The following is a 57,671-nucleotide window of genomic DNA, read 5'->3' as shown; positions in this document are numbered from 1 at the left end:
CGCCTGAAGCGTTGATCAAGGCGATTCGCCAAGCAGTGGCCGAGGCCTGCCAGGAAGCGCCGAGTGTGGTGGTGTTGCTCAATCCCGGCGGCTTGCCGAAAACCTCCAGCGGCAAGGTGCAGCGTTCGGCCTGTCGCACGCGGTTGGCGGATGGCAGCCTCGACAGTTATGCGCAGTTCCCCGGTGTGCCAGCGCAGGTCGGCGATGCTGCCCTGCAATCCGAATTGCAAAGCCAGATTGCCGTGATCTGGTGCGAGCAATTGCAGGTGGCACAGGTCGCCGCCGACGATCACTTCTTTCTGCTGGGGGGCAACTCCATCAGCGCCACCCAGGTCGTCGCCCGCCTGCGGGAAACCCTCGGCCTGGAATTGAACCTGCGCCTGCTGTTCGAAGCGCCCACCCTGGCCGCCTTCGCCACCAGCGTCGCGCAATTGCAACAAGATGGCGGCGTGGCCCAAGGCGCGATCCATGCGCTGTCGCGCCAGGAAGACCTGCCGCAATCCCTCGCGCAGAACCGCCTGTGGATCACCTGGCAACTGGACCCGCAAAGCAGCGCCTACACTATCCCCGGCGCCCTGCGTTTGCGCGGTGAGCTCGATGAAGACGCGGTGCGCGCAAGCTTCCAGCAACTGATCCAGCGCCACGAGTCCCTGCGCACGCGCTTCTTTGAACGCGATGGCCAAGGCTTCCAGCGAGTCGACGCCCAGGCTGATTTCGACCTGCAAGTCATCGACCTCAGCGACCTGCCCACCGCCGAGCGTGAAGCCCGGGCCAACCAGATCCGCGAAGATGAAGCCCGCACCCAGTTCGACCTGGAGAAAGGCCCACTGCTGTGGGTGACGCTGGTGCGCCTGGAGGACGAAGACCACCAACTGCTGGTGACGATGCACCACATCATCGCGGACGGCTGGTCGCTCAACGTGTTGATCGACGAATTCTCCCGCCTGTACGCCGCGGCGTCCCAAGGCCAGACCCTGGAGTTGCCGGCGCTGGCCCTGCAATACGCTGACTACGGTAGCTGGCAGCGCCAGTGGCTGGCAGAGGGCGAGGGCCAGCGGCAACTGGCTTACTGGAAACAACAACTGGGTGACGACCACCCAACCCTGAGCCTGGCCACCGATCACCCGCGCTCGGCGCAGCATATTCGCAGTGCTTCACGCCACAGCGTGCGTGTGACCGCGAGCCTCAGCGAAGCCATTCGCAAGACCGCCCAGGCTCACGAGTCCACCCCGTTCATGCTGTTGCTTGCGGCATTCCAAAGCTTGCTCTATCGCTACAGCGGCCAGCGTGATATCCGCATCGGCGTGCCTAACGCCAACCGTCCGCGCCAGGAAACCCAAGGCCTGATCGGGTTCTTTATCAACACCCTCGTACTGCGCGCCGAACTGGATGCACGCCTGCCATTTGCCGAGCTGCTGGCTGCAACGCGAACCGCTGCCCTTGGCGCCCAAGCTCATCAGGACCTGCCCTTCGAGCAACTGCTGGAAGCCTTCCCCCAAGCCCGGGAGCAGGGCCTGTTCCAGGTGATGTTCAACCACCAGCAACGCGACCTCAGTGCCTTGCGCCGCTTGCCGGGCCTGCTCGCCGACGAGTTGGCGTGGCACAGCCGCGAAGCCAAGTTCGACCTGCAACTGCACACGGAAGAAGACCGCAACGGCCGCTTGAGCCTGTCCTTCGACTACGCCGACGAACTGTTCGACGCCGCCACCATCGAGCGGCTGGCCGAGCACTTCATCAACCTGCTGCAAGCCATTTGCGAGCAACCGCAACAGGCTATCGGTGACCTGAAGCTGCTGCACGCCGACGAACACACCCAACAACGCCAGTGGAGCGCCGCGCCGTGCACATCGGCGCAGAGCTGGCTGCCGGAACAACTCAACCAACAGGTTTCGGAGCGCACCGCACTGGTGTGGCAGGACGGCAGCCTGACCTTCGCCCAACTGCATACCCAGGCCAACCGCCTGGCCCATTACCTGCGGGACAAGGGCGTCGGCCCGGACGTGTGCGTGGCCATCGCCGCCGAGCGTTCGCCGCAATTGCTGATCGGCCTGCTGGCAATCGTCAAGGCCGGCGGTGCCTATGTGCCGCTGGATCCGGACTACCCGGCAGAACGCCTGGCCTACATGCTCAAGGACAGCGGCGTGCAACTGCTGCTGACCCAGACTTCGCTGTTGGAGCAACTGCCCACGGCTGAAGGCGTCTGCGTCATCGCCATGGACAGCCTCAAGCTGGAAAGCTGGCCGACCCACGCGCCGGGCCTGCACCTGAACGGCGACAACCTCGCCTACGTGATCTACACCTCCGGCTCCACCGGCCAGCCCAAGGGCGTGGGCAACACCCATGCCGCGCTGGCCGAGCGTTTGCAGTGGATGCAGGCTACCTACAAGCTGGATGAAACCGATGTGCTGATGCAAAAGGCGCCCATCAGTTTCGACGTGTCGGTGTGGGAGTGTTTCTGGCCGCTGATCACCGGTTGCCGCCTGGTGTTGGCTGGCCCCGGCGAGCATCGCGACCCCCATCGCATTGCCCAGTTGGTGCAGGAACACGGCGTGACCACGCTGCACTTTGTGCCGCCGTTGTTGCAGCTGTTTGTCGACGAACCGCTGGCCGCCGAATGCACCAGCCTGCGTCGTCTGTTCTCCGGCGGTGAAGCGCTGCCTGCCGAGTTGCGCAACCGGGTGTTGGCGCAGTGGCCGGCGGTGCAGTTGCACAACCGCTACGGCCCGACTGAAACCGCGATCAACGTGACACATTGGCAGTGCCAGGTGGAGGACGGCGAGCGTTCACCGATTGGCCGGCCGCTGGGCAATGTGATCTGCCGGGTGCTGGATGATCAGTTCAATCCGCTGCCGGCGGGTGTGCCGGGTGAGTTGTGCATCGGCGGTATCGGCTTGGCCCGGGGTTACCTCGGGCGTGCGGGGCTGACCGCTGAACGGTTTGTCGCCGACCCATTGGGCGAGGCGGGCGCACGCTTGTATCGCTCCGGTGACCGTGTGCGCTGGAGCGCCGACGGTGCACTGGAATACCTCGGGCGCCTGGATCAGCAGGTCAAACTGCGGGGCTTCCGTGTCGAGCCTGAAGAGATCGAAGCGCGTCTGTTGGCCCTTGAAGGCATCGCCCAAGCGGTGGTGCTGGTGCGGGAAACGGCCGCCGGTGCGCAGTTGATCGGTTACTACACCGCCAACGAACCGCTGGATGAGCAGGACGTCAAAACCGCCCTGGCCGCTGAGCTGCCGGAGTACATGGTCCCGGCGCAATTGATGCGCCTGGACGCGATGCCCCTGAGCCCCAGCGGCAAACTGGATCGCCGTGCCTTGCCGGAACCGGTGTGGCAAGTGCGTGAACACGTCGAACCTGAAACAGCGCTGGAGCAGCAAATCGCCGCGATCTGGCGCGAAGTCCTGGCCCTGCCACGTATCGGCCTGCGGGACGACTTCTTCGCCCTCGGCGGCCATTCGTTGTTGGCCACGCAAATCATCTCCCGCACCCGTCAGGCCTGCGATGTCGAGCTGCCGTTGCGCACATTGTTCGAAGCCAGCGAGTTGGGGGCTTTCGCCGAGCAGGTCCGCCTGATCCAGGCCTCCGGCCAGCGTAACCAACAGCTGGCGATCGGCAAGGTCGACCGCAGCCAGCCGGTGCCGCTGTCCTATTCCCAACAGCGCATGTGGTTCCTCTGGCAGATGGAGCCCGACAGCCCGGCGTATAACGTTGGCGGCATGGCGCGCTTGCGTGGGGTGCTGGACGTGGGGCGTTTCGAGGCGGCGTTGCAGGCCTTGATCATGCGTCACGAAACCCTGCGCACCACGTTCCCGAGCATTGATGGCGTGGCGCAGCAGAAGGTTGCAGCGCAAACCGGCGTACGCATGGATTGGCAGGATTTCTCGGCATTCAATGAAGCTGAGCGGCAACTGCGCGTACAGCAACTGGCCGATCATGAAGCCCACACGCCCTTCAATCTGGAGACCGGTCCACTGCTGCGCGCCTGCCTGGTCAAGGCCGGCGAGCAGGAACATTATCTGGTGCTGACCCTGCACCATATCGTCACCGAAGGCTGGGCCATGGACATTTTTGCCCGTGAGCTCAGCGCGTTGTACGAAGCCTTTATCGATGACCGCGAATCGCCGCTGGCACCGCTGCCGGTGCAGTATCTGGACTACAGCGTGTGGCAGCGCCAGTGGATGGAGTCCGGCGAGCGCCAGCGCCAACTGGATTACTGGACCGCGCAACTGGGTACCGAACACCCGCTGCTGGAACTGCCGGGCGACCGCCCGCGACCGCCGGTGCAAAGTCACCAGGGCGAGCTGTACCGTTTCGACTTGAGCGATGACCTGGCTGCCCGCGTGCGGGTCTTCAACGCCGAGCTTGGTCTGACCCTGTTCATGACCATGACCGCCACCCTCGCGGTATTGCTCTACCGCTACAGCGGCCAGACCGATCTGCGCATCGGCGCGCCGGTGGCCAACCGGATTCGCCCGGAAAGCGAAGGGCTGATCGGTGCATTCCTCAACACTCAAGTGCTGCGTTGCCAGCTCAACGGGCAGATGAGCGTCGGCGAATTGCTCGACCAGGTACGCCATACAGTGATCGAAGGCCAGTCCCATCAGGACCTGCCGTTCGACCATCTGGTGGAAGCCCTGCAACCACCTCGCAGCGCGGCGTACAACCCGTTGTTCCAGGTGATGTGCAACGTGCAGCGCTGGGAGTTCCAGCAGAGCCGTACATTGGCCGGGATGAGCGTCGAGTACCTGGCCAACGATGCCCGCGCCACCAAGTTCGACCTCAACCTGGAAGTCACCGACCTCGACCATCGCCTGGGTTGCTGCCTGACCTACAGCACCGACCTGTTCGACGAGCCGCGCATTGCGCGCATGGCCGCCCATTGGCAAAACCTGCTGGAAGCCTTGCTTGCCGATCCGCAACAGCGCCTGAGTGAGTTGCCGCTGCTGGAAGCGGCCGAGCAGCGCTCGTTGCAAGACAGCCTTGGCATGGAGGCCGGCGAGCATCGTCTTGATCAGTGCATTCACCACCTGTTCGGCGAGCAAGCCCTGGCCCGCCCGGATGCCCCGGCGTTGACCTTCGCCGGGCAGACCCTGAGCTACAGCGAACTCGACAGCCGCGCCAATCGCCTGGCCTGGATGCTCCGCGAGCGCGGCGTGGGCCCGCAGGTGCGGGTTGGCCTGGCGCTGCCGCGTTCGCTGGAAATGGTGATCGGCCTGCTGGCGATCCTCAAGGCCGGCGGCGCCTATGTGCCGCTGGACCCGGAATACCCGCTGGATCGCCTGCACTACATGATCGAAGACAGTGGCATCTGCCTGTTGCTCAGCGACGTTGCGATGTTCGACGCGCTGGGCGAGCTGCCCGCCAGCGTCGGTCGCTGGTGCCTGGAGGATGACCTGCCAACCCTGGCCGACTACCCGGCCGGTGAGTTGCCCTTCATCAGCCTGCCGCAACACCAGGCCTATCTGATCTACACCTCAGGTTCCACCGGCAAGCCCAAGGGCGTGGTGGTGTCCCACGGTGAAATCGCCATGCATTGCCAGGCGGTGATCGAACGCTTCGGCATGCGCCCGGATGACTGCGAGCTGCACTTCTATTCCATCAACTTCGACGCCGCCACCGAACGCTTGCTGGTGCCGTTGCTCAGTGGTGCCCAGTTGGTGTTGCGGGCCCAGGGCCAATGGGATGCGGAAGAAATCTGCGGGCTGATTCGTCAGCACCGCATCAACATCCTCGGCTTCACCCCAAGCTACGGCAGCCAGTTGGCGCAATGGCTGGCCACGCAACACCAGACCTTGCCGGTGCGCATGTGCATCACCGGCGGTGAAGCCCTGACCGGCGAGCACTTGCAGCGTATCCGCGCGGCATTCAAGCCGGCACTGTTTTTCAACGCCTATGGCCCGACTGAAACGGTGGTGATGCCGCTGGCCAGTCTTGCCCCGGAAACACTGGAGGAGGGCGCCGGCAGCGTGGCGATCGGCAGCATCATCGGCGCACGTGTGGCCTACATTCTGGATGCGGACCTGGCGTTGGTGCCGCAGGGCGCGACGGGTGAATTGTACGTCGGCGGTGCCGGCCTGGCCCAGGGGTATCACCAGCGTCCGGGGATGACGGCGGAGCGGTTTGTCGCGGACCCGTTTGCCACGAACGGCGGCCGCCTGTATCGCACCGGCGACCTGGTGCGCCAGCGTGCCGATGGCCTGGTGGAGTACCTTGGCCGTATTGACCATCAAGTGAAGATTCGCGGGTTCCGCATCGAGCTGGGGGAAATTGAAACCCGCCTGCTGGAACACGAGGCGGTGCATGAAGCGGTGTTGTTGGCGCTGGATTCACCGAGCGGCAAACAGTTGGTGGCCTATCTGGTCAGCGACGAAGAGCACGGTGCACTGCGTGAATCCCTCAAGGCGCATTTGAAAGCGCAGTTGCCGGACTACATGGTGCCCGCGCACCTGATTGTCCTCGACAGCATGCCGCTGACCGCCAACGGCAAACTCGACCGCCGCGCCTTGCCGCAGCCGGATCCCGAGGCGAGTCGTCAGCACTACGTGGCGCCGCGCAACGAACTGGAGCAAACCCTGGCGGCGATCTGGTGCGCGGTATTGAATGTACAGCAGGTGGGCCTCGACGATAACTTCTTTGAGCTGGGCGGGGACTCGATCCTGTCGATCCAGGTGGTCAGCCGCGCGCGGCAAGCGGGGATTCATTTCAGCCCACGTGACTTGTTCCAGCACCAGACCGTGCAGACCCTGGCCGCCGTGGCGACCCGCACCGAGCAGGTTATCGCCGAACAAGGTGTGTTGACCGGCGCATCCGGGCTGACCCCGATCCAGCACTGGTTCTTCGACACCGACATCCCCGAGCGCCAGCACTGGAACCAGGCACTGCTGCTGGAACCTGTTCAGGCCCTCGAACCCCACCGCCTGGAGCAGGCGTTGCTGGCGGTGCTGGAACACCATGACGCCCTGCGCCTGAGCTTCACTCAGCGCGACGCTCAATGGCATGCCGAGCATTTGGCGGTGCCGGAAGGCGGGCTGCTGTTGCAAGCCCAGGTGGCGGATATGGAGCAGTGCAGCGCGCTGTTCACCGACACCCAACGCAGCCTCAACCTCGCCCACGGCCCGCTGTTGCGCGCGCTGCTGGTGGATGGCCCGCAAGGCCAGCGTCGGCTGCTGATCGCGATCCATCACCTGGTGGTGGACGGTGTTTCCTGGCGCGTATTGCTGGAAGATCTGCAGACCGTATATCGCCAGTTGAGCGACGGCCAACCCGTCAGCCTGCCGGCCAAGACCAGCGCGTTACGCGACTGGGCGGCACGCTTGCGGGCCTATGCCGGCAGCGAATCCCTGCGTGAAGAGCTGGACGTGTGGCAGCAGCAGTTGGCCGGCCCTGGCGTTGAACTACCGGTGGATCGCCCGCAAGGTTCGCTGCGCAATCGCGATGCCGATACCGTCAGCGTGCGCCTGGATGCCGAGCGTACCCGCCAGCTGTTGCAACAGGCGCCGAGTGCTTACCGCACCCAGGTCAATGACTTGCTGCTGACCGCCCTGGCCCGTGTGTTGTGCCGCTGGAGTGGCCATGAATCGGCACTGATCCAGCTCGAAGGCCACGGCCGCGAAACCCTGTTCGACGAGATCGACCTGACCCGCAGCGTCGGCTGGTTCACCAGCGCCTACCCGCTGCGCCTGACCCCGTTGCATATCGAAGAAGCCGCCGGGCAGGGCGCCTCGATCAAGGCGATCAAGGAGCAACTGCGGGGCGTACCCCACAAAGGGTTGGGGTATGGCGTGCTGCGCTACCTGGCTGACGACCTGTGCCGCCAGACCATGGCCGCGTTGCCGAGCGCCAGTATCACCTTCAACTACCTCGGCCAGTTCGACCAGAGCTTTGGCGCTGACGCGCTCTTTCACCCGCTGGACGAATCCGCCGGGATCGCCCATGACCCGGACGCGCCGCTGCCCAACGAGCTGAGCGTCGACAGCCAGGTGTACGGTGGTGAACTGGTGCTGCGCTGGACCTTCAGCCGCGAACGTCACGATAGCCAGACCATCGCTGAACTGGCGGACGCTTACCTGGCGGAACTGCAAAGTTTGATCGAGCACTGCCTCAAGGCCGACGCGGGCGGTCTCACGCCGTCGGACTTCCCGCTGGCGCACCTCACCCAAGGGCAACTGGACGCGCTGCCGGTGCCGGCCAATGCCATCGAAGACGTGTACCCGCTGACCCCGATGCAGGAAGGCTTGCTGCTGCACACCCTGCTGGAACCGGGCACCGGCCTTTATTACATGCAGGACCGCTACCGCATCAACAGCGCCCTGGACCCCGAGCGTTTCGCCCAGGCCTGGCAGGCGGTGATCGCCCGCCATGAAGCCTTGCGCGCCTCATTCTGCTGGAACGTCGGCGAGGACATGCTGCAGGTTATCCACAAGCCCGGCAGCACGCCGATCGAGTACCTCGACTGGAGCCAGGAACCGGAAAGCGAGCAGGAACCGCGTCTGCAAGCGTTGCTGAAAAGCGAGCGTGAAGCCGGCTTCGATCTGCTTAACCAGGCACCGTTCCACCTGCGACTGATCCGCGTGGGCGAAGCCCACTACTGGTTCATGATGAGCAACCACCACATCCTGATCGATGCCTGGTGCCGCTCGCTGCTGATGAACGATTTCTTCGACATCTACACGGCCCTCAGCGAAGGCCGCGAAGCGCAATTGGCGACGCCACCGCGTTATCGCGACTACATCGCCTGGCTGCAACGCCAGAACCTCGCCGAGGCGCGCCAGTGGTGGCAGCAGAACCTGCAAGGGTTCGAGCGCACCACGCCGATTCCGAGCGACCGGCCGTTCCTGCGGGAACATGCCGGCCATAGCGGCGGCATGGTGGTGGGCGACTGCTATACCCGCTTGGATGTGCGCGACGGTGCGCAATTGCGCGAGCTGGCCCAGGCCCATCAACTGACGGTGAACACTTTTGCCCAGGCCGCGTGGGCCCTGGTGCTGCGGCGCTTGAGTGGCGATCGCGACGTGCTGTTCGGCGTCACCGTGGCCGGGCGCCCGGTGGAAATGCCCGAGATGCAGCGCACCGTCGGGCTGTTTATCAACAGCATCGCCTTGCGGGTCAAGCTGCCGGAGGACGATCAGCAGTGCAGCGTGCGCCAATGGTTGAGCGGCCTGCTCGACAGCAATATGCAGTTGCGCGAGTACGAGTACCTGCCGCTGGTGACCATCCAGGAAAACAGCGAACTGCCCAAGGGCCAGCCGCTGTTCGACAGCCTGTTTGTGTTCGAAAACGCCCCGGTGGAAGTCTCGGTGCTGGACCGCGCGCAAAGCCTGAATGCCACCTCGGATTCCGGGCGTACCCACACCAACTTCCCGCTGACAGCCGTGTGCTACCCGGGCGATGACCTGGGCCTGCACCTGTCCTACGACCAGCGCTATTTCGATGAAACCACCGTGCAAGGCATGCTCGGCGAATTCAAGCGCCTGCTGCTGGCGCTGGTACAGGGATTCCATGGCGACATGGCCGACTTGCCGCTGATTGGCGAGCAGGAGCGTGAGTTCCTGGTGGACGGCTGCAACCAGAGCGAGCATGAACATCCGCTGGAGCGCAGTTACATCGAGCTGTTCGAAGCCCAGGTGGCACAGCATCCACAGCGGATTGCCGCCAGTTGCCTGGATCAGCAATGGAGCTACTCTGAGCTGAACCGGCGCAGTAATCGCCTGGGCCATGCGCTGATTGCCGCGGGTGTCGGGCTGGACCAACCTGTGGCGTTGCTGGCTGAACGTAATCTGGATTTGCTGGGCATGATCATCGGCAGCTTCAAGGCCGGTGCCGGTTACCTGCCGCTGGACCCGGGCCTGCCGAGCCAACGCTTGAGCCGGATTATCGACTTGAGCCGCACGCCGCTGTTGGTGTGCACCGAAGCGTGCCGTGAGCAGGCGCAGCTGCTGCTGGAAGAGTTTGCCTGCTCCGGCCGGCCGAAGTTGCTGGTGTGGGAGGAGATGATTGGCTCGGAGGACAATCCCGGGATCTACAGCGCGCCGGACAACCTTGCCTACGTGATCTACACCTCGGGCTCTACGGGCTTGCCCAAGGGCGTGATGGTGGAGCAGCGCGGCATGCTCAATAACCAGCTGAGCAAGGTGCCGTATCTGCAACTGACCGAGCACGATGTGATCGCTCAAACCGCCTCGCAAAGTTTCGATATCTCGGTATGGCAGTTCCTCGCGGCGCCGCTGTTCGGGGCGCGGGTGGACATTGTGCCAAATGCGATTGCCCATGACCCGCAAGGCTTGCTCGCTCACGTCCAGGCCCAGGGCATTACCGTGCTGGAAAGCGTGCCGTCACTGATCCAGGGCATGCTCGCCCAGGACCGCATGAGCCTGGATGGCTTGCGCTGGATGCTGCCGACCGGTGAGGCGATGCCGCCGGAACTGGCGCACCAGTGGTTGTTGCGCTATCCGCAGATTGGCCTGGTCAACGCGTATGGCCCGGCGGAATGTTCGGACGACGTGGCGTTTTTCTGCGTCGACCTGGCGTCGACCCGTGGCACTTATCTGCCGATTGGTACGCCGACCGACAACAACCGTTTGTACCTGCTGGATGGTGCGCTGGAGTTGGTGCCCCAAGGCGCGGTCGGCGAGTTGTGCGTCGCGGGGACCGGCGTGGGTCGTGGTTATGTCAGCGATCCGCTGCGCACCGCCCAGGTGTTTGTGCCGAATCCGTTTGGCGCGGCGGGGGAGCGCCTGTATCGCACCGGCGACCTCGCGCGTCGGCGCAGCGATGGGGTGTTGGAGTACGTCGGGCGTATCGACCATCAGGTGAAGATTCGTGGTTACCGGATCGAGCTGGGTGAAATCGAAGCGCGCCTGCATGAACAACCGGAAGTGCGGGATGCGGCGGTGGGCGTGCAGGAGGGTGTCAACGGCAAGCATCTGGTGGGCTACCTGGTGGCGGCGGATGCGCAGGTGAATCCCGGCGAGCGCCTCGATCGCATCAAGCAACGCCTGCGAGCCGAGTTGCCGGAATACATGGTGCCGCTGCATTGGCTGTGGCTTGAGCGCTTGCCGCTGAATGCCAACGGCAAGCTGGACCGCAAGGCCTTGCCGGCGTTGGAGATTGGCCAGTTGCACAGCCAGGATTATCTGGCGCCGCGTAATGAGCTGGAGCAGACGTTGGCCGGGATCTGGGCCGAGGTGCTGAAAGTTGAGCGCGTGGGTGTGCAGGATAATTTCTTTGAGCTGGGCGGGCATTCGTTGTTGGCCACGCAGATTGTTTCGCGCGTGCAGAAGACACTGCAGCGGGATGTGCCGTTGCGGGCGATGTTCGAATGCAGCACGGTGGAGGAGTTGGCGGGGTATATCGACGGGCTTGCGGCGAATGAGATCAGTGCGCAGAAGGTGGATCGGCTGAGTGATTTGATGGCGGAGTTGGAGGGGTTATAACCGTTGGTCAGAAGCAACTGCCTACTGTCAGATCTGACAGTAGGCAGTTGCTGTGATGGGGTATTGAATCAGTGTGGTTCGCTATTTCTTCGGCGATAGCGGCTCACTCCTTTGAGAAGAGACCCGATCATGTCCAGGATCACTCCAGTTGAAGATTTGCTGCCGGTGCCGGTAGTCAAATTTGCCACCTCCAATAACACGTTGTATCCGCTGAATGCCGAGAACGGTACACAGGTGACCATTACCTTTGATGATATGCAGGAGAGTATGCCTATAACGCTATATTGGGCACTGAAGGATGAACAGAACGAGCCGCTGGCACAGTTTGAGACTTCCGGCAGCGACAGTGGCAGTTCCGAGGTAGATATTGATCCAGCATTGATTGGCCGCTGTATTGGCAAGACTGTGATGATCTGGTACGAGAGCCCAGTGGGTGAATCACATGTCCTTGACCTCACGATTGAATACCTCAGGCCCGAGGATCTGCCGGCTCCGGTATTTGTCGATGCAGTGGAACATGACGGCGGGCGTTGGCTGGACTTACGCAAGTTTCGCGGCGATGCACGGATCGAGCTTAAGGCTCCACCCTTTCTTAACGAAGGGCAGCGGTTGTGGATTCTGGCCGTTGGCAATGAGCACCTTGTGGGGCATTTTCGATTTCAGTGGGTGTTTGACGGGCATATTGTAAGGGCCGAAGAGAGTGCTCCCGGCTTTGTTTTCCGGCCACTGATACGTCGTGAATGGCTATTGGGTTGTGAGGACTGGTCTTCTGTCACCTTGAACGTTGCCATTACTTACGACGGCGCGTCAGGAACCGCGCCTGATGATCCACAAGTATCGCTGTTGCCGGCAAACGCGCATGAACTGCGCCGTACCACTGAGAACCTGCGGCTGGGAGAGTCGGAAGTGCCTGGCTATGATGACGTGACAGATTTTAAAGATTATGACTGGGGCGGTTGGGAAAAAGGCGAGGGCGCTGCTGACCCAAGGGACTTGGTTATCGTCAACGAAGATGATCATTGGTACTTGTACAACTACACGCACACGGAACGATCTGCCGGGGTCATCTTGAAGAAGTCTTTTTCCGGGCTTGCGCCTGGTGTGACCTACCAGTTCGGCATGGATGTTTTGCGAACCAATAGTTCATTTACAACGCCCAGGTTATCGGTACTCGTCAATGGCCATGTTTGTATCGAACCCACCAACATAACGACCCGGCAATGGGCGTGGATGGGTGGAACATTTATTGCCGGCGGTACGGAAGCTGAGGTGGAGATCATCAGCCATATAGCCACTGGTATGGGTAACGATTATGCGTTGAGCAAGTTGCGCTTACAGGAAACCTAGATGAATGTCAGCTTCTTGAGTTTATGAAAAAGCCCGAGTACCTCGGGCTTTTTTATCTCCGAAACGAACGTTAGGCGGTGCTTATTTCGGCCCGAGAATCTTCACCAACTTATCCGGCGACGGCGCCCCTTGCTGTTGCTGCAACCCACCCTTGTCATCCAGATAGAAAATCGCCGGCGTCGCCGACAACTCCAGCTCATCCATCAGCTTCATGTTCGAATCAAGCTTGGCCTGGATATCCGCCGGGATCTTCTCCAGCGCCTGCAGCTTGCTGCCTTTACCGGCCGACTCATGGGCTTCCAGCGCCTGCTGGGGATCCTTGGCGGCAAACAGCGCCGCCGACTTGCCCGGGCTGTCCTCACGAATAATCCCCACCATGATATGCCGTAGCTGCACCTTGCCCGACTTCACCCATGGCCGCGCCTGTTCCCAGAACATATTGCAGTACGGGCAGTTCGGATCACTGAACAAATAGACGATGCGCGGCGCATCCTTGTTGCCGTCCTGGATCCAGTTGCTGTGTTCCATCTTGGCCCACACCTCCTTGGCCATTGGCGCATACACCAGCTTTTCCAGGGGCGCGGTGCTCAGGTCATTGCCGTCGGCGTCGTACAGGTTTCCGGCGATCACACTTTTACCATCGGCAGTCAGGTACAGCGCCATGCCACGGTTCTGGTATTGCGCCGCATAACCCGTGAGGCCGCTGGGGGCATCGAACTTGCCGATAATCTTGGCCCCCTTGGCTTCGATGTTCTTGATCGGCGCCGGCCAGTCTTCAGCCTGGACGAGGGTGGCAGCCAGTGTCAGGGGCAACAGGGTCAGCAGGTGGCGGAGGCGGAGCATGGCGAATTCCTTGTGGTAGCCGGCTGGGCCGGTTTAGCGGTGGTCGGCTCGAAGCGCTCCATGGCGCGGGCCAGGCTGGCCTGGGACAACTCGCCCAGGTGGCTGTTGATCAGGCGACCATCAGGTTGGTAGAAGAGGGTGGTGGGCAAGGCCATGGAGCCGACGGCCTGGCCCAGGCGGCCGCTGGCGTCGAACAGCACGTTGTCCAGGTTCAGGCCTTGGGTCGCCAGGTAGGTGGCGACGCTTTGCATGCTTTCGGCCTGGTTGACCAACAGGAAGGTCACGTCCGGACGTTGGCGCTGGGCACTTTCCAGTACCGGCATTTCGCGCCGGCACGGCGGGCACCAGGTGGCCCACAGATTGATCACCAGCGGGCCGCCCTTGTAGTCGGCCAGTTGCACGGTCTCGCCATTGGCGTTGCGCAGGGCGATGTCCGGCAGGTGCGTGCCTTTTTCGTAGAGGGTCAGGGACAGGCTGGTCAGGGCCCAGAACGCCAGGCCGGTGATCACGCCGGCGCTCAGGGGCTTGCGCAGCAGCGGGCGGCGCCAGCCGTAAATCAGGGCGCCGAGGATCAGCGCAATAACGCCGGGCCAGGCGAGAAAACCGCCGTCCCGCAGGTCGACGATCTGCAGCGGGTCATTCTGGTAATACGACCAATACATCAGCACGAAGCTCACGCGCGCGGCGAGCATGCCCAGCAGAAACAGGGTGAACAGCACCGACTCGGGGTTCTCGCCGCCGCGCTTTGCCACCCGCCAGCCCACCAGGGTGGCGAGGATCAACGCCGTGATCAGCAGCAAGTGATTCAGGGCGATGGCGAAGGTGCCGATGGTCAGTGTCAGCATCAGAGGGCTTCCCGGGCTTGGGTCCAGCGTTGCAGGAAGGCGGCGGCGTCGACTTCGCCGGTGATGCGCTGGGCGCGGCGCTCTTCACCATCAGGGCCGATCCAGACGAAGCTCGGCGGGCCGGGGACTTTGTAGCGGCCCAGCAGCTCGCGGCTGGCGGCGTTATCGGCGGTGACGTCGAGGCGCAGCAGGCGCACATCCTTGAGGGCGTCCATGACTTCGGGTTTGCCGAACACCTGTTTTTCCATGATCTTGCACGACACGCACCAGTCGGCGTAGTAGTCCACCAGCACCCATTGGCCCTGGGCCTTGGCACTGTCGAGCTGGCTTTGCAGCACGGCCGGGTCGTTGATGGTCATGAAGGCTTCATGGGCGCTGGGGGCACCGGCCACCCGCGAGCCGCTGTAGACCTTCAGCGGTTGCCACAGGTCGTCGCTGCCGCCGGCCGCGCCGATCACCAATACGCTGCCCCAGAGGCCGAGCACCAGCGAACCGGCACCGAACAGCATGGCGGTGCGCCCGAAGTCCTGGGCCAGGCGCCAGCCGCAATAGGCCATGACCAGCGCCAGCACACCCCACAAGCCGAGCCACAGGGTTTCACCGACCACCGGGCGAATCATCAGCACGGCGGTGGCGAGGAACAGGAAGCCGAAGATGCCCTTGAGGATGTTCATCCAGGTGCCAGGCTTGGGCAGGAAGCGGTTGCCCACGGTCACCAGCAGCAACAGCGGCACACCGATGCCGATACCCATGGCAAACAGGATCAAGCCGCCGTGCAGGGCGTTACCGCTTTGGGCGATGTAGAGCAGGGCGCCGGCCAGGGGCGCAGTCATGCACGGGCCCACCAGCAAGCCGGACAAGGCACCGAGCACGCCGGCACCCACCAGGCTGCCGCCGCTTTGGTTGCGGCTGACGTTGTCGAGGCGGTCCCGCAGGAAGGCCGGCAGTTGCAGTTCAAAGAAGCCGAACATCGGCAGGGCCAGGATCACGAATAACGCGGCGAAGCTGCCGAGGATCCACGGAGTTTGCAGCAGGGCAGCGAGGTTGCCGCCGAGCAGCGCCGCCAATACACCGAGGGCGGCATACACCAGCGCCATGCACACCACGTAGCTGGCGGCCAGGGCAAAGCCGCGCCGTGGGCTGGCGCCGCTGCCGACCACAAGGCCGGCGAGAATCGGCAGCATCGGCAAGGAACACGGGGCAAAGGCCAGCAGCAGGCCCAGGCCGAAGAACACCAGTAGGCTCCAGCCCAGGCTGCGCTGTTGCAGGCCGCTGGCCAGGCTTTGGTCCTGGGCCTGGCCGGTGGCGGCTACGGCGGGGTTGCCACCCAGGTCAACGGTGATTGATTGCGGTGGGTAGCACAGGCCGGCATCGGCGCAGCCTTGCCAGCCGAGCTTGATCTGTCCGGTGGCGCCAGCGGGAATCTTCACTTCCAGGCCCTGGCGATACACCTGCTGCTCACCGAAGAACTCGTCGCTGTGGGCTTCGCCTTGGGGCAGCGTCGGCTTTTCGGCCAGGCCATCGAATTTCATGCGCTGCTGGTACAGGTAATAACCGTCGGCAATCTGCCAATACAGCTGGGTTTCGCCGGAGGCCAGACGCTCGGAGGTAAAGGTGAAGGCTTTGCCCACCGGGAGGAAGTCGGGTTTGGTCTCGAATGGATTGTTGCCCGGCGCGGCCTGGGCGAATCCAGCAAACACTACCAGCAGAAAGATAAACAGATGCCGCATGATCAAGCCTTAGTTCGAAGCAAGTGGGACACACAATGTGTGGTGTTGATTAACCAATGATTAACCGGGCTATCCTAGACAGCAGGGATTATCCGGGTTTACGCGGGCTGGCGGCATAATGTGTGCTTAATCCACTCCCTTTTTAATCACCTTCACATTTTGCAAAGGGTTCACCATGCACGTACTGGTTTGTGAAGACGACGAACTGATCGCCAGCGGCATTGTTGCCGGGCTCAGCGCCCAGGGGCTGACCGTCGAGCGCGTCGGCACGGCTGCCGCTGCCCGGGCGATGCTCAAGGTGGCGGAGTTCGACGTGATGGTACTCGACCTCGGCCTGCCGGATGAAGACGGCTTGAAGCTGCTGCAGCAATTGCGCAGCCAGGGCCTGGAGATCCCGGTGCTGATTCTTACGGCACGGGATTCGGTGACCAACCGGGTGGATGGCCTGCAAGCCGGTGCCGACGATTACCTGCTGAAACCCTTCGACCTGCGAGAACTGGCCGCACGCCTGCACACCCTGTTGCGCCGGGTGGCCGGGCGCAGCGTTAACCTGATTGAACACGGGCGCCTGACCTACAACCCCAGCAGCCGCGAAACCCTGTTGGGCGGTGAGTCGGTAGACCTCTCTCGCCGCGAGCAGGCGCTGTTGCAGGCCCTGCTGCAAAACCGCGGCCGGGTACTCTCCAGCGAGCAGCTCAAGGACAGCGTCTATGGGCTTAACGACGAACTGGAAAGCAACGCCCTCAACGTGCACATCCACCACCTGCGGCGCAAACTCGGCAACGGCATCGTCGAAACCGTGCGCGGCCTGGGCTATCGCCTGGGCCCGGCTGACGGTGGAGAGGACGCTTCGTGATGAGCCTGCGCCTGCGGCTGACCTTCAAGCTCGGCGCGGCCTTTGTGCTGATCTGGGCCCTGGCTGCCGCGTGGATGCTCAACGACCTGCGCAACCAGATGATGTTCTCCCTCGACCAGCGCCTGGTGGCGTCGGCGCGCATGGTCGCCGGGCTGATGGAGCAGATGCCCGGCCTTTCCAGCACGGGTGAGGGCGCACATTTCAGCGCCGAACAATTGAATGTACCGGGCGGCATGGCGTGCCAGGTCAGCTCGTTGCGCGGGGTGGTGCTCGCCCGCAGCCATACCACCCCGGACCAGGGCCTGGAGTCGCGCAAAAGCGGCTTTCGCGACCAGATGATTGATGGCGTGGGCTGGCGCAGCTTTACCCTGTCCCGTGGCGACTTGTTTATCACCACCGCCGACCGGCAGGTGGAGCGTGAAGCCTTGAACCTCTCGATCCTGCTGGCCGCCTCGGTGCCGGTGGGTGTGGCGCTGCTGGGCTGCCTGTGCCTGCTTTGGCTGGGGATCGGCCAAAGCCTGTTGCCGCTCAACCGCATGCGTGACGCCTTGATGCGCCGCAGTGCCGACTCCCTCGAACCCTTGCAGATCAGCCCGCTGCCCAGCGAGCTTAAACCGCTGCTCGATACCCAGAACCAGCTGCTGCAGCGCATCGCCAAGACCATCGAACGCGAACGCCGCTTGACCGGCGACGCGGCTCACGAACTGCGCAGCCCGCTGACGGCGATCAAGACCCACCTGCAAGTGGCGCGCATGACCGAAGGCGCCGCCCGTGACCAGTCCCTGGCCCATGCCGAGGAGGGCGCCGACCGCTTGCATCGCACCCTCGAGCAGTTACTGCTGCTGGCGCGGGTTGAAGGCAGCCTGTCGTTTGATGACGGCCTGCAATCGAGTGCCGAGCAGGTCGCACAACTGGCGATCCAGGACGCCAATGGCGGCGATAATCAGCGCATTGACCTGATCCTGGCAGACGGTCTGTCCGAAAAGCCGGTGGAAATGCCGGTGGGCCTGGCCGTCGCCGCCTTGCGCAACCTGCTGGACAACGCCTTGCGCCACACCCCGCCTGATACCCGGGTGGAACTGAGTGTGTCCAGCGCTGGCGATAATGTGGTGTTCCGGGTGCGCGACCACGGCGCGCCGATCTCCAGCGAAGACTTGCAACACCTGACCCAGCGCTTCTGGCGCAACGGCAACAGCCCGGGATGCGGCCTGGGGCTGGCGATTGTCCAGGCAATCGTGCAGCGCTGCTCGTGCTCCTTGAAATTCGACAGCCAGGCGGACGGCATGCGCGTCGACCTGGGCATGCCGTTGCGTCGCTGAACTTTCTTTTCACGGCACAAATAGCTACCGCCAGCCTCAAGCGCAACGCTTCAGGATGGCGGTCATTTTTTTGTGTTTGAACGGGCTGAATGACTCAGCCTGTGTTGAAAAGGACAGCGCCTATGTTGGTCATCGATTCCACGTTTCCCGCAAAAGACTTTAATCAACGCAATGGCGAAGCCGTGCGCCAGGTGATTGTGCATTACACCGCAGCGCCCTTTGCCTCGTCATTGCGTACGCTGACCCGCGACGGTGTCAGTGCTCACTACCTGTTGGTTGACCCCCATGACGCCAGCTACCGCGCCGCCGGTTACGACGAACTGCGGGTGTTCCGCCTGGTGGACGAAGCGCAGCGTGCCTGGCATGCCGGTGCCAGCCACTGGGCCGGTCACGACAACCTCAATAGCCGCTCGATCGGGATTGAAATCGTCAATCAGGCCCGGGATGACGCCGGTGTGTTTACCTTTCCCGCGTATGGTCATGAACAGATCGACGTATTGATTGCCCTGATTCGCGACATTCAAAGGCGTTACCCGGCTATAGGTCCTACCGACATCCTCGGGCATTCGGACATTGCCTATTGGCGCAAGAGCGATCCCGGCCCTCGTTTGCCATGGCGTTGCCTGTACGAGGCGGGCGTGGGGGCCTGGTATGACGAAATGGCCAAGGTGGCCTATCTGCGCCGATTCAATATCGGCCTGCCGCTAGAGGTTGAAGTCGAACGGGCCTTTCAGCGCTACGGATATGCCCCGGCGAAAAACCGCCTGGGTTTTCAGCAGCGCGTCCGCGCGTTTCAGATGCATTTTCGCCCCGGTGACTACAGCGGGCGGCTGGATGCAGAGACCTGCGCAATCCTGTATGCGTTGAATGAAAAATACACCGGGGTTGCCGGGTAAATCCGCTAAAGCGGTTTTTAACGACCACAGGTGTAAATCCTCTCGTCGCTGATGCGTTTCCAGAACAGGAAATCCGTGCGTTGCCCTTGGGCCAGACGCCAACGGGTTGGCAGTTTGGTCACCATCATCAGCGTATTGAGGGATCTGGAAATGTCAGTCGCTACCAGCCGTATTGAAGAGACCCAAGCGGTCCCTGCGGAAACGCTCTACCAGTTTGACGAAACCCCGCTGCTGGCCCGCCAGCGCCAGCAGGAATCCAATGCCCGCAGCTATCCACGGCGCATTCCCCTGGCGCTCAAGCGCGCCCGCGGGATCTACGTCGAGGACGTTGAAGGCCGCAGCTTTATCGATTGCCTGGCCGGTGCAGGCACCCTGGCACTGGGGCACAACCACCCGGTGGTGATCGAGGCGATTCGCCAGGTGCTGAGCGATGAATTGCCGTTGCACACCCTGGACCTGACCACGCCGGTCAAAGACCAATTCGTGCAGGACCTGTTCGGCCTGCTACCGCCAGCGCTGGCGCGGGAAGCCAAGATCCAGTTCTGCGGCCCCACTGGTACAGACGCGGTGGAAGCCGCGCTGAAACTGGTGCGCACCGCCACCGGGCGCAGCACGGTGTTGTCGTTCCAGGGCGGTTATCACGGCATGAGCCAGGGCGCCCTGAGCCTGATGGGCAGCCTCGGGCCGAAAAAACCGCTGGGTGCCTTGCTCGGCAATGGCGTGCAATTTTTGCCGTTCCCTTATGACTATCGTTGCCCGTTCGGGCTGGGTGGGGCAGAAGGGGTGAAGGTCAACCTGCATTACCTGGAGAACCTGCTGAACGACCCCGAGGCCGGTGTATTGCTGCCGGCGGCGGTGATCGTGGAAGTGGTGCAGGGCGAGGGCGGCGTGATCCCGGCTGATCTCGACTGGCTGCGCGGCCTGCGCCGCATTACCGAACAAGCCGGTGTGGCGTTGATCGTTGACGAAATCCAGAGCGGCTTTGGCCGTACCGGCAAGATGTTTGCCTTCGAACACGCCGGTATCGTCCCGGACGTGGTGGTGCTGTCCAAGGCCATCGGCGGCAGCCTGCCACTGGCGGTGGTGGTGTATCGCGACTGGCTCGACACCTGGTTGCCGGGCGCCCATGCCGGGACCTTCCGAGGCAATCAGATGGCCATGGCCGCCGGGTCGGCAGTGATGCGCTACCTCAAGGACCACGACATTCCCGCCCACGCGGCCGCCATGGGCAAGCGCCTTGGTGAGCACCTGCGCATCCTGCAGCGGGACTTCCCGCAGTTGGGGGACATTCGTGGCCGTGGGCTGATGCTCGGCGTGGAGCTGGTGGATCCCGCAGGCGCCCCCGACACTCAGGGCCATCCGCCGGTGCATCGCCAACTGGCGCCATTGGTGCAGCGTGAATGCCTCAAGCGCGGGCTGATTCTCGAACTGGGTGGGAGACACGGCAGCGTCGTGCGTTTCCTGCCACCGCTGGTGATTACCGCCACAGAAATCGACCGTGTGGCCGAGATTTTTGGCCGCGCCTTGGCGGCAGCCGTCACCCGCCTCTAATTTTTTACCAGGCTGGCACGTTCCTTCTTACATTACACCGATGGAGAACCGTAATGACCTCAGTATTCGACCGCGAAGACATCCTGTTTCAGGTAGTGGTCAACCATGAAGAACAATATTCCATCTGGCCCGACTACAAGGCTGTGCCGGAAGGCTGGCGCACCGTGGGCAAGAGCGGGATGAAGAAAGAGTGCCTGGCCTACATCGAAGAGGTGTGGACCGACATGCGCCCGCTGAGCCTGCGCCAGAAGATGGACAGCCAGGCGTTGGCGGGCTGATCCAGGTCTCGGGCATCACATAAAACCCAATATGGGAGCGGGCTTGCTCGCGAAGGCGTCGTGTCAGTCACTGTTAAGTGTCGACTGTCACACCGCTTTCGCGAGCAAGCCCGCTCCCACATTTACTGTGTTTTGCCTGTGAGAGGCGCGTTATAGCGCCTTGATCACTTGGTCCACATTGCCTTCCAGCTCCGCCACCGGGTCGGCGCCATCGGTGCCCAGCACCAGCAACTTCGCCCCACCCGCCGTGACCGCCGCCTGCACCGCATCGCTTGGCTTGCGGTGATGCAGCACCACGGCCACCTCATTCTCCTTCAAGCCTTCGCTCAGTTGCTGCAACGCCTCGGGTGTCCACTCGGTATCGGCCCGTGCGTCGGTGCTGACCAGTTCCAGATTCAAGCCACTGACGAGGTAACCAAAGTGATCACTCAGGCTGGCCACCGTCAGGTTGTCGGCTTTGGCCAGTCGCGCCTCGCTGTCGGCGGTAAGCTTGAGCAGGCGTTGCTTCAGGCCGGCCAGGTTGGCTTCGATCTGCGGTTTGGCCTCGGGGGCCAGGCGACTCAGGTCGGTGGCCATCACATCGGCCATGCGCCCCATGTTGTTGCTGGCCTGCCATGGCTGGCTGTTCAGGCCGTCGGTGGCGCCCGGCTGCACGGCAATTCCCGGCAAACCACCGTCCACCGGGCGGGCGGCGTCGACTTCGACGATGCGGATGTTACTGCGCCGGGCCACCGGATACAGCGGGTCATCCGGCCACAACGAGCGCAGGCCGATGGCCGCGTCGGCGTCCAGAGCCAGGGTGTTCAATGCCTGTGCACCGCGCCCGGTGAAATAGGCGACTTGCCGTGAGCCGGGCAGGTTGGCCGGTGCCGCGCGTTCAAGCTGCACGTCGGTGCCTTTGAGCAACACCTGCGCCAAGCCATAGGTGATCGGCAAGGCGGCGAGGACTTTCACCGGCTTTGTCGCCTGGGCCTTGTTCAAGGCAGCATGGCCGATGCCTTGGTTGGCGGTGATCTGTAGCGGCTTGACACCGTCGGCAGCGAACGCCGGTGTGGCAATGGCCAGGGCCAGCAGCAGTGGTCGAAACATCGGGCGCATTATCCAAGATTCCCTTTCAGGCTGGGGACCGTGCCGCGAGCAATGGCGGCGAGGGCGAAGGCGATACCGGCGACCAGGATGATCGCGGCACCGGACGGAATCGGCAGGTCAAAGATGATTGGCAGCAGGATCCCGCACAGGGTGCTGACGGTGGCAATCACTACCGAGATCCAGAAGAAGCCCTTGAGCGACTGGCTCAACAGGCGTGCGGCGGCCGCCGGAATCACCAGCAACGCACCCACCAGGATCGCGCCGATGACCTTGACTGCCGCGACGGTGATCAGCGTCACCAGGATCACGAACAGATAGTCCAAGGTCTTCACCGCTACCCCGCGCACCGCCGCCAGTTGTGGGTTGAAGCTGGCGAGCATGATGCGGTTGTACAGCGGCAGGGCCAAAGCCATCACCAGTGAGCCGACAATCGCCAGCACCAGCAAGTCATTGCCATTCACCGTCAGCACTGAGCCGAACAGCACGTTTTCCAGGATGTGCACGTTGATCTTGCCCGCCAGAATCAGCAGCAGGCTCGCCCCCAGGGCCAGGGACACCGAGAGGAACACGCCGATCAAGGTATCCGGCGCCAGGCCGGTGCGGTTGCGCAAGTAGTTGAGCAGGATCCCGAACAACAGGCAGTAGCCGAACAGGCTGCCGTAAGGCCCGGTGTAGGGTTCCCCCAGCAGAATGCCCACGGCCACGCCGGTCAAGGCGGCATGGCCCACCGCTTCGGAAAAGAACGCAAAGCGCTTGACCACCACCAGGGTGCCCAAACCGCCCAGCACCGGGCCGATCAACAACCCGGCGAGCAGGGCGTTGACCACAAACCCATAGGCCAGCGCTTCGGGCAAATACCCGGAAGACGCCCAGCCCTGGACCATCAAGCGAAAGGCTTCGTAGTTCATAAGGCCGGGCTCCGTGGGTGGGTGGAGAACAGGGTCAGCAGGCGGTCCGGGGTCAGCGCCTCCTTGGGCGTGGCGTCGAACAGCACGCGGCGGTTCAGGCCGGTGACGCGGTCAGCCAGGCGGCCGACGGCTTCCAGGTCATGCTCGATCCACAGCACGGTAATCCCGTCCTGACGCCAGTCGTTCAGCAGGCGCTCGAACACCTGGATACCGGCTTCATCCAGCGCCGACATCGGTTCGTCCAGCACCAGCAATTGCGGCGCCGGGATCAAGCCCTGGGCCAGCAGCACCCGCTGGCGTTCACCGCCAGACAAGGCGCCCATGCGCCGTTTGCGCTTGTCCTGCATGCCGACCCGCTCCAGTGCGTCGCCAATCGCGGCAGCGTAGTGTTTGGACAACCCGAGAAACGCCGGACGCCGCTGGCACATCGCAGCCATGAAGTCGTCGACGGTCATCGGCAAGCCTCGGTCGAACTCCAGCGCCTGGGGCACATAGCCGATGGTGCCGGGTGCCTCCGGCCAGTGCAGGCTCAGCTGGCCCTGGTGCGGCGTTTGCCCCAGCAGGGTTTTGATCAGCGAGCTTTTTCCGCCGCCGTTGGGGCCCACCAGCGCATGGATGCTGCCGGGCCGGACCTGGAAACTGACTGCGTCGAGGATCACCGTGCGGCCCAGGGTCAGCGCCACGTTATTGAAGTCGAGGGTCGGGCCAACGCTGGCCACGCTCAAGTGTTCCGCCGTTGTCATGCCCCGGACTCCTGAATGGCCCGCACCACGGTATTGAGGTTGCCGGTCATTTCCACTTCGTATTTTTCCGCGCTGTAGTCGCCATAGGAGATGTGCGACAGCGGATACAGCTTCACCCCGGATTCACGCTGGATGGTATCGACGTAGCTGGACGGGAAGTCCATCTCCGAGAAGATCACTTTCACATCCAGTTCCCGCAGTTGGTCGATGGTTTTCTTTAACTGGCTGGGGCTCGGCTCGATGCCGTGGGCCGGTTCCACCACGGCGGTGACTTCCAGGCCGAACTCCCGCAGCAGGTAGTCATACGCCGCGTGCACCGTGGCCACCCGCAGGTCGGGGTTGGGCGCGCTGGTCAGTTTGGCCAGGGCGTCGGCGCGCATCTGGCGCAGGCGCTTGCCGTAGGCCCGGGCGTTCTGGGTGTAGGTCTTGGCGTTGTCCGGGTCGAGTTTGCCCAGTTCCCGGGCGATGTTATTCACCTGGGCAATCGAGGCGCTGATGGACAGGAAGGTGTGCGGGTTGACCACCTTGCCGGCACCGCGCGCGGCGTTGCCAGTGGCGGCCAGCAGCGGCACGTTGGCGTTGGCTTCGATCACCGGGATGTCCGGCCGCTCGCTGGTGGCGATCATGCGGTCGGCGAAATCGTCATGGCCGACGCCATTGAGCACGATCACGTCGAGAGTGCCGATGCGCTTGATGTCTTCGGCGCGAGGTTCGTAGGCATGGGGATTGAAGCCGGCCGGAATCAACGGCACGACTTCGGCTTTGTCCCCGACGATATTCGCCACGTAGCTGTAATAAGGATGCAGGGTGATGCCGATGCGCAGGCGTTTGGCAGGGTCGGCACTCGCGAATGGGGCCAGCAGCACGGTAATCAGGCCGACCAGCACCAGACGTAATAATGGAGATGAAATAGACATGGTCTTCTCTCGCTACAGCGTGAATTCAATGGCGATGCTGGCGGGTGACACCGGCATCGAATTGCGCGACTACTTGCTGCCATCCCGCGCTGATCAGCGCCTGGTCAGTGAGGTCGGAGGGGGCGGTGAGGTTGGCGCTGCGGTTGAGCCAGATATCCGGCTCGGCGCCCCGGATGCGCATCAACAACGAACCGCTGAGGTCCGGTGTCTGGCTCAAGCCCAGGTAGGCCGCGTCCAGCAACTGCCAGCGGTGGTCGCCGCGGCTCACCGAGCTGGCGTCCTGGGCGAAGGGCGCAAAGCCTTCTTCCGCCAGTTGCTCAGGCGTCGGCAGGGCGCTGTGTTCCTCCTGCAGCAGGTGGATTTCATCCAGGGTCACCCGCAGGTCGGCGTAAATGCCTTGCTCGGCGGCGCTGAGGTCGCGGCGGGCGTCCAGTTGGTGGCTGGGCACGGCGGCGATCTCCTGGCTTTCACCGCGCAAGGCCACCACGGTGCCGGCAACGGTGAGGATGATCAGGCACAACAGCAGGACATACAGGGTTTCGTGCCCGGCACCGGCCGGGCGCACCACTTGGGTTGTACGGCTCATTGGGGCTGGATATCCGCTTGGTCGATTTCCACCACGTGGCCGGGGCCCGCATCAAACAACACGTAGAACTCGGCGGACGGCTTCTTGAAGGTCAGCGTCGAGTCTTGCCCCAGCTTGCCGGGCACCAGGATGGTTTCGTCATAGCCGATCACATCCAGAGTCACCCCCGGGGCGCCGCTGCCATCGGAGAAACCGCCAGTGCACTGGATCTGCTCGCCGGGGATTTCCTTGCATTCGCACATCGGGTTGTGGGCCAGGGCAACGGTGCTGAAGCCGGCACAGAGGATCAGCGCGCCAACGGTGCGGGCCAGTTGCGGCAAAGTCATGGTTTAACTCCTCGTTTTTTCAGCCAGTCGATGGTGGCCGGCGATGCCTGGCTCAAGGGGATGGAGGCCTGGTGCATGGCGCCGTCCCAGCCTTCCATGGTGATCCACACGTCGGCGTCCAGTGGTGTGCGTTCGGGGATCGGCAGCATGGCGCCCATGCGGTACGGGGTACCGAAGAAAATCACCCCGGCGGCCCGCAGGCTGCGGGGCTTGCCGATGCGCAGGTAGGTGGCCTTGACCTGGTCGATGCAGGTGGCGCACAGGGCGGCATTGAAGGATTTCATCGGGCCCGCCGGGTCGGGGCGCGGTGGCTCGTTGCGCAGCTCGGCGAGCTTCAGGCTCCAGGGGCCGACCTGTACTTCGCCGACTTCCCGTTCGCCCAGGCCGCTGTCGCCGCGAAACAGCGCCGCGTCGGCAAAGTACTTGGGCATAAAGCCCAGGGGCACCAGCAACAGCAGGATATTGATGTGGAAGCGCCACTTGAGCCAGAAGGCCCGCAGTGGCGAGGGCGGTTGAACCGTCATGGCCTTGTTCATTGATTGCCCTCCGTGGTTTCAGCCTGCAAGACCTGGGTTTTTGCCGGTTGCCGGGATGCCTTGGCTTCACGTTTCAGGGCGTTGAGGGTCGCCAGGGCCGTGCGTTTGGTCCAGATCAGCAGGCCGCTCAAGACCATCATGCTCAACACCAGGCCAAAGAAGGCCCAGATCAACTTGATCCAGAGGCCGCCAAAATCCCCGGTGTGCAGGGGGCGCATGGATTCGGTGACGAACTCCAGGGCCGAACGGTCGGACAGCAGGTGCGAGACGGCGATTTCGCCGTTGTACGGGTTGATTTCCGCAGTCTGGAACATCAGCGGGTACCAGCCACGCCCGCCGATGCGCAGGTGGCTGTAAGCGTTGCTGGGCAGGCTCACAAAGCTGGCCTCAAGCCCCGGGATACGTTGGGTGGCGATACTGATCGCCTCGTCCAGTGGAATCATGGGTGCCGGTACGCCCGCTGCGGACATCGGCACTTTGTCGCGGGCAATCGCCGGGACGATCGGCTCGCTGGAAAGGGTGATCTGGTTATCGCTGAGGGTCGCCTCGATCAGGAACCAGGTGCCGGTGATGGAGATCACCGCGATAAACCAGATCGACCAGATGCCGCTCAATCGGTGGAAGTCGCCCCAGAAGATGCGCGCGCCATGGTTGAAGCGCAGGGTCGGCTTGAAAAAGCCTTTCCAGAAACGTTTGTAGACCACAAGGCCGGTGACCAGCGACGCCAACAGCGGCAAGCCCAGCAACGACACCAGGTACCAGCCCCAGCTGTAACCGTTGGTGAAGGGCACCAGCCACCAGCCGTGGAGTGCACGGGTAAATGCCTGGAAGTTGAACGCCGGGCTGATGCCCTGGATCACCCCGGTATAAGGGTTCACGTAGACCTCCAGCGAGCGCCCATCGGGATAGCTGAGGTTGGCGCTGAGGGCAAAGTGCGACTCATCCGGACGGCTCAGGGACTCGACGATCACCTGGGGTTCGGCGCGCTTGATGGCGCCGATCACTTGGTCGTAGGTGAGCGGTTCGGCATCGTCCGATGGCTTGCTGGCGCGGATGTCCGGGTTGGCCAGCCAGACGATTTCCTGGCTGACCACCGCCAGGGTGCCGGTGACACAGACGATCAGCACAAAGAACCAGATGGGCAAGGCCAGCCAGCTGTGCACGAGAAACCAGAGTTTTGAGCGTGACTTCTTCGACATGTGAATGAGGGTCTTGATCGGAGAGAGGCGGTAAAGGCCCGGAAAACGCCACCCGTAGCTTTTGCTGACGCGAGCGGCTGTATCTAAGTTAAGACGGATGAGAAATGCAAAACCCTAAGGTGGATATGAAAGAAAATGTTTCGGATAGCCATTCATGCAACACGAAACATGTTTCGAGTCATCACCAAGGTGGGATTGATGGGGCAGGGGCGCTGCCTATGATGGAGTCATACCGTTGAGCGAGCCCAATAATGACTGCTGCCAGAACCCTCTACGACAAACACATCGACTCCCACACGGTGTGCCGCCTGGATGACCAGGGCCATGTGCTGCTGTACATCGACCGTCAGGTAATCAATGAATACACCAGCCCGCAAGCCTTCAGCGGCTTGCGCGAGGCAGGCCGTGGCGTATGGCGCCCCGGCACGGCGCTGGCGGTGGTCGACCATGTGAACCCCACCACACCCAAGCGCATCGCGACCATGCCGGATGCGGGCGGCGCGCGCCAGGTGTCGTACCTGGCAGAAAACTGCCGGGACTTCGGGATTGAGCTGTTGGATATCCTCGACAAGCGCCAAGGCATCGAACACGTGATCGCCCCGGAGCAGGGTTTTATTCTGCCGGGCATGGTGATCGCCGCCGGCGACAGCCACACCACCACCTACGGTGCCTTGGGCGCATTCGGCTTTGGCATCGGCACCTCGGAAATCGAGCATCTGCTGGCCTCGCAAACCCTGGTCTACAAGCGCCTGAAAAGCCTGCGCGTGACCGTGGACGGCGAACTGGCCCACGGCCTGACCTCCAAGGACGTGATCATGGCGCTGATCGGCAAGATCGGCGCTTCGGGTGCCACCGGCTACGCCATTGAGTTTTGCGGTTCGACCATCGATGCCCTGAGCGTCGAGGCGCGGATGACCATCTGCAACATGGCGGTGGAAGCGGGCGCCCGTGGTGCGTTCATGGCGCCGGACGAAAAAGTCTTCGCCTACCTCAAGGGCAAACCCCGCGCGCCGAAGGGCGAGTTGTGGGAGCGCGCCCTCGTGGGTTGGCGCCAACTGCACTCGGATGCCGACGCCGTGTTCGACCTCGAAGTGCAACTGGACGCCACCGCCCTGGAGCCCATGGTCACCTGGGGCACCAGCCCCGACCAGGCCGCGCCCATCGGCGCCCGCGTACCGGACCCGCAAGACGTCAGCGACCTGATCCTGCGCCAGGACATGCGCCGCGCCCTGAACTACATGGGCCTGGAAGCCGGCATGCCCCTGAGCGAGATCGTCATCAGCCATGCGTTTATCGGCTCCTGCACCAACGCCCGCATCGAAGACCTGCGGGATGCGGCCAGCGTCGTGCGCGGCAAGCACGTGGCCGACCACGTGCGGGCGATGATCGTGCCGGGCTCCACCGAAGTGCGCGACCAGGCCGAAGCCGAAGGCCTTGCTGCGATCTTTATCGACGCCGGGTTTGAATGGCGCCAGTCCGGCTGTTCGATGTGCCTGGCGATGAACGATGACGTGCTGGAGCCCGGCGACCGCTGCGCCTCCAGCACCAACCGCAATTTCGAAGGCCGCCAGGGGGCGGGGGCCCGTACGCACCTGATGAGCCCGGCCATGGTTGCCGCCGCTGCCATCACCGGCCGCCTGACGGATATTCGCCATTTTGGAGAGCGCACATGAGCTTGCAACCTTTCACTCGGATCACCGGCAAGGCCGCGCCGATGCTGGCGGCCAATATCGACACTGACGTGATCATGCCCAAGCAATTTCTCAAGGGCATCGACCGTAACGGGCTGGATCGCGGGTTGTTCTTTGATTTGCGCTTCTTGGCATCGGGCGAGCCTAACCCGGAGTTCGTGCTGAACCAGCCGGCGTGGCAGGGCGCGAGCTTTATGGTGGTGGGGCCGAACTTCGGTTGTGGTTCCAGCCGGGAGCATGCGGTGTGGGGCTTGAAGCAGATGGGCATTCGCGCGTTGATCGGCAGCAGCTTTGCGGGGATTTTCTATGACAACTGCCAGCGTAACGGGGTGTTGTTGATCACGCTGGAGGAGGCGGTGTTGCAGCGGTTGGGGCAGGTGGTGAGTCAGCCTGAACAGGCGCAGATCAGTGTGGATCTTGAGGCGCAGGAGATTCTTTTGGCGGACGGGCAGGTGATTGGGTTTCAGATTGATACGTTGCGCAAGACTGCGTTGTTGTCGGGGTTGGATGCCATTGGCACGACGTTGCAGCGCAGCGAGCAGATCAAGGCGTTTGAGCGGGAGCATCTGGCGGCCAATCCTTGGCTCGGGTGATAGGGATGTTGTTGTAGGTTGGCTGCTCCGCACTGCCTGCGTTCGGCCTCGGGCTTATTGGGGCAGTCAGATCAAAAGCACAGCGGCCTCCCGGCCGGCTTGAGTGTTAGAAGCCAGAGCGAAAGCAGAGCTGCTTTTCTGTGGGAGCGGGCTTGCTCGCGAAAAACCTGAGAGCGCCGCGTTCATCCAGAATGCCCGCGTCATCGTTAACGACCTTCGCGAGCAAGCCCGCTCCCACATTTTTTGGACCGTGCCCGCTTTAGATTTTGATTTTGCTCTTCAACACTCAAGCCGGCCGGAGGCCGCTGTGCTTTGCTTTGATTTGATCTTAGGCGCCCCGTTAAACCACGCTGGCCGAACGCAGGCTTTGGAGCGTGGGTAACCCGGCAGGACGCCGGGTTAGCCGCGCTGGGCCAAGGATGGCCCATCGCGGCGGCCCACGGTCCAAGGCCGGAGTGAGGGCACTCCGAGCCTAGGCGAGGAGCCGAGTGGTGGGGCAAGAGCGTTTTGCTTACTTTTGCGCTGTTCAAAAGTGAGCCGCCGTAAGGGCGGAACCCTAAGCCGCCGTTACCGCAGCAACGGACATGTCCCCCCCCCTCCAAGAAAACTTTCCCCCCCGCGCGTGACCCAGATCCCACAACCCGTTGATTAATGATGGCACCCGCTCAGCTATACTCCCCTCCATTTGAATGGCCCTCGAGGAATTACTGTGAAGAACTGGACCTTGCGCCAACGGATATTGGCAAGCTTTGCGGTCATCATCGCGATCATGCTGCTGATGGTAGTGGTCTCGTATTCACGCCTGTTGAAGATCGAGGCTGGCGAGGAGTCAGTCCGCGACGACGCAGTCCCCGGGGTCTACCTCAGTTCGATGATCCGCAGCGCCTGGGTCGACAGCTACCTCGACACCCTCGACATCATTGGCCTGCGCAAAGACAAGACACTCACCGATGCCGACAAGGCCGACTACAAGGCCTTCGAAGCCCGCATCCTCACACAAATGGCCAATTACAAGGCAACCATCAACGGCAGCGAAGATCAGGCCGAGTTCGATAAATTCGAAGCCCTGCACCAGGCCTATAACAAGGCATTGGCCACCGTAACGGACAACCTGCAACGCAATGACATCGCCGCCGCCCGCAAAGTGTTCGATGAAGAGCTGACCCCGACCTGGACCGCAGGCCGCAAGAAGCTCAACGACATCATTACCGAAAACAAAAACGTCGCCGACCGCGCCACCAATGCCATCGACGACGCCGTGTCCGCTGCAAAAATCAGCATGGGCGTCTCACTGATCCTCGCGATCCTCGCCGCCGGCCTCTGTGGCCTGCTGCTGATGCGCGCGATCATGGCGCCGATGAAACGCATCGTCGACATCCTCGAAATCATGCGCACCGGCGACCTGAGCAAACGCCTGAACCTCGAACGCAAAGACGAATTCGGCGCAGTGGAAACCGGCTTCAACGACATGATGACCGAACTCACCGCCCTGGTATCCCAGGCCCAGCGCTCCTCGGTACAGGTCACCACCTCGGTCACCGAGATTGCCGCCACTTCCAAGCAACAACAGGCCACCGCCACGGAAACCGCTGCAACCACTACGGAAATCGGCGCTACTTCCCGGGAGATCGCGGCCACTTCCAAGGATTTGGTCCGCACTATGACCGAGGTCTCCACCGCTGCCGATCAGGCCTCGGTAGCCGCCGGTTCTGGCCAGCAAGGCCTGGCGCGCATGGAAGAAACCATGCACTCGGTGATGGGCGCTGCTGACCTGGTGAATGCCAAGCTGGCGATCCTCAATGAGAAGGCCGGCAACATCAACCAGGTGGTGGTCACCATCGTCAAGGTCGCCGACCAGACCAACCTGCTGTCCCTCAACGCCGCCATCGAGGCCGAGAAGGCCGGTGAATACGGTCGCGGTTTTGCCGTAGTGGCCACCGAAGTACGGCGCCTGGCCGACCAGACTGCCGTGGCCACTTACGACATCGAGCAGATGGTGCGCGAGATCCAGTCGGCGGTGTCGGCCGGGGTGATGGGCATGGACAAGTTCTCCGAAGAAGTGCGCCGTGGCATGTTCGAAGTGCAGCAAGTGGGCGAGCAGCTGTCGCAGATCATCCACCAGGTGCAGGCCTTGGCGCCGCGGGTGTTGATGGTCAATGAAGGCATGCAGGCCCAGGCCACCGGCGCCGAGCAGATCAACCATGCGCTGGTGCAGTTGGGGGATGCCAGCAGCCAGACTGTGGAGTCGTTGCGCCAGGCCAGCTTTGCCATCGACGAGCTGAGCCAGGTCGCGGTCGGCCTGCGCAGCGGCGTGTCGCGTTTCAAAGTCTGATGAGCGACCTCGCGGCTAAACGCGGTGCCGTTGCGGCAGTGAAAAAAGCACTGTTCCTGGTGTTTCACATCGGCAATGAACGCTATGCCCTCAAGGCCACGGAAGTGGCCGAGGTGCTGCCGCGCCTGCCGCTCAAGCCCATTGCCCATGCGCCTGTGTGGGTCGCCGGGATCTTTGCCCATCGCGGGGCGATGGTGCCGGTGATCGACCTCAGCGCCCTGACCTTCGGTACACCGGCCCAGGCCCGCACCAGTACGCGTCTGGTGTTGGTCAATTATCAGCCGGATGCACTCATTCCGGCGCGCTGGCTGGGGCTGATCCTCGAACAGGCCACCGACACCCTGCGTTGTGATCCCGCGGAGTTCCAGCCCTACGGCCTGGACAACCGCCAGGCACGTTACCTGGGCCCGGTGCGCGAAGACGAGCAGGGATTGATTCAGTGGATTGGCGTGGCCGACCTGCTGACGGCTGATGTGCAGGCGCTGCTGTTTGCCGCCGGCGAGGAGGGTTGATGAGCAGTGATCAACGCTTCTTCGACTTCCTGAAAGAACGCATCGGCCTCGATGTTGCCTCGGTGGGCGAAGCGATCATCGAGCGTGCCGTACGCCAACGCAGCCTGTCACTGAATGCGCAGACCGCAGATCAATACTGGAAACAGTTGCTGGCCTCCACCGACGAACAGCAAGCGCTGATCGAAGCGGTGATCGTCCCCGAGACCTGGTTTTTCCGTTACCCCGAGTCCTTCGCCACCCTGGGCCGGCTGGCGGTCGCACGCCTGGCCGAAATCAAGCACATGCGGGCCCTGCGGATCCTCAGCCTGCCGTGTTCCACCGGCGAAGAACCCTATTCGATTGCCATGGCCTTGCTTGACGTCGGTCTGGCGCCGCATCAGTTCAAGGTGCAGGGCATGGACGTCAGCCCGCTGTCGGTGGAGCGTGCCCGTCGCGGGGTGTACGGCAAGAATTCGTTTCGCGGCCAGGACATCGAGTTCCGCGATCGCCACTTTACCGAGCAAACCGACGGCTACCGAATTGCCGACCGGGTACGCGAGCAAGTGCGCCTGCAAGTGGGCAACCTGCTGGACCCCACGTTGCTGGCCAATGAGCCCACCTACGATTTCGTGTTCTGCCGCAACCTGCTGATCTACTTCGACCAGCCAACCCAGAAGCAGGTGTTTGAAGTGCTCAAGGGCCTGACCCACGTCGACGGCGTGCTGTTTATCGGGCCTGCCGAGGGCAGCCTGCTGGGGCGCCTGGGCATGCGCTCGATTGGTGTGCCGCAGTCGTTTGCCTTCAGTCGCCACGCTGAACCTGCGCCTGAGCCGGTATTTGTGCCGCTGCCCGCGCCGATCCCTCAGCGCAGTGCCGCGCCTATCCCGACCAGGCCCCGGCCGTTCAGCACCCTCAGTGCTCAGGTGGTGCCGATCAAGCCGTCGCCCCCACAGTCGGACGCGGCCGATCTGCTCAGCCAGATTGCGACCCTGGCCAATGAAGGCAAAAGCCTGGAGGCCCGTGCCGCCTGCGAGCGTTATTTGCAGAGCCATCCGCCGGCGGCCCAGGTGTTTTATTGGCTGGGCCTGCTCAGCGATGTGGCCGGCAGTGCCCTGGAAGCCCAGGGGTATTACCGAAAAGCCTTGTACCTGGAACCCCAGCACTCGCAGGCCTTGATGCACTTGGCCGCGTTGCTTGAGTCCCAGGGCGATGTCGCCGGCGCCCGCCGTTTGCAGGCCCGTGCCGCCCGCAGTGAGCGTAAACAATGACCCTGGATACCGCGCTGAACCTGGCCCTGGCCGACACCCAAGCCATCGACGACTGCTGGAACCGCATCGGCATCCACGGCGACAAGTCTTGCCCGTTGCTGGCCGAGCACATTCACTGCCGCAACTGCTCGGTGTATTCCGCCGCCGCCACGCGTCTGCTCGACCGCTACGCCTTGCAGCAGGACGATCATCGTCACGTAGCGGCGCCGGAAGTCGAACGCGATGTCGTCACCCGTTCGCTATTGATGTTCCGCCTTGGTGAAGAATGGCTGGGCATCGCCACCCGCTGCCTGGTGGAAGTGGCGCCGCTGCAACCGATCCATTCCTTGCCCCATCAGCGTTCCCGCGCCTTGTTGGGCGTGGCCAATGTGCGTGGCGCGCTGGTGGCGTGCCTGTCCCTGGTGGAGTTGCTGGGGCTGGACGACACCAGCAGCGGCCCCAGTGGCGGGCGAATCATGCCGCGCATGCTGATCATCGCGGCGCAGGACGGCCCGGTGGTGGTGCCGGTGGACGAAGTGGACGGCATCCATGCCATTGATGAGCGCACCTTGAACGCGGCGTCTGCCTCGGGCACCCAGGCCAGCGCCCGCTATACCCAAGGCGTGTTGCAGTGGAAAGGCCGCAGCCTGCGCTGGCTGGACGAGGCGCAATTGTTGTCTGCCGTGACCCGGAGCCTCACATGACCCCCGACCAGATGCGCGATGCCTCGCTGCTGGAACTGTTCAGCCTGGAAGCCGACGCCCAGACCCAGGTGCTCAGCGCCGGCCTGCTGGCCCTGGAGCGCAACCCGACCCAGGCCGACCAGCTCGAAGCCTGCATGCGCGCCGCCCATTCCCTGAAGGGCGCGGCGCGGATTGTCGGGGTGGACGCGGGTGTCAGCGTCGCCCATGTGATGGAAGATTGCCTGGTCAGCGCCCAGGAAAGCCGGCTGTACCTGCTGCCCGAACATATCGATGCGTTGCTGCAAGGCACGGATTTGCTGATGCGCATCGCCACGCCGGGCAATACCGTTGGCCCGGCGGACATCGAGTCCTACGTGGCGCTGATGGAGCGGTTGCTCGACTCGTCGCAAAAAGTCGCACCGCCCGCTGCGCCACCACCCACACCCGTGCCAGAACCTGAACTGTCGATGGAAGCGCTGCTGACCCTGCCGCCGGAGCCCGAACCCGCGGCGCCCGTCAGTGCCGAGCAGCCACGCCAGAGCAAGCCCATGACCGAAGGCGGCGAGCGGGTATTGCGGGTTACCGCCGAACGCTTGAACAGCCTGTTGGACCTGTCCAGCAAATCCCTGGTGGAAACCCAGCGGCTCAAGCCATATCTGGCCAGTTTGCAACGCCTCAAGCGCATCCAGAGCAACAGTGCCCGCGCCCTGGAAAACCTCGACGGCCATCTCAAGACCGTTGAGCTGAGCCTGGAAGCCCAGGAAGCCCTGGCTGACACGCGCCGCCTGTTGAGCGAAGCCCAGGCGCTGCTCGCGGAAAAAACCGCCGAAATCGATGAGTTCGGCTGGCAGGCCGGGCAGCGCGCCCAAGTCTTGTACGACACCGCGCTGGCGTGCCGCATGCGGCCGTTTGCCGACGTGCTGGCCGGGCAGGTGCGCATGGTGCGTGACCTGGGCCGCAGCCTCGGTAAACAGGTACGCCTGGAAATCGAAGGCGAGAAGACCCAGGTCGACCGCGACGTACTGGAAAAGCTTGAAGCGCCGCTGACTCACTTATTACGCAATGCCGTCGACCACGGCATCGAAATGCCCGAGCAACGCTTGTTGGCCGGCAAACCTGCCGAAGGCTTGATCCGCCTGCGAGCGTCCCACCAGGCCGGCCTGCTGGTGCTGGAACTGAGCGACGATGGCAACGGTGTCGACCTGGAACGCCTGCGCAGCACCATCGTCGACCGGAATCTGTCGCCAGTGGAAACCGCCTTGCGCCTGAGCGAAGAGGAACTGCTGACGTTCCTGTTTCTGCCGGGCTTCAGCCTGCGGGACAAAGTCACCGAGGTCTCCGGGCGCGGGGTCGGCCTGGATGCGGTGCAGCATATGGTTCGCCAGTTGCGCGGTGCGGTGGTGCTGGAGCAGACGGCGGGGCAGGGCAGTCGCTTCCACCTGGAAGTGCCGTTGACCCTGTCGGTGGTGCGCAGCCTGGTGGTGGAGGTCGGCGAAGAGGCCTACGCGTTTCCGCTGGCTCACATCGAACGCATGTGTGACCTGGCCCCCGACGACATCGTGCAATTGGAAGGCCGCCAGCATTTCTGGCACGAAGGCCGGCATGTCGGCCTGGTCGCTGCCAGCCAGTTGCTGCAGCGTCCACCGGGACAGGGCAATCAGGAAACCCTCAAGGTCGTGGTGATCCGCGAGCGCGATGCGGTCTACGGGATTGCCGTGGAGCGTTTTATCGGCGAGCGCACGCTGGTGGTGTTGCCCCTGGATGCCCGGTTGGGCAAGGTCCAGGACATCTCCGCCGGTGCCTTGCTCGATGATGGCTCGGTGGTGTTGATCGTCGACGTTGAAGACATGCTGCGCTCGGTGGACAAGCTGCTGAATACCGGTCGTCTGGAGCGCATCGCCCGGCGCACCCAGCAAACCCAGGAAGCGGCGCGCAAGCGTATTCTGGTGGTGGATGACTCACTGACCGTGCGCGAGCTGCAACGCAAATTGTTACTTAATCGCGGTTACGAAGTGGCCGTGGCGGTCGATGGCATGGATGGCTGGAACGCGCTGCGCTCCGAAGACTTCGACCTGTTGATCACTGACATTGATATGCCTCGCATGGACGGTATTGAATTGGTCACACTCTTGCGCCGTGATACTCGCCTGCAATCCCTGCCGGTGATGGTTGTTTCCTACAAAGATCGGGAAGAAGACCGCCGCCGTGGACTGGACGCCGGCGCCGACTATTATCTAGCCAAGGCCAGCTTCCATGACGACGCGTTGTTGGACGCGGTGGTAGAGCTGATTGGAGGAGCCCGGGCATGAGGATTGCGATCGTCAATGACATGCCCATGGCCGTGGAAGCCTTGCGCCGGGCGCTGAGTCTTGAACCGGCCCATGAAGTGGTGTGGGTCGCCAACAATGGCCTGGAGGCGGTGCAGCGCTGCGCCGAGCTGACCCCCGACCTGATTCTGATGGACCTGATCATGCCGGTGATGGACGGCGTGGAAGCCACCCGGCAGATCATGGCCGAGAGCCCTTGCGCGATTCTTATCGTCACTGTCGACCGGCAGGCCAACGTCAGCCGTGTGTTTGAAGCCATGGGGCATGGCGCCCTGGATGTGGTCGACACCCCCGCGCTGGGGGTGGGTAACCCGAAGGACGCCGCGGCGCCGTTGCTGCGCAAGATCCTCAACATCGGCTGGCTGATCGGCCAGCGTGGCAGCCGCGTGCGGGCCGAGCCTGCGCCCCAGCGAACCATGGGCAAACGCCAGAGCCTGGTGGCCATTGGTTCGTCCGCCGGTGGCCCGGCTGCCCTGGAATCCCTGCTCAAGGGCTTGCCCCGGGACTTTTCGCCGGCCATTGTGCTGGTGCAGCATGTGGACCAGGTGTTCGCCGCTGGCATGGCCGAATGGCTGAGCAGCGCCTCTGGCCTGCCGGTGCGCCTGGCTCGGGAAGGCGAGCCGCCCCAAAGTGGCGTCGTGTTGCTGGCGGGCACTAACCACCACATCCGTCTGCTGAAGAACGGCACGCTGGCCTACACCGCCGAGCCTGTGAACGAGATTTACCGGCCGTCCATCGACGTGTTTTTCGAGAGCGTCGCCAGCCACTGGAATGGCGATGCCGTCGGCGTGCTGCTGACCGGGATGGGCCGTGATGGCGCCCAGGGACTTAAATTGATGCGTCAGCAAGGCTACCTGACCATCGCGCAGGACCAGCAAAGCTGTGCTGTTTACGGCATGCCCAAAGCGGCAGCGGCGATCGACGCGGCTGTTGAAATTCGCCCATTGGACAGAATTGCGCCACGACTGCTGGAAGTATTCGCAAAATGACCGATATCACACGCTGTCCTGGCCTGCAGGTAGTAATTCAGGTGACCGTAAATGAATGATTTACAGCTCGACGACTTCAAGACCGACGAAAACGCCGCCATGGTGTTGCTCGTCGACGACCAGGCCATGATCGGCGAAGCCGTACGCCGGGGCCTGGCCCATGAAGACAACATCGACTTCCATTTCTGCGCCGACCCGCACCAGGCCATTGCCCAGGCGATCCGTATCAAACCGACGGTGATCCTGCAGGACCTGGTGATGCCGGGGCTCGACGGCCTGACCCTGGTGCGCGAATACCGTAATCACCCGGCGACGCAGAACATTCCGATCATCGTGCTCTCCACCAAGGAAGACCCGCTGATCAAGAGCGCAGCCTTTGCCGCCGGGGCCAATGATTACCTGGTCAAGCTGCCGGATAACATCGAGCTGGTGGCGCGCATCCGCTACCACTCGCGCTCCTACATGACCCTGTTGCAGCGGGACGCAGCCTACCGGGCGCTGCGGGTCAGCCAACAACAGCTGCTGGACACCAACCTGGTGCTGCAACGGCTGATGAACTCCGACGGCCTGACCGGGCTGTCCAATCGTCGGCACTTCGACGAATACCTGGAGCTGGAGTGGCGCCGTGCCATGCGTGACCAGACCCAGCTATCGCTGCTGATGATCGACGTGGACTTCTTCAAGACCTACAACGACAGCTTCGGCCACCTGGAGGGCGATGAGGCCTTGCGCAAAGTGGCTGCGACCATTCGTGATGCCAGTAGCCGTCCTTCGGATTTGCCGGCGCGTTACGGCGGTGAAGAGTTTGCCCTGGTGCTGCCGAACACCTCGCCGGGCGGTGCACGGCTGGTGGCCGAGAAACTGCGCCAGGCGGTGGCGGGCCTGAAAATCCCGCACATTGCCCCGGCAGAAGGGGCGAGCCTGACCATCAGTATCGGTTTGGCGACCATGACCCCGGTGCAGGGCACCGATTGCCGGCAATTGATCTCGTTGGCGGACAAGGGCTTGTACCTGGCCAAGCACAATGGGCGCAATCAGGTGGGTATCGAGTAGGGAATACGTCTGTGGGATGTCGTAGACCTAATGTGGGAGCGGGCTTGCTCGCGAATGCGGTGTGTCAGTCAATGCATCTGGCGACTGAACCACCCCATTCGCGAGCAAGCCCGCTACCACATTTGATCTTCATCGCTGTCTGGATGGTGCATATCCCCGCCTTTTCGGCCAAGCGGACTGCCGTTACCAGCCGTTTGTCGTTATACTCGTCGGCTTTCAAAAGTTCGCCAACGAGTGCTGCCCGCCATGGAAATCAACCCGATCCTTAACACCATCAAGGACCTGTCCGAGCGCTCCGAAACTATTCGGGGGTATCTTTGACTACGATCAAAAGCATGAGCGTCTGACCGAAGTCAATCGCGAGCTTGAAGATCCGGCTGTCTGGAACAAACCTGAATACGCCCAGGAACTGGGCCGCGAGCGCGCTGCGCTGGCACAGATCGTTGAAACCCTCGACGAATTGAACACCGGCCTGGCCGATTGCCGCGACCTGCTGGACATGGCCGTCGAAGAGAACGACGAAGGCGCAGCGGGCGATGTCGTCGCCGAGCTGGCCCGTCTCGAGGAAAACCTCGCCAAGCTCGAATTCCGCCGCATGTTCAGCCATGAAATGGACCCGAACAACGCCTACCTGGACATCCAGGCCGGTTCCGGCGGCACCGAAGCCCAGGACTGGGCCAACATCCTGTTGCGCATGTACCTGCGCTGGGCTGACAAACGCGGTTTCGACGCCACCATCATGGAGCTGTCGGCCGGTGAAGTGGCCGGTATCAAGGGCGCGACCGTGCACATCAAGGGCGAATACGCCTTTGGCTGGCTGCGGACCGAGATCGGTGTTCACCGCCTGGTGCGCAAGAGCCCGTTCGACTCCGGCAACCGTCGCCATACCTCGTTCTCCGCCGTTTTCGTCTCGCCAGAGATCGACGACAAGGTGGAAATCGAGATCAACCCGGCAGACCTGCGTATCGACACCTACCGGTCCTCCGGTGCCGGTGGCCAGCACGTAAACACCACCGACTCGGCCGTACGTATTACCCACGTACCGACCAACACCGTGGTCAGCTGCCAGAACGAACGTTCCCAGCACGCGAACAAGGACACCGCCATGAAAATGCTGCGGGCCAAGTTGTACGAGCAGGAAATGCAGAAACGCAACGCCGCGTCCCAGGCGCTGGAAGACACCAAGTCGGATATCGGCTGGGGTCACCAGATCCGTTCGTATGTGCTCGATGCGTCGCGGATCAAGGATCTGCGGACCAACATCGAACGCAGCGACTGCGACAAGGTGCTCGACGGCGATATCGACGAATACCTGGAAGCCAGCCTGAAATCTGGCCTGTAAAGACTCTGTAGGAGCCGGCTTGCCGGCGATCCCCGGCCGCAGGCCGGGGGCAACGAACCTGTGATGGAATTTCAAAAGACATGAGCGACCAACAACTCGACCCGCAAGCCCTGCAACAGGAAGAAAACTCCCTGATCGCCCTGCGCAAGGAAAAGCTTGCTGCCGAGCGCGCCAAGGGCAATGCCTTCCCCAACGACTTCCGCCGCGAAAACTACTGCGATGCCTTGCAGAAACAGTACGCGGACAAGACCAAGGAAGAGCTGGCAGAGGCTGCGATCCCGGTCAAGGTGGCAGGTCGCATCATGCTCAACCGTGGCTCGTTCATGGTGATCCAGGACATGACCGGTCGCATTCAGGTCTACGTCAACCGTAAAACCCTGTCTGAAGAAACCCTGGCCTCGGTGAAAACCTGGGACATGGGCGACATCATTGCCGCCGAAGGTACCCTGGCGCGTTCCGGCAAGGGCGACCTGTACGTTGAAATGACCAGCGTGCGCCTGTTGACCAAGTCGCTGCGCCCGCTGCCGGACAAGCACCACGGCCTGACCGACACCGAGCAGCGCTACCGCCAGCGCTACGTTGACCTGATCGTCAACGAAGACGTGCGCCAGACGTTCCGCGTGCGCTCGCAAGTGATCGCCCACATCCGCAGCTTCCTGATGAAGCGTGACTTCCTGGAAGTGGAAACGCCGATGCTGCAAACCATCCCAGGTGGTGCCGCAGCCAAGCCTTTCGAAACCCACCACAATGCGCTGGACCTGGAAATGTTCCTGCGTATCGCGCCGGAGCTGTACCTCAAGCGCCTGGTGGTTGGCGGCTTCGAGAAAGTGTTCGAGATCAACCGCAACTTCCGTAACGAAGGCGTTTCGACCCGTCACAACCCTGAATTCACCATGTTGGAGTTCTACCAGGCCTACGCCGACTACGAAGACAACATGGACCTGACCGAAGAACTGTTCCGCGAACTGGCGCAGTTGGTGCTGGGTTCCACCGACGTGCCTTACGGCGACAAGGTGTTCCACTTCGGCGAGCCGTTCGTGCGCCTGTCGGTGTTCGATTCGATCCTCAAGTACAACCCAGAGTTGACTGCCGACGACCTGACCGACATCGACAAGGCCCGCGCCATCGCCAAGAAAGCCGGCGCCAAGGTGCTGGGCTTCGAAGGCCTGGGCAAACTGCAGGTGATGATTTTCGAAGAGCTGGTTGAGCACAAGCTGGAACAGCCGCACTTCATTACCCAGTACCCGTTCGAAGTGTCGCCGCTGGCCCGTCGCAACGATGACAACCCGAACGTCACCGACCGTTTCGAGCTGTTCATCGGCGGCCGTGAAATCGCCAACGCCTACTCCGAGCTGAACGACGCAGAAGACCAGGCTGAGCGCTTCATGGCCCAGGTGGCTGACAAGGACGCCGGTGACGACGAAGCGATGCACTACGATGCCGACTTCGTTCGTGCCCTGGAGTACGGCATGCCGCCTACCGCCGGTGAAGGGATCGGCATCGACCGGTTGGTGATGCTGCTGACCAACTCGCCGTCGATCCGTGACGTGATCTTGTTCCCGCACATGCGGCCACAAGCGTAACCGTAGCGAAATCCGAAGCCGCCTTTTATAAGGCGGCTTTTTTATGTGGCGTATTTAAGCGTCAAGCTAACAGCGCCAGATGACCGTCCCCACGCTCTGCGGGGGTACGCCGCCCGTGACGCTCCGCGTCACCCTGAAAGGAAGATCCGTCGTGAACCGCGTAATGGCTCAAAAGGGTGCCGCCGGCATTGCCGCTGCCGTGGCTGAAAGTGTTCAGTACCAGGGCCGCAAGGCCAGTCGCCGGGGCAGTGAGCAACGCCGGCAGGACATTCTCGATGCGGCGATGCGCATCGTGGTGCGGGAAGGCGTGCGCGCCGTGCGTCATCGGGCGGTGGCGGCAGAGGCCGGGGTGCCATTGTCGGCCACCACCTATTACTTCAAGGATATCGACGACCTGCTCACCGACACCTTCGCCCAATACGTGGAGCGCAGCGCGGCGTTCATGGGCAAGTTGTGGGTGCGTAACGAAGGGCTGCTGCGGGAGATGGTCGCCTATGGCGACGGCAGCCCGCAGTCTCGTTCGCAACTGGCCGATGACATCGCACGCCTGACCGCCGATTACGTACAGCGCCAATTGCTCAACCGTCGCGAGCACCTGATGGCCGAGCAGGCGTTTCGCCAGGAGGCGCTGCTGAACCCGCGCCTGGCCGAGTTGGTGCGCTCCCACCAGCAAATCCTGTTGCAGGGCACTTGCCAGTTTTTCCAGGTATTGGGTTCGCGGGAACCGCAACAAGATGCCAAAGTGTTGACGGCGATTATCGGTCGGATGGAATATCAGGGCCTGCTGGGCGGTGCAGAGCCTCTGACCAGCGAAGAAATGCTTGAGATCCTCAAGCGTTACATGCATTTGGTGTTGGCTTCGGTCTGACACTGGGGAGTGTCCAATGAAAGCCTGGCGTGTCGTTGTGATCGCCTTGTCGTTCCTGTTGCTCAGCGGTTGCCTGGTGACGTTCAAGGACCCGTTGCCGGCCAGCGAGGCGGCGCCTGATGGTCTGCTAGGCCGATGGGCCAGCAAAAATGCCTGGGGCGAGCCGCTCAACCTGCAAATCAGCCGTGTAGGCGAACATCGCTACAAAGCCGTGAGCTACCCTAAAGCCAAGCCGGGCCAACGTGATGAATACCGGTTCACGGTTTCCCGCCATGGCAGCCGCTGGTATTTGTCGGCGCCGCTGCCGGCCAAATTTGGCGGGCATTTCATCCTGGCAGGCTTCGAGCTCAACGATGAACACGAATTGGTGGTCTACAACCTCGACCTGGACCAGATCCACCAGGCTGTCGACCAGAAAGTCCTTGGCGGCAGCACTGTCGAAACCGTCGAAGGCGACGGCGTATTGATCAACAGCTCCATGGCCCAGGTGTTTGCCTACCTGGATGACCCGGCCAATGCCGACGTGTTCGTCGAAGCCGTGCGCTACCAGCGTGCGAGCAAATAACGTTTAAAGAGGAAGTACCGGGTGGACGATTACCAGCAGACGATACGCACCTTGTCCGATCGCATTGTGCTGGCGCAAACACCGATTCGCGTCCTCGACGCCGTGAAATGGGACGAGAATATTCGCCAGGGATTCCTCAAGGCCAAGGGCAAGGAAATGCCGGCGGTGGACCGCGATTACTACCTGAATCGACCGCTGTCGTTCGATTCCAGCGCGGTGAAGCTGGAGTTTCAGAACATCGAGCGTGACATCACCCGCCAACTGGGCCAGTTCAACCCGGTGGGGCAGATCATGCGGCGCATGTGCAAGGAATACCGCATGGTGGTGCGCATGCTCGAAGCGCGCGGCACCGAGGATTTCGGCCTGATTTCCCAGGAACTGTACGGTGCCGCCTCCGATGCGTTCCACGCCGGTGACCCGACCCTGGCCGATTTGGGCCTGATGATGTCGGACTACCTGAACAATATTGATGGCCGTGGCGACCTCAAGGACGAAGCCAAGACCCTGACCGCCAAGGACGCCGTCAACCTGCTGCAAAGCCGCCTGAACAAGGTGTTCGGCGAGGCCGAGGAAACCATTCGGGTGTTCGAGTCCGACGGCATCGTGGCGGACGCAGCGGCAGGCGCCGACTACATCAAGATCCGCGCCGATGCGATGTTCAACGACCGCGACGTGCGTGCCCTGGAGGTCCATGAAGGCCTGGTGCACGTGGGCACCACCCTCAATGGCCAGAACCAGCCGATCTGCACCTTCCTGTCCAAGGGGCCGCCCTCGTCGACGGTGACCCAGGAAGGCCTGGCGATCCTGATGGAAATCATCACCTTCGCCTCCTACCCCAGCCGCCTGCGCAAGCTGACCAACCGCACCCGCGCCATTCATATGGTGGAGCAGGGTGCCGATTTCTTGCAGGTGTTCGAGTTCTTCCGTGAGCAGGGCTTTGAGATGGCGGAAAGCTACGGCAACGCCAGCCGGGTTTTCCGTGGGTCGACGCCTACGGGTCTGCCGTTTACCAAGGATTTGTCCTACCTCAAGGGCTTTATCATGGTTTACAACTACATTCAGCTGGCCGTACGCAAAGGCAAGCTGGAGCAAGTGCCGCTGCTGTTCTGCGGCAAGACCACCTTGGAAGACATGCGCACCCTGCGCCAACTGGTGGACGAAGGCCTGGTGGTACCCCCCAAATACCTGCCGGATCAGTTCCGAGACATGAATGCGTTGGCGGCGTGGATGTGTTTCTCCAACTTCCTCAACCATTTGAGCCTGGACCGGATCGAGGCGGATTACTCCAATATCCTTTAACCGCTGCTCGTTCCCACGCTCTGCGTGGGAATGCAGCCCGTGACGCTCTGCGTCACAAGAGCGGACGCAGAGCGTCCATTTGATGCAATCCCACGCAGAGCGTGGGAACGAGCGTCTGGCCCTATTCGCGAGGCTTCAACGGATGAGAATCCTCGGCATTCTGTGCCTGCTACTGACCCTGAACGGCTGCAGCTCCTTATTGTTCTATCCGGAGCGCGGCATGCCGTTCACCCCGGAAAAGGCCCATCTGCAATACCGTGACGTCACATTGACCACCGCCGATGGCCTCAAGCTGCACGCCTGGTGGCTGCCGGCCAAGGCCGGTGTGCCGCTCAAAGGCACGGTGCTGCACCTGCACGGTAACGGCGGCAACCTCGCCTGGCACCTCGGTGGCAGTTGGTGGCTGCCGGAGCAGGGCTATCAAGTGCTGTTGGTGGACTATCGCGGTTACGGCCTGTCCGAAGGTGAACCCTCGCTGCCGGCGGTCTACCAGGACATCGATGCCGCCTTCAAGTGGATCGACAGCGCCCCCGAAACCCAGGGCCAGCCGTTGATCGTGCTGGGCCAAAGCCTGGGCGGTGCGCTGGTGGTGCACTATCTGGCAGAACATCCCGAACGTCAGCCACAGCTCAAGGCGCTGGTGCTGGACGGTGTGCCGGCCAGTTATCGTGACGTAGGACAATTCGCCCTCAGCACCTCCTGGCTAACATGGCCGTTCCAGGTACCGTTGTCGTGGCTGGTGCCGGACGCCGACAGTGCGATCAACGCCATGCCCCGCCTGACCGGGGTGCCGAAGTTGTTGTTCCATAGTCTCGATGATCCGATCGTGCCGCTGTCCAACGGCATCCGCTTGTATCAAGCTGCGCCGCCACCGAGGGTGCTGCAACTGACCCGGGGTGGGCACGTGCAGACCTTTGCCGACAAGACCTGGCAAACCGTGATGCTGCGCTACCTCGACGACCCACAGCACTTCAACGGGCTGCGCCGCCTGGGGGAAATCCCCAATTACCCGGCGGCCCCGACTTCCAACGCAGAGAACCCGCAATGAGCGAAGAACGCAACATGATCCCCCTGATCCTCACCGGCATCGGCACGATTATCGGTACCGTCGGCTGCCTGTGGTACTACGGCTATTTGCACTTCGCCAAGCCCGAGGACGCGTTGCTGCTCAGCGACTTCACCATGCTCAAGACCGTGCCGGGCGAGGACTACAAAATATCCCTGACCCCGGCTGCCCAAGTGGCGCAGTGCGTCGATGGCGTGCTGGTGTTATTTGATACCGAACAGAAAGGCCTGACCGGCGTACTGGTCAACAGCAAGAAACAGGCGGTGCGTTGCATGGGCCAAGAAACGCCACAATTGGAACAGTAGTACGAATGAAGTGGGAAAGATCTGGAACCGTTTTAAGTGGGTTACCACAGATTCTGCACTGGCCAGCAGCGCTGTTCAGTTATATCTGCTACTTATTTTGGAGTCAGCCATATGACAAGTCCCATCTCGAGCAACAACCCTTCTTCCAATACTGCGGGTGCGGGAGGAGATAATTCGCGCATTCAGCAATTGGAGCAACAAATTCAGCAACTGAAGAACCAAGCTTCCCAAGGCGGCGGGGGCGCGCAGGGGGCAGGGGGCGGCGAAAACATTGAGGAACTGATCAAGAAACTGATGGAAGAGCTGTCAAAACTTAAGGGGCAGGGTGCTCAACAGCAGGGCGGTGACCAAGGCGGTGATAACAAGATAAACGCCGTGTCGGAAAACAACCCGGCGCAAGCAACCTTCTGATCCCAATGTTTTTGAAACGCGCTAAGACCTCGTGATCCTTAGGCCTGCCCATAAAAGAATCCCGCCAATTCAGGCGGGATTTTTCATGCTGCTACAACCGGTCGGTCGGTGACGGCGTGGGCAGCGTGCTGCTACGGGCTGGTTCATGATAGGACTCTCTGGAACCGTATTGCCTAAGAAACCACAGAAAGCGATGTAACTTGCACAAATTGGGGCGAGAAGGTGGCGATAACTATTGCTGCAATAAGCAACATGGTGGACATGGTCAGGGGGCACGAGAAGCTGGAAATGCTCGACGCCGAAGATCATAAGCTCAAGCACTTGCTCGACAAGCTGTCGGAGCATGACTACGGCGGGAAGATAGAACTGCCAGCCGAGGATACAAACCGACCTGTCCGGTTCGACGACCCGAAAAAAAACCCACAGTAACGTGGGTTTTTTTTCCAGCATCAATCGATCAGTTGGCCATCGAAGAACGTGGCTTGACCGGCTGGTTGTCGTTGGAGATGGTCACTTCAACGCGACGGTTCATGGCGCGGCCCGAAACGCTGCCGTTGTCCGCAACCGGGTATTCCTTGCCATAGCCTTGGGTCACGATGCGCGAGATATCCACACCTTGGTTAGCCAGTGCGCGCTGTACAGAAGCGGCGCGGCGCTCGGACAGGCTCTGGTTGTACGAGTCGGAACCAGTGCTGTCGGTGTAGCCTTCGACAATCACTTTACGGTCCGGGTTATCGCGCAGGAACTGCGCCAGTTTGGTGATATTCACCAGGCCGCTGGACTTCAGGTCCGACTTGTTGGTGGCGAACAGTACGTCACCAAACGTCACCAGTGTGCCGCGATCGGTTTGCTTGGCGTTCAAGCTGTCTTGCAGTTGCTTGATCTGCGCGTCACGGGCATCCAGCAGGGCGCGGGCACGTTCGTCGCCAGCGTTTTTCAGCTTGGCTTCGGACTCACGCAGGACGATGGTGTCCTTGGCCACTTCAACGCGCTGGTTGGTCAGGTAGGCCAGTTGGTCGACCTTCTTCTGGTCTTCCTTGTCGCGGTAGGCCTTGTCAGCCTTGTCCAGCCAGTCGCTCGCGTCTTTGGTTTCCAGCGCCGCTACCTTGGTAGCTTGCGGGTTGGCTTGCAGGGCCGAGAAGTTGGTCCGAGCGTTTTCCAGGTTCTGGTTCGGCGGGGTGGAGCAAGCCGCCAGAGCAACGCTCATTGCCAGCAGGGCAGGGATCATCAATTGTTTACGCATAATCGTGTCGTCCTTTCAATTCGGTTTCGGGTGCAATGCAATCAGGGGTAGCGGCTTATTGCTGCGGCTTGATAACCGCCGGGCGCATGCCTTCCTGACGCAGCTCCTGAACAGCTTTCTGGGAATCCTTCAAAGCCTGTTGGGCCTTGGCAGCCTGGGCTTTACGCTCTGCTACGCGAGCGTCCCACTCGGATTGCTCGGCCAGGCGACGGGCCTCGTCATAGTTCTTGTCGTGCATGGCGATTTCAGCTTGCTTCAGTTTGTCCTGGGCAGACTTCATCTCCACGGCTGCGAACTCGGTACCGCCGGCGCTGACGGCGCTGTTCACCGCAGATTGGGTGACAGCGTACTGCTCGGTCGGCGGGTTGCCGGCGCAGCCAGCCAGTACGAAGCTGGTGCCGATTGCCAGCGCGGCCAATTTAAGCCCGCGCAGGTGGTTAAACGAGGTTTTGGCAGTGCTGGTCTTCATCGTCTTCAACTCCATTAGGTAACTCCTGAAAAACATCAAATCCATCTCCGGCTTGCAGTGTCTGCGAGGTCCGGCGGTTAGCTCAGGACGCCTATTCAAACGGCTGTTCCAAGTGATGGCTTACTGGCTGTGACCGGAGGCTTTTTTGAATAGTTCAGCGGAGATGGCGATTTGCCTAAAAAAATATTTGACTGATTGGTCAGCGTTTAAAAGTTGGAACTTTTGCACGGCGCAGCGGTATCCAGGGCCTGTGGGAGGCCCTGGATACGGGGGGTTAAGGGTTTTGACGCGGAGGTTTACTAGTGTTTCTGCTTGTCGGACTGAGCTGACAAGTCGTGCAGATAACGCCGTGACAGCGTGAGAAACCGTGGGGTTGGGCCGACGTCTTCGTACAGCGGATCGCCTTCCTCATCGGTGGCAATCACCTGCTTGCCCTTGATGTAGGGGAAGCTCGCTTCCAGCTCTTCGAGGGCTGCGCCGATCAACTCGCCGAGCAGTTCTTCGGTATGGCGTTTGGGGTACATCTCGGAAATCGCCGCCAGTCTGGCAGCGGCTTCCACGTCCAGGTGAATGGCGTATTCGGTTTTGGTCAGACGACCCTTGGCGTTTTCTTCCCAATGCTGGGCCAGTTCTCGGATTTTCATGGCAACCTCAATGGAGCCCACGGTAGGCGGGCGATGATGAGTGACCAGCCGGCCAGCGCGGATAACGCTGCGGCTTACTGTTGAGACTAGCTGCAACTCACAAGGTTTAAAGTTCCTTGTAAGACGTCGCCGTGGGCGGCACTCTTGAGGATCAAAGCGTCCCGGATTTTCTGCTGGAGATTGGCTGATGAGCGATATCGATGCACGTTTGCGTGAGGATGTTCACCTGCTGGGTGAGCTGTTGGGCAACACGATTCGAGAGCAGTACGGCGATGAATTCCTCGACAAGATCGAGCAGATCCGCAAAGGCGCCAAGGCCGACCGCCGTGGCGCGGCCTCGGAGCAGGTGGCCGGCGAAGAGCTGAGCGCCAGCCTCAATCAACTGAAAGAAGATGAACTGCTGCCGGTGGCGCGGGCCTTCAACCAGTTTCTCAACCTGGCTAACATCGCCGAGCAGTACCAGTTGATCCACCGCCGCGATGAATCAACGCCTGCGCCGTTTGAGTCACGGGTACTGCCGGAACTGCTGGCGCGCTTGCAGAGCGAAGGCCACAGCAGCGAATCCCTGGCGCGCCAGTTGGGTCGGTTGGAAATCGAACTGGTGCTCACCGCTCACCCCACCGAAGTCGCCCGCCGCACCCTGATCCAGAAATACGACGCCATCGCCGCACAATTGGCCTTGCAGGATCACCGCGACCTCACCACCACCGAGCGCGAGCAGATCCGCAATCGCCTGCAACGCCTGATTGCCGAAGCCTGGCACACCGAAGAAATCCGCCGTACCCGGCCCACGCCCGTAGACGAAGCCAAGTGGGGCTTTGCGGTGATTGAGCATTCGCTGTGGCACGCCATCCCGAATTATCTACGCAAGGCCGATCACGCCTTGCATGCCGCGACTGGCCTGCGCCTGCCCCTGGAGGCTGCGCCGATTCGCTTTGCTTCCTGGATGGGCGGCGACCGCGACGGCAACCCCAACGTCACCGCCCCGGTCACCCGCGAAGTGTTGCTGCTCGCGCGCTGGATGGCCGCTGACCTGTACTTGCGCGATATCGACCACCTGGCCTCCGAGCTGTCGATGCAACAAGCCAGCCCGGCGTTGCAGGCCAAGGTGGGTGACAGCGTCGAACCTTACCGGGCGGTGCTCAAGCAATTGCGTGAGCGCCTGCGCGCCACACGCCAATGGGCCCAGACCTCGTTGACCAGCACCACGCCGGCGTCTGCCGACGTGCTGCAAAACAACCGCGAGCTGCTCGAGCCGCTGGAGCTGTGCTACGAGTCGCTGCACACCTGCGGCATGGGTGTGATTGCCGACGGCCCGCTGCTGGACTGCCTGCGCCGGGCGGTAACGTTTGGCCTGTTCCTTGTGCGCCTCGACGTACGTCAGGATTCCACCCGCCACTGCGCGGCCATGACCGAAATCACCGATTACCTGGGCCTCGGCCGTTACGAGGATTGGGACGAAGAGGCGCGCATCCGTTTCCTGATGAAGGAACTGGCCAACCGTCGGCCCTTGTTGCCGGGCTACTTCAAGCCCTCGGCAGACACCGCCGAAGTGCTGAACACCTGCAAGGAAATCGCCGCCGCACCTGCCGCGTCCCTGGGTTCCTACGTCATCTCCATGGCCGGCGCCGCGTCGGATGTATTGGCGGTGCAACTGCTGCTCAAGGAGTCCGGCGTACAGCGGCCGATGCGGGTGGTGCCGTTGTTCGAGACCCTGGCTGACCTGGACAACGCAGGCCCGGTGATCGAGAAACTGCTGCTGTTGCCGGGCTATCGCGCGCGCCTGCAAGGCCCGCAGGAAGTGATGATCGGCTACTCGGATTCGGCCAAGGATGCGGGCACTACGGCCGCCGCCTGGGCGCAATACCGGGCCCAGGAACAGTTGGTGGAAATCTGCCGCGAACAACAAGTCGAACTGTTGTTGTTCCACGGTCGCGGCGGCACCGTGGGCCGTGGCGGCGGCCCGGCTCACGCGGCGATCCTGTCGCAGCCGCCGGGCTCGGTAGCGGGGCGTTTCCGCACCACTGAACAAGGCGAGATGATCCGCTTCAAGTTCGGCCTGCCGGACATCGCCGAGCAAAACCTCAACCTGTACCTGGCAGCGGTGCTGGAGGCGACCTTGTTGCCACCACCCCCACCGGAACCCGCCTGGCGCCACTTGATGGACGAATTGGCCGCCGACGGTGTCAGCGCTTACCGCGCCGTGGTGCGGGAAAATCCGCAATTTGTCGAGTATTTCCGCCAGTCCACGCCGGAGCAGGAGTTGGGCCGCTTGCCGTTGGGCAGTCGCCCGGCCAAGCGCCGGGCCGGCGGCATCGAAAGCCTGCGGGCGATCCCGTGGATCTTCGGCTGGACCCAGACACGCCTGATGCTGCCGGCCTGGCTCGGCTGGGAGGCGGCGTTGAGCAAGGCCCTGGAGCGGGGCGAAGGCGAGTTGCTGGGGCAGATGCGCGAGCAATGGCCGTTCTTCCGCACCCGCATCGATATGCTGGAAATGGTGCTGGCCAAGGCCGACGCCGATATCGCCCGCCTGTATGACGAGCGTCTGGTGCAGCCCGATCTGCTGCCATTGGGTGCGCACTTACGCGACCTATTGTCGCAGGCGTGCAGCGTGGTGCTTGGCCTGACTGGCCAGTCTCAACTGCTGGCCCACAGCCCCGATACCCTGGAGTTCATCCGCCTGCGCAACACCTACCTGGACCCGTTGCACCTGCTGCAGGCCGAATTACTGGCCCGATCACGGCAGCAGGAAGCGGCACAGGACAGCCCTCTGGAACAGGCGCTGCTGGTGTCTGTGGCCGGTATTGCCGCTGGTTTGCGCAACACCGGCTGACATTTATGGCGTGTTCTCAATAGCTTGCAGATACATCGCGCCGGTCGCCGTCAAAAAGGCGACCGGCGTTTTGCTGTCAGGGTTGTACCTGCCTATAAAGCCAGCGCGGCGCGGGTTTCTCCTACTTTCGGCGGCTTGTGTGGTTTGGGCCTGCTGTGTATCTTGATCAGCCTTTGGCCGTTTGTGCGGCCTGGACCCAAAATTTCCGAGATTGGCCCCATGCGGCGAATCCGAGCGTCATCTTTATAAAAAATTGAGGAGCACATCGATGCGCGTCATTCTGCTGGGAGCTCCCGGGGCCGGTAAAGGTACTCAGGCAAAGTTCATCACTGAAAAATTCGGCATTCCACAAATCTCCACCGGCGACATGCTGCGCGCGGCCGTCAAGGCCGGCACCGAGCTGGGCCTGATCGCCAAGAGCGTGATGGACAGCGGCGGCCTGGTCTCCGATGACTTGATCATCAACCTGGTCAAGGAACGCATCAGCCAGGACGACTGCAAGAACGGTTTCCTGTTCGACGGTTTCCCGCGCACCATTCCCCAGGCTGAAGCCCTGGTGAAGGCCGGCGTCGAACTGGACAACGTGGTGGAAATCGCCGTTGAAGACGAAGAGATCGTGCAGCGTATTGCCGGTCGTCGTGTTCACGAAGCCTCGGGCCGCGTCTACCACATCGTCTACAACCCGCCGAAAGTGGCTGGCAAGGATGATGTCACCGGCGAAGACCTGGTGCAGCGTAAAGACGATACCGAAGAAACCGTGCGCCATCGCCTGTCGGTCTACCATTCCCAGACCAAGCCACTGGTGGACTTCTACCAGAAACTCTCGGCTGCCCAGGGCAAGCCGAAGTACAGCCACATCGAAGGGGTGGGTTCGGTTGAAGCCATCACTGGCAAAGTACTGCAAGCGCTGAGCTGATCGTTCATCCGCTTGATTGACAACGGCCCGCTTGCGGGCCGTTGTTGTTTATACTGACGCACTTTTTTCAACGTGGATGCATACACCGATGAGCACCTTGCTGGCCCTGGACACCGCGACTGAAGCTTGCTCCGTTGCCCTGCTGCACGATGGCAAGGTCACGAGCCACTACGAGGTGATCCCGCGCCTGCACGCGCAGAAGCTGTTGCCGATGATCAAGCAATTGCTGCTGGACGCAGGCACCACCTTGTCGGCGGTGGACGCCATCGCATTCGGGCGTGGCCCGGGCGCGTTTACCGGCGTGCGCATCGCTATCGGTGTGGTCCAGGGCCTGGCGTTTGCGCTGGAGCGTCCGGTGTTGCCGGTGTCCAACCTGGCGGTGCTGGCGCAGCGGGCGTTTCGCGAACACGGCGCCAGCCAGGTCGCGGCGGCCATTGATGCCCGCATGGACGAAGTGTATTGGGGTTGCTACCGCGAAACCGCTGGCGAGATGCGCCTGGTGGGAGCTGAAGCCGTGCTGCCGCCTGAAACGGCGGCCTTGCCGGCTGATGCCAGCGGCAACTGGTTCGGTGCTGGCACCGGCTGGGGCTATGGCGAGCGCATTGGCGTGACGCTTGCCGGCCAGGATGCCGCAATGTTGCCCCATGCCGAAGACCTGCTGGCCTTGGCACGCTTTGCCTGGGAGCGGGGCGAGGCGATTCCCGCCGACCAGGCAGCCCCTGTGTACCTGCGGGATAAAGTGGCGCAGACCAAGGCTGAGCGCGGCATTATTTGACGTCAAAAATGCGGGCAAATTCAGGAAAAAATTGCCAATCGTCAGAATTTGCCCGTGCTTTTAAACCTTTTACCAATTATGTGTTCTAGTTATCACCAGAGCATTTGCGCGCGATGGAAAGCGCCACTAAAATGCCATCACCGATACCGAGTTCGCATGTATGCGCATAGACGGCTTTTCATCACAGTCCTACCCCCTCAAGCGTAAGCCTCGCAAGGCGAACGTGACGGTAGACGACTCCGTCGAAGACTCGCCCGACTTTGTTGAAATCCAGTCCGACACCTCCGCTGTTTCAGCGCGTTCCCAAGCGTCCAGCGGTGCACGCACCAGCGGTGTTCCTGCCCGCCAGCAAGACATGCTCTTCCCGCGCTCCATGAGCAAAAACGTCGCCAATGCCCTGGCCAGCTACCTGACCACCGCCGGCTTTGTCGAATGGGATATGGAAGTGCTGGGTCTCGATATCCATATCTGATGCGGCTGCCTTACTACCTCGGTTGTCCGTCCTGGAGTGAAAACGCCTGGCGCGAATACCTGTATCCCGCCGACGCCCGTTCCAGCGATTACCTCGCCCTGTATTCCCACGTCTTCAACGCCGTTGAGGGCAACACCACGTTCTATGCCCGCCCCTCCGTCGCCACCGTGCAGCGCTGGGCTGAAATCATGCCCGAACATTTTCGCTTCACGGCCAAGTTTCCGGGTGACATCAGCCACAGCGGCAACCTGATTGAGCAGTTGCCGGCGGCGGAAAGTTTCCTTGGCTTGATGAGCCCGTTGGGCGAGCGCATTTCGCCGTTGTGGTTGCAACTGCCGGCCAGTTTTACCCCGCAGCGGCTGGGTGAATTGGCCGGGTTTATCGACGGACTGGAGCGACCGTTGGCGGTGGAAGTGCGCCATTCGGAGTTCTTCGCCAAGGGCGAGGCCGAGCGCAGTCTCAACCGCTTGCTGCGCGATCGTGGCGTCGAGCGCATCTGCCTGGACCCTCGCGCGCTGTTCAGTTGCACGTCCACCTCCGCAGCCGTGCTGCACGCCCAATCGAAAAAGCCCAAGGTGCCGCCTCGCCCGGCGGCGCTGACGCAGTTTCCACAAGTGCGCTTTATTGGTCATCCGGAGCTGGAAGCCAATGACCCCTTCCTGGTGCCCTGGATTGAAAAGGTCGCCGGCTGGATCGAAGAGGGCCGCACGCCCTATGTCTTTCTTCACACCTCCGACAATCGCCTGGCCGCCCAACTGGCCCTGCGCTTTCACGAAAAGCTGATGGTGCGTTTGCCCGGCTTGCCGGCCTTGCCCACACTGCATCGAGAACCCGAAGCGGAGCAACTGGGGTTACTCTAAGGCTCCTTTCCCCGACAGGAGTCAGTCATGGATGCCCAAACCCTTCGCGCCGAAGCCTTCAAGGCCCTGCATGAGCGTGACCGTGCCTTCGTGATGCCCAATCCGTGGGGCGCCGGTTCCGCAAAAATGCTTGCCAGCCTGGGTTTCGAAGCCCTGGCCACCACCAGCGCCGGCTTCGCCTTCAGCCTCGGCCGCCCGGATGCCGAAGGGGCGTTGTCCCTGGAAGACACCTTGGGCAATGCCGGGACGATCGTCCAGGCCACCTCGCTGCCCGTCGCCGCCGACCTGGAAAACGGGTTCAGCGATACGCCCCAGGGTTGCGCCGAGACTATCCTGCGCGCCGCTGCTACTGGCATTGTCGGTGGCTCCATCGAAGACGCCACCGGGATTGCCGTCGACCCGATCTACCCCTTTGACCTGTCTGTCGAGCGCGTCGAAGCCGCGGTCGCCGCTGCCCGCAGCCTGCCATTTCCCTTCACCCTGACCGCCCGCGCGGAAAACCTCCTGCATGGTCGGCTGGATTTGCCCGACACCATTCGCCGCCTCCAGGCCTACGCCGAAGCCGGCGCCGACGTGCTGTATGCACCGGCCCTGCGCAGTGCCGAGGAAGTGTTGGCGGTGGTGAAGGCGGTTGCGCCAAAGCCCGTGAATATCTTGATGTCAGGCGCCCTGAAACTCAGCGTGGCGCAGTTGAGCGAGATGGGCGTCAAACGCATCAGCGTTGGCTCGGCGATGGCCCTGGCGGCGTATGGCGCGTTCTTCAGGGCGGCCCAGGAGGTTCATGAGCGGGGTACGTTTACCTTTACCGAACGCTCGATGCCGTTCAGCCAGGCCAATCAACTGTTCAAGGCTTGAGGCATCGTGTGTTTCTTCAAGGTATTGGGGGTGTTGCTCGTGTTGGCGGGTGGTCTGCTGGTCGGCGTGTGGCGGGGCTGGGTGCCGCTGCCCGATGATTGGAACCCGTGGGCGCCGCTGGACGTACGCGCAAGCCCGAACCTGCTGACCCGATTCAAACTGGGGCGCCTGCAGGATGACCCTGCGCTGTGTGACCAGGTGCTGAAAACCTCTGGACTTCGGGTCACCCACCAGGCCGACAGTCCTGCGGATGCTGCTTGCCCGCTGCGCAATACCTTGCGGGTCCAGGGGGCGGAGGTGGGGCTGAGCAGCAGCTTTCTCGCCAGTTGCCCGCTGGCCGTGGCGTTCGCCCTGTTCGAGCGGCACAGCTTGCAGCCGGCGGCCCAAGCGGTATTTGGCCAGACCGTGACGCGGGTCGATCACCTCGGCAGCTTTGCCTGTCGCAATATCTACAACCGTGCCGATGGGCGACTCAGCCAGCACGCATCGGCCAACGCCCTGGACATCGCCGGCTTTCGCCTGGCGGACGGGCGCACCATCAGCGTGCTCAAGGATTGGCCGGGTGACGGCGAAAGTGCGCGTTTCCTGCGACAGGTTCGCGACGGCGCCTGCAAGGATTTCAACGTGGTGTTGAGCCCGGATTACAACGCCGCCCACCGAAACCACTTTCATCTCGACATGGGGCGTTGGTGGGTGTGTCGCTGAGGGTCAGGCGGCCAGGCGCAGGTTGTGGATAATCAGCGGGCGAGCCCAGCGACTGTCGAAGTCCAGGGCTTTTTGTTGCTCAACCAGCTCTTCTGCCGGGAATGGCGGCGGTGGTGGTGGCAGCAGGTCCAGTTCCAATTCGGCAATCGGCAGATGCAGTGGGCGTGGCGCAGGCGCCGGGCCCGGCTCGGGCAGCGGTTGGCCGGCGGCAAGCACGATAGGGCGCACCCAACCGCTTTCGAAGTTTTGTTGCTTTTGCTGGGCGACCAGTTCTTCCGCCGGATACGGTGGCGGTGCGGGTGGCAGCAACTCCAATTCGAATTCGGCGATGGGCAGGAACAGCGGCTCGGGCGGGGCGATCTCGGTGTCTTTCACGTCGCACGCGCGCTGGGTGACGATCTGCGACAGCAGGTCACTGCCTTCACTGGGCTCAACCGACGGATCCACCGGCTTCGCCACGGACTTGGCGAGCGCGCCGGGCGTGTCACCGAGCTGTTCGGCCAACGCCTGGGCGAAGAAGTCCTGCCACACATGACTGACGCCGGCCAGCGCTTGGGTATTGCGCAGGCCGAAGTGGTTGTGGGTCGGCAGTACACCGGTAAATAGCGAAGGAATGTCTGACATTTCTCTCGATCGTCGCTCAGCTCTGGCAAAATGCCTGATCCTTTTTTTTATCGGCCGCTTTTCGCCGATCCTTAATATTTTTGAGCGTAGTCACCGATGAGCGAACAACCAGCGGCCAGCCGCATTCGGGTCGAGGCCTTGGCCGAAGGTTTCCAGGCCCGTGCCCAGCAGTGGGCCGAGCAGCTTGGGTTGCCTTCGCAGCTGGATGAGGCGGACTTTGCCTTGCAGGTGGGGGAGCAGGGCCTGCAGTTACAACAGCTGGGACCTGATGCGCCTGGGCCGGTGCGGGTGGATTTTGTGGAAGGTGGTGCGGCGCACCGGCGTTTGTACGGTGGTGGCAGCGGGCAGATGATTGCCAAGGCGGTGGGCGTGGCGCAGGGCGTGCGGCCGCGGGTGTTGGATGCTACGGCGGGGTTGGGCAAGGATGCTTTCGTACTGGCCAGTTTGGGGTGCGAGATGAGCCTGATCGAGCGGCAGCCGTTGATTGGCGCGTTGCTGGAGGATGGTCTGGCGCGCGGGGCCGAGGATTTTGAGGTGGCGCCGATTGTGGCGCGGATGAAGTTGCTCAAGGGCAATTCCATTGAAGTGATGCGCAATTGGGAGGGGGAGCCGCCTCAGGTGATTTATCTGGATCCGATGTTTCCTCATCGGGAGAAGACTGCGTTGGTGAAGAAGGAGATGCGGTTGTTTCGGCCTTTGGTGGGGGATGATCCGGATGCGCCGGCGTTGTTGGCGGCGGCGTTGGCTTTGGCCAGCCATCGGGTGGTGGTTAAGCGGCCGCGTAAGGCGCCGTGTATTGAGGGGGTGAAGCCGAGTCATGCGTTGGATGGGAAGTCCAGTCGGTATGATATTTATCCGAAGAAGGCGTTGAAGTCCTGAGGGTGGAGTACATATCCGTTATTTAGGTAACGGCCACTTATGGTTCCGCTCTTACAGCGGGTCACTTTTGGCAAACGCCCGGAATGCCGGCCCAGCCAAAAGTAACCAAAAGGTCTTTGCCCCACCACTCGGTGCCTCGCTTAGGCTCGG

At 62.2% G+C, this 57,671-nt stretch carries 48 protein-coding genes (1 of these 48 running past the window's edge); 33 read left to right on the top strand and 15 right to left on the bottom strand.

Annotated features, from left to right (window positions below; genetic code table 11):
• On the top strand, positions 1–11,432 hold the 3' portion of the coding sequence (locus D109_RS0126150) for a non-ribosomal peptide synthetase (protein ID WP_026078221.1). The gene continues 1,513 nt to the left of window position 1, outside the view; 11,432 of the gene's 12,945 nt are visible here — the last part of the coding sequence; the start codon falls outside the window, past its left edge; it ends in the stop codon at positions 11,430–11,432.
• Positions 11,433–11,561: 129 nt separating this feature from the next.
• Positions 11,562–12,779, top strand: a complete 1,218-nt coding sequence (locus D109_RS1000000132370; RefSeq protein ID WP_017479477.1) for a hypothetical protein — start codon at positions 11,562–11,564, stop codon at positions 12,777–12,779.
• 81 nt (positions 12,780–12,860) lie between these two features.
• On the opposite strand, the gene dsbG is transcribed toward D109_RS1000000132370, so the two are convergent.
• The 3 genes from dsbG to dsbD are packed head-to-tail and all read right to left on the bottom strand — an operon-like array spanning position 12,861 to position 16,197.
• Entirely contained in the window at positions 12,861–13,622 is a 762-nt protein-coding gene (gene dsbG / locus D109_RS0126140) for a thiol:disulfide interchange protein DsbG (RefSeq protein ID WP_017479476.1), read from the bottom strand.
• Positions 13,598–14,467 (bottom strand): TlpA disulfide reductase family protein, encoded by an 870-nt coding sequence (locus D109_RS0126135; RefSeq protein ID WP_017479475.1) that lies wholly within the window; start codon positions 14,465–14,467, stop codon positions 13,598–13,600. Before D109_RS0126135 ends, dsbG begins: the two co-directional genes overlap by 25 nt.
• A complete protein-coding gene (gene dsbD / locus D109_RS0126130) occupies positions 14,467–16,197 on the bottom strand; it encodes a protein-disulfide reductase DsbD (RefSeq protein ID WP_017479474.1) in 1,731 nt (576 codons plus the stop codon). The genes D109_RS0126135 and dsbD overlap by 1 nt, the downstream gene beginning before the upstream one ends.
• 175 nt (positions 16,198–16,372) lie before the next feature.
• Here dsbD and D109_RS0126125 point away from each other — a divergent pair, with 175 nt between their 5' ends.
• From D109_RS0126125 to D109_RS0126105, 5 genes are all read left to right on the top strand, one after another.
• A complete protein-coding gene (locus D109_RS0126125) occupies positions 16,373–17,053 on the top strand; it encodes a response regulator (RefSeq protein WP_003209011.1) in 681 nt (226 codons plus the stop codon).
• Positions 17,053–18,372 (top strand): ATP-binding protein, encoded by a 1,320-nt coding sequence (locus D109_RS0126120; protein ID WP_017479473.1) that lies wholly within the window; start codon positions 17,053–17,055, stop codon positions 18,370–18,372. The genes D109_RS0126125 and D109_RS0126120 overlap by 1 nt, the downstream gene beginning before the upstream one ends.
• A gap of 122 nt (positions 18,373–18,494) precedes the next feature.
• Entirely contained in the window at positions 18,495–19,268 is a 774-nt protein-coding gene (locus tag D109_RS0126115) for an N-acetylmuramoyl-L-alanine amidase (RefSeq protein WP_017479472.1), read from the top strand.
• Between the two features lie 150 nt (positions 19,269–19,418).
• A complete protein-coding gene (locus tag D109_RS0126110) occupies positions 19,419–20,819 on the top strand; it encodes an aspartate aminotransferase family protein (RefSeq protein ID WP_017479471.1) in 1,401 nt (466 codons plus the stop codon).
• Positions 20,820–20,872: 53 nt separating this feature from the next.
• Positions 20,873–21,097, top strand: coding sequence for an MbtH family protein (locus tag D109_RS0126105; RefSeq protein ID WP_003209001.1), 225 nt, complete (start codon positions 20,873–20,875; stop codon positions 21,095–21,097).
• Positions 21,098–21,247: 150 nt separating this feature from the next.
• Here D109_RS0126105 and D109_RS0126100 read toward each other — a convergent pair whose 3' ends face one another.
• The 8 genes from D109_RS0126100 to D109_RS0126065 are packed head-to-tail and all read right to left on the bottom strand — an operon-like array spanning position 21,248 to position 27,401.
• Positions 21,248–22,195, bottom strand: coding sequence for a metal ABC transporter solute-binding protein, Zn/Mn family (locus D109_RS0126100; protein ID WP_017479470.1), 948 nt, complete (start codon positions 22,193–22,195; stop codon positions 21,248–21,250).
• Positions 22,195–23,094 carry a metal ABC transporter permease gene (locus D109_RS0126095; RefSeq protein WP_017479469.1) on the bottom strand — a complete coding sequence of 300 codons (900 nt, stop codon included), beginning with the start codon at positions 23,092–23,094 and terminating at the stop codon, positions 22,195–22,197. The genes D109_RS0126100 and D109_RS0126095 overlap by 1 nt, the downstream gene beginning before the upstream one ends.
• A complete protein-coding gene (locus D109_RS0126090) occupies positions 23,091–23,837 on the bottom strand; it encodes a metal ABC transporter ATP-binding protein (RefSeq protein WP_017479468.1) in 747 nt (248 codons plus the stop codon). The genes D109_RS0126095 and D109_RS0126090 overlap by 4 nt, the downstream gene beginning before the upstream one ends.
• Positions 23,834–24,754, bottom strand: coding sequence for a metal ABC transporter substrate-binding protein (locus tag D109_RS0126085; RefSeq protein WP_023659272.1), 921 nt, complete (start codon positions 24,752–24,754; stop codon positions 23,834–23,836). Before D109_RS0126085 ends, D109_RS0126090 begins: the two co-directional genes overlap by 4 nt.
• A 25-nt stretch (positions 24,755–24,779) precedes the next feature.
• A complete protein-coding gene (locus tag D109_RS0126080) occupies positions 24,780–25,340 on the bottom strand; it encodes a DUF6162 family protein (protein WP_017479467.1) in 561 nt (186 codons plus the stop codon).
• Complete coding sequence (locus tag D109_RS0126075; protein WP_017479466.1) at positions 25,337–25,666, bottom strand: hypothetical protein; 330 nt, start codon at positions 25,664–25,666, stop codon at positions 25,337–25,339. The genes D109_RS0126080 and D109_RS0126075 overlap by 4 nt, the downstream gene beginning before the upstream one ends.
• Positions 25,663–26,202, bottom strand: coding sequence for a hypothetical protein (locus D109_RS0126070; protein WP_017479465.1), 540 nt, complete (start codon positions 26,200–26,202; stop codon positions 25,663–25,665). The genes D109_RS0126075 and D109_RS0126070 overlap by 4 nt, the downstream gene beginning before the upstream one ends.
• Positions 26,199–27,401, bottom strand: coding sequence for a PepSY domain-containing protein (locus tag D109_RS0126065; RefSeq protein WP_017479464.1), 1,203 nt, complete (start codon positions 27,399–27,401; stop codon positions 26,199–26,201). Before D109_RS0126065 ends, D109_RS0126070 begins: the two co-directional genes overlap by 4 nt.
• A 251-nt stretch (positions 27,402–27,652) precedes the next feature.
• Between D109_RS0126065 and leuC the strand changes: the two genes are divergently transcribed.
• The 18 genes from leuC (at position 27,653) to D109_RS1000000134330 (ending at position 46,675) form a co-directional block, all read left to right on the top strand.
• The gene (leuC, locus tag D109_RS0126060) at positions 27,653–29,074 is read left to right on the top strand and encodes a 3-isopropylmalate dehydratase large subunit (RefSeq protein ID WP_017479463.1); all 1,422 of its coding nucleotides are present in this window, start codon (positions 27,653–27,655) and stop codon (positions 29,072–29,074) included.
• The gene (leuD, locus tag D109_RS0126055; protein ID WP_017479462.1) at positions 29,071–29,685 is read left to right on the top strand and encodes a 3-isopropylmalate dehydratase small subunit; all 615 of its coding nucleotides are present in this window, start codon (positions 29,071–29,073) and stop codon (positions 29,683–29,685) included. The genes leuC and leuD overlap by 4 nt, the downstream gene beginning before the upstream one ends.
• Before the next feature lie 709 nt (positions 29,686–30,394).
• Positions 30,395–32,017 carry a methyl-accepting chemotaxis protein gene (locus tag D109_RS0126050; protein ID WP_017479461.1) on the top strand — a complete coding sequence of 541 codons (1,623 nt, stop codon included), beginning with the start codon at positions 30,395–30,397 and terminating at the stop codon, positions 32,015–32,017.
• Complete coding sequence (locus D109_RS0126045; protein ID WP_017479460.1) at positions 32,017–32,529, top strand: chemotaxis protein CheW; 513 nt, start codon at positions 32,017–32,019, stop codon at positions 32,527–32,529. The genes D109_RS0126050 and D109_RS0126045 overlap by 1 nt, the downstream gene beginning before the upstream one ends.
• A complete protein-coding gene (locus tag D109_RS0126040; RefSeq protein ID WP_017479459.1) occupies positions 32,529–33,776 on the top strand; it encodes a protein-glutamate O-methyltransferase CheR in 1,248 nt (415 codons plus the stop codon). Before D109_RS0126045 ends, D109_RS0126040 begins: the two co-directional genes overlap by 1 nt.
• On the top strand, positions 33,773–34,459 hold the full coding sequence (locus D109_RS0126035) for a chemotaxis protein CheW (protein WP_017479458.1): 687 nt from the start codon (positions 33,773–33,775) through the stop codon (positions 34,457–34,459). Before D109_RS0126040 ends, D109_RS0126035 begins: the two co-directional genes overlap by 4 nt.
• Positions 34,456–36,747 carry a hybrid sensor histidine kinase/response regulator gene (locus D109_RS0126030; RefSeq protein WP_017479457.1) on the top strand — a complete coding sequence of 764 codons (2,292 nt, stop codon included), beginning with the start codon at positions 34,456–34,458 and terminating at the stop codon, positions 36,745–36,747. Before D109_RS0126035 ends, D109_RS0126030 begins: the two co-directional genes overlap by 4 nt.
• A complete protein-coding gene (locus D109_RS0126025; protein ID WP_017479456.1) occupies positions 36,744–37,754 on the top strand; it encodes a chemotaxis response regulator protein-glutamate methylesterase in 1,011 nt (336 codons plus the stop codon). The genes D109_RS0126030 and D109_RS0126025 overlap by 4 nt, the downstream gene beginning before the upstream one ends.
• Positions 37,755–37,805: 51 nt before the next feature.
• Positions 37,806–38,807 carry a diguanylate cyclase gene (locus tag D109_RS0126020; protein WP_017479455.1) on the top strand — a complete coding sequence of 334 codons (1,002 nt, stop codon included), beginning with the start codon at positions 37,806–37,808 and terminating at the stop codon, positions 38,805–38,807.
• Between the two features lie 246 nt (positions 38,808–39,053).
• A protein-coding gene (gene prfB, locus D109_RS0126015; protein ID WP_108083577.1) for a peptide chain release factor 2 occupies positions 39,054–40,149 on the top strand; the annotation gives its coding sequence in 2 pieces (ribosomal slippage) (positions 39,054–39,125 and positions 39,127–40,149; 1,095 coding nt in all).
• A gap of 80 nt (positions 40,150–40,229) precedes the next feature.
• Positions 40,230–41,732: a lysine--tRNA ligase gene (lysS, locus tag D109_RS0126010; protein ID WP_017479453.1), complete on the top strand. Its 1,503-nt coding sequence runs from the start codon at positions 40,230–40,232 to the stop codon at positions 41,730–41,732.
• Positions 41,733–41,883: 151 nt separating this feature from the next.
• Complete coding sequence (locus D109_RS0126005) at positions 41,884–42,600, top strand: TetR/AcrR family transcriptional regulator (RefSeq protein ID WP_023659125.1); 717 nt, start codon at positions 41,884–41,886, stop codon at positions 42,598–42,600.
• 16 nt (positions 42,601–42,616) lie between these two features.
• Positions 42,617–43,165, top strand: coding sequence for a hypothetical protein (locus tag D109_RS0126000; RefSeq protein ID WP_017479452.1), 549 nt, complete (start codon positions 42,617–42,619; stop codon positions 43,163–43,165).
• 21 nt (positions 43,166–43,186) lie between these two features.
• Positions 43,187–44,464 carry a flavohemoglobin expression-modulating QEGLA motif protein gene (locus D109_RS0125995; RefSeq protein WP_017479451.1) on the top strand — a complete coding sequence of 426 codons (1,278 nt, stop codon included), beginning with the start codon at positions 43,187–43,189 and terminating at the stop codon, positions 44,462–44,464.
• Between the two features lie 142 nt (positions 44,465–44,606).
• A complete protein-coding gene (locus D109_RS0125990) occupies positions 44,607–45,512 on the top strand; it encodes an alpha/beta hydrolase (RefSeq protein ID WP_017479450.1) in 906 nt (301 codons plus the stop codon).
• Positions 45,509–45,835 (top strand): hypothetical protein, encoded by a 327-nt coding sequence (locus D109_RS0125985; protein ID WP_003219233.1) that lies wholly within the window; start codon positions 45,509–45,511, stop codon positions 45,833–45,835. Before D109_RS0125990 ends, D109_RS0125985 begins: the two co-directional genes overlap by 4 nt.
• 111 nt (positions 45,836–45,946) lie before the next feature.
• Positions 45,947–46,246 carry a hypothetical protein gene (locus D109_RS01000000132145; RefSeq protein ID WP_177325542.1) on the top strand — a complete coding sequence of 100 codons (300 nt, stop codon included), beginning with the start codon at positions 45,947–45,949 and terminating at the stop codon, positions 46,244–46,246.
• A gap of 288 nt (positions 46,247–46,534) precedes the next feature.
• Entirely contained in the window at positions 46,535–46,675 is a 141-nt protein-coding gene (locus D109_RS1000000134330) for a hypothetical protein (protein ID WP_177325541.1), read from the top strand.
• A 28-nt stretch (positions 46,676–46,703) separates the two neighbouring features.
• On the opposite strand, the gene D109_RS0125970 is transcribed toward D109_RS1000000134330, so the two are convergent.
• From D109_RS0125970 to D109_RS0125960, 3 genes are all read right to left on the bottom strand, one after another.
• Positions 46,704–47,489 (bottom strand): OmpA family protein, encoded by a 786-nt coding sequence (locus tag D109_RS0125970; protein ID WP_017479447.1) that lies wholly within the window; start codon positions 47,487–47,489, stop codon positions 46,704–46,706.
• A 55-nt stretch (positions 47,490–47,544) separates the two neighbouring features.
• The gene (locus D109_RS0125965) at positions 47,545–47,973 is read right to left on the bottom strand and encodes a DUF4398 domain-containing protein (RefSeq protein ID WP_017479446.1); all 429 of its coding nucleotides are present in this window, start codon (positions 47,971–47,973) and stop codon (positions 47,545–47,547) included.
• A 284-nt stretch (positions 47,974–48,257) separates the two neighbouring features.
• The gene (locus tag D109_RS0125960) at positions 48,258–48,602 is read right to left on the bottom strand and encodes a hypothetical protein (RefSeq protein WP_010176787.1); all 345 of its coding nucleotides are present in this window, start codon (positions 48,600–48,602) and stop codon (positions 48,258–48,260) included.
• Between the two features lie 187 nt (positions 48,603–48,789).
• Between D109_RS0125960 and ppc the strand changes: the two genes are divergently transcribed.
• From ppc to D109_RS0125925, 7 genes are all read left to right on the top strand, one after another.
• Positions 48,790–51,435 carry a phosphoenolpyruvate carboxylase gene (gene ppc / locus D109_RS0125955; protein ID WP_017479445.1) on the top strand — a complete coding sequence of 882 codons (2,646 nt, stop codon included), beginning with the start codon at positions 48,790–48,792 and terminating at the stop codon, positions 51,433–51,435.
• 268 nt (positions 51,436–51,703) lie between these two features.
• Positions 51,704–52,351 carry an adenylate kinase gene (adk, locus tag D109_RS0125950; RefSeq protein ID WP_017479444.1) on the top strand — a complete coding sequence of 216 codons (648 nt, stop codon included), beginning with the start codon at positions 51,704–51,706 and terminating at the stop codon, positions 52,349–52,351.
• Between the two features lie 88 nt (positions 52,352–52,439).
• Entirely contained in the window at positions 52,440–53,126 is a 687-nt protein-coding gene (tsaB, locus tag D109_RS0125945; RefSeq protein ID WP_017479443.1) for a tRNA (adenosine(37)-N6)-threonylcarbamoyltransferase complex dimerization subunit type 1 TsaB, read from the top strand.
• Positions 53,127–53,286: 160 nt separating this feature from the next.
• Positions 53,287–53,598: a hypothetical protein gene (locus D109_RS0125940; protein ID WP_017479442.1), complete on the top strand. Its 312-nt coding sequence runs from the start codon at positions 53,287–53,289 to the stop codon at positions 53,596–53,598.
• Complete coding sequence (locus D109_RS0125935) at positions 53,598–54,458, top strand: DUF72 domain-containing protein (RefSeq protein ID WP_017479441.1); 861 nt, start codon at positions 53,598–53,600, stop codon at positions 54,456–54,458. The genes D109_RS0125940 and D109_RS0125935 overlap by 1 nt, the downstream gene beginning before the upstream one ends.
• 27 nt (positions 54,459–54,485) lie before the next feature.
• Complete coding sequence (locus D109_RS0125930) at positions 54,486–55,313, top strand: oxaloacetate decarboxylase (protein WP_017479440.1); 828 nt, start codon at positions 54,486–54,488, stop codon at positions 55,311–55,313.
• Positions 55,314–55,319: 6 nt separating this feature from the next.
• The gene (locus D109_RS0125925; RefSeq protein WP_017479439.1) at positions 55,320–56,018 is read left to right on the top strand and encodes an extensin family protein; all 699 of its coding nucleotides are present in this window, start codon (positions 55,320–55,322) and stop codon (positions 56,016–56,018) included.
• Positions 56,019–56,021: 3 nt separating this feature from the next.
• Here D109_RS0125925 and D109_RS0125920 read toward each other — a convergent pair whose 3' ends face one another.
• Positions 56,022–56,642 carry a hypothetical protein gene (locus D109_RS0125920; RefSeq protein ID WP_017479438.1) on the bottom strand — a complete coding sequence of 207 codons (621 nt, stop codon included), beginning with the start codon at positions 56,640–56,642 and terminating at the stop codon, positions 56,022–56,024.
• A gap of 96 nt (positions 56,643–56,738) precedes the next feature.
• Between D109_RS0125920 and D109_RS0125915 the strand changes: the two genes are divergently transcribed.
• Positions 56,739–57,521, top strand: a complete 783-nt coding sequence (locus tag D109_RS0125915; RefSeq protein WP_017479437.1) for a class I SAM-dependent methyltransferase — start codon at positions 56,739–56,741, stop codon at positions 57,519–57,521.
• Positions 57,522–57,671: the final 150 nt, after the last annotated feature.

The sequence above is a fragment of the Pseudomonas sp. PAMC 26793 genome (assembly GCF_000313235.1).
GTDB classification, from domain to species: Bacteria; Pseudomonadota; Gammaproteobacteria; order Pseudomonadales; family Pseudomonadaceae; genus Aquipseudomonas; species Aquipseudomonas yamanorum.
This window is presented reverse-complemented; position numbering and strand designations above follow the sequence as displayed.

Coding starts and splice junctions, on each gene's coding strand:
- D109_RS0126020 (WP_017479455.1), top strand. CDS start 37,806: ATGAATGATTTACAGCTCGACGACTTCAAGACCGACGAAAACGCCGCC.
- D109_RS0126120 (WP_017479473.1), top strand. CDS start 17,053: ATGAGCCTGCGCCTGCGGCTGACCTTCAAGCTCGGCGCGGCCTTTGTG.
- D109_RS0126125 (WP_003209011.1), top strand. CDS start 16,373: ATGCACGTACTGGTTTGTGAAGACGACGAACTGATCGCCAGCGGCATT.
- D109_RS0125985 (WP_003219233.1), top strand. CDS start 45,509: ATGAGCGAAGAACGCAACATGATCCCCCTGATCCTCACCGGCATCGGC.
- D109_RS0126035 (WP_017479458.1), top strand. CDS start 33,773: ATGACCCTGGATACCGCGCTGAACCTGGCCCTGGCCGACACCCAAGCC.
- tsaB (WP_017479443.1), top strand. CDS start 52,440: ATGAGCACCTTGCTGGCCCTGGACACCGCGACTGAAGCTTGCTCCGTT.
- D109_RS01000000132145 (WP_177325542.1), top strand. CDS start 45,947: ATGACAAGTCCCATCTCGAGCAACAACCCTTCTTCCAATACTGCGGGT.
- D109_RS0126135 (WP_017479475.1), bottom strand. CDS start 14,467: ATGCTGACACTGACCATCGGCACCTTCGCCATCGCCCTGAATCACTTG.
- leuD (WP_017479462.1), top strand. CDS start 29,071: ATGAGCTTGCAACCTTTCACTCGGATCACCGGCAAGGCCGCGCCGATG.
- D109_RS0125920 (WP_017479438.1), bottom strand. CDS start 56,642: ATGTCAGACATTCCTTCGCTATTTACCGGTGTACTGCCGACCCACAAC.
- D109_RS0126110 (WP_017479471.1), top strand. CDS start 19,419: ATGTCAGTCGCTACCAGCCGTATTGAAGAGACCCAAGCGGTCCCTGCG.
- D109_RS1000000134330 (WP_177325541.1), top strand. CDS start 46,535: ATGCTCGACGCCGAAGATCATAAGCTCAAGCACTTGCTCGACAAGCTG.
- D109_RS0126030 (WP_017479457.1), top strand. CDS start 34,456: ATGACCCCCGACCAGATGCGCGATGCCTCGCTGCTGGAACTGTTCAGC.
- D109_RS0125935 (WP_017479441.1), top strand. CDS start 53,598: ATGCGGCTGCCTTACTACCTCGGTTGTCCGTCCTGGAGTGAAAACGCC.
- dsbG (WP_017479476.1), bottom strand. CDS start 13,622: ATGCTCCGCCTCCGCCACCTGCTGACCCTGTTGCCCCTGACACTGGCT.
- D109_RS0125990 (WP_017479450.1), top strand. CDS start 44,607: ATGAGAATCCTCGGCATTCTGTGCCTGCTACTGACCCTGAACGGCTGC.
- D109_RS0125970 (WP_017479447.1), bottom strand. CDS start 47,489: ATGCGTAAACAATTGATGATCCCTGCCCTGCTGGCAATGAGCGTTGCT.
- D109_RS0126070 (WP_017479465.1), bottom strand. CDS start 26,202: ATGAACAAGGCCATGACGGTTCAACCGCCCTCGCCACTGCGGGCCTTC.
- D109_RS0125930 (WP_017479440.1), top strand. CDS start 54,486: ATGGATGCCCAAACCCTTCGCGCCGAAGCCTTCAAGGCCCTGCATGAG.
- D109_RS0125965 (WP_017479446.1), bottom strand. CDS start 47,973: ATGGAGTTGAAGACGATGAAGACCAGCACTGCCAAAACCTCGTTTAAC.
- ppc (WP_017479445.1), top strand. CDS start 48,790: ATGAGCGATATCGATGCACGTTTGCGTGAGGATGTTCACCTGCTGGGT.
- D109_RS0126105 (WP_003209001.1), top strand. CDS start 20,873: ATGACCTCAGTATTCGACCGCGAAGACATCCTGTTTCAGGTAGTGGTC.
- D109_RS0126025 (WP_017479456.1), top strand. CDS start 36,744: ATGAGGATTGCGATCGTCAATGACATGCCCATGGCCGTGGAAGCCTTG.
- D109_RS0125915 (WP_017479437.1), top strand. CDS start 56,739: ATGAGCGAACAACCAGCGGCCAGCCGCATTCGGGTCGAGGCCTTGGCC.
- D109_RS0126075 (WP_017479466.1), bottom strand. CDS start 25,666: ATGACTTTGCCGCAACTGGCCCGCACCGTTGGCGCGCTGATCCTCTGT.
- D109_RS1000000132370 (WP_017479477.1), top strand. CDS start 11,562: ATGTCCAGGATCACTCCAGTTGAAGATTTGCTGCCGGTGCCGGTAGTC.
- D109_RS0126045 (WP_017479460.1), top strand. CDS start 32,017: ATGAGCGACCTCGCGGCTAAACGCGGTGCCGTTGCGGCAGTGAAAAAA.
- D109_RS0126080 (WP_017479467.1), bottom strand. CDS start 25,340: ATGAGCCGTACAACCCAAGTGGTGCGCCCGGCCGGTGCCGGGCACGAA.
- D109_RS0126090 (WP_017479468.1), bottom strand. CDS start 23,837: ATGACAACGGCGGAACACTTGAGCGTGGCCAGCGTTGGCCCGACCCTC.
- D109_RS0125960 (WP_010176787.1), bottom strand. CDS start 48,602: ATGAAAATCCGAGAACTGGCCCAGCATTGGGAAGAAAACGCCAAGGGT.
- D109_RS0126095 (WP_017479469.1), bottom strand. CDS start 23,094: ATGAACTACGAAGCCTTTCGCTTGATGGTCCAGGGCTGGGCGTCTTCC.
- D109_RS0126100 (WP_017479470.1), bottom strand. CDS start 22,195: ATGCGCCCGATGTTTCGACCACTGCTGCTGGCCCTGGCCATTGCCACA.
- adk (WP_017479444.1), top strand. CDS start 51,704: ATGCGCGTCATTCTGCTGGGAGCTCCCGGGGCCGGTAAAGGTACTCAG.
- leuC (WP_017479463.1), top strand. CDS start 27,653: ATGACTGCTGCCAGAACCCTCTACGACAAACACATCGACTCCCACACG.
- lysS (WP_017479453.1), top strand. CDS start 40,230: ATGAGCGACCAACAACTCGACCCGCAAGCCCTGCAACAGGAAGAAAAC.
- D109_RS0126000 (WP_017479452.1), top strand. CDS start 42,617: ATGAAAGCCTGGCGTGTCGTTGTGATCGCCTTGTCGTTCCTGTTGCTC.
- D109_RS0126085 (WP_023659272.1), bottom strand. CDS start 24,754: ATGTCTATTTCATCTCCATTATTACGTCTGGTGCTGGTCGGCCTGATT.
- D109_RS0125940 (WP_017479442.1), top strand. CDS start 53,287: ATGCGCATAGACGGCTTTTCATCACAGTCCTACCCCCTCAAGCGTAAG.
- dsbD (WP_017479474.1), bottom strand. CDS start 16,197: ATGCGGCATCTGTTTATCTTTCTGCTGGTAGTGTTTGCTGGATTCGCC.
- D109_RS0126040 (WP_017479459.1), top strand. CDS start 32,529: ATGAGCAGTGATCAACGCTTCTTCGACTTCCTGAAAGAACGCATCGGC.
- D109_RS0126065 (WP_017479464.1), bottom strand. CDS start 27,401: ATGTCGAAGAAGTCACGCTCAAAACTCTGGTTTCTCGTGCACAGCTGG.
- D109_RS0126115 (WP_017479472.1), top strand. CDS start 18,495: ATGTTGGTCATCGATTCCACGTTTCCCGCAAAAGACTTTAATCAACGC.